General features: G+C 65.1%; 52 protein-coding genes and 2 tRNA genes (2 of these 54 only partly in view). 25 read left to right on the top strand and 29 right to left on the bottom strand.

The window, feature by feature from the left end; translation table 11 throughout:
• The 3 genes in view from HMPREF2581_RS05995 to HMPREF2581_RS05985 are tightly spaced (at most 50 nt apart) and all read right to left on the bottom strand, a layout consistent with a single transcriptional unit that may run on beyond the window.
• On the bottom strand, positions 1–185 hold the start of the coding sequence (locus tag HMPREF2581_RS05995) for a FecCD family ABC transporter permease (RefSeq protein ID WP_003121063.1). It extends 799 nt beyond the left edge of the window; only the first 185 of its 984 coding nucleotides appear in the window; the start codon lies at positions 183–185; its stop codon lies off the left edge, out of view.
• A gap of 50 nt (positions 186–235) precedes the next feature.
• Positions 236–1,129, bottom strand: a complete 894-nt coding sequence (locus HMPREF2581_RS05990) for a hemin ABC transporter substrate-binding protein (RefSeq protein WP_003141666.1) — start codon at positions 1,127–1,129, stop codon at positions 236–238.
• 9 nt (positions 1,130–1,138) lie between these two features.
• Positions 1,139–2,203: a hemin-degrading factor gene (locus tag HMPREF2581_RS05985; protein WP_004365355.1), complete on the bottom strand. Its 1,065-nt coding sequence runs from the start codon at positions 2,201–2,203 to the stop codon at positions 1,139–1,141.
• A gap of 179 nt (positions 2,204–2,382) precedes the next feature.
• On the opposite strand from HMPREF2581_RS05985, the gene phuR reads away from it, so the two are divergent.
• The 3 genes from phuR to HMPREF2581_RS05970 all read left to right on the top strand — a co-directional run bounded on the left by phuR (position 2,383) and on the right by HMPREF2581_RS05970 (position 5,720).
• Positions 2,383–4,677 carry a heme/hemoglobin uptake receptor PhuR gene (phuR, locus tag HMPREF2581_RS05980; protein ID WP_003095102.1) on the top strand — a complete coding sequence of 765 codons (2,295 nt, stop codon included), beginning with the start codon at positions 2,383–2,385 and terminating at the stop codon, positions 4,675–4,677.
• Positions 4,678–4,779: 102 nt separating this feature from the next.
• A complete protein-coding gene (locus HMPREF2581_RS05975; protein WP_003121065.1) occupies positions 4,780–5,127 on the top strand; it encodes a Rieske (2Fe-2S) protein in 348 nt (115 codons plus the stop codon).
• Between the two features lie 80 nt (positions 5,128–5,207).
• Positions 5,208–5,720 (top strand): DUF4136 domain-containing protein, encoded by a 513-nt coding sequence (locus HMPREF2581_RS05970; RefSeq protein WP_004365357.1) that lies wholly within the window; start codon positions 5,208–5,210, stop codon positions 5,718–5,720.
• A gap of 3 nt (positions 5,721–5,723) precedes the next feature.
• Here the strand turns inward: HMPREF2581_RS05970 and HMPREF2581_RS05965 are convergent, their stop codons facing one another.
• Positions 5,724–6,173 (bottom strand): DUF4345 family protein, encoded by a 450-nt coding sequence (locus HMPREF2581_RS05965; protein ID WP_004365359.1) that lies wholly within the window; start codon positions 6,171–6,173, stop codon positions 5,724–5,726.
• A gap of 249 nt (positions 6,174–6,422) precedes the next feature.
• On the opposite strand from HMPREF2581_RS05965, the gene HMPREF2581_RS05960 reads away from it, so the two are divergent.
• Positions 6,423–6,872 carry a DUF411 domain-containing protein gene (locus tag HMPREF2581_RS05960; protein ID WP_003095106.1) on the top strand — a complete coding sequence of 150 codons (450 nt, stop codon included), beginning with the start codon at positions 6,423–6,425 and terminating at the stop codon, positions 6,870–6,872.
• Positions 6,873–6,930: 58 nt separating this feature from the next.
• Here HMPREF2581_RS05960 and alaC read toward each other — a convergent pair whose 3' ends face one another.
• Entirely contained in the window at positions 6,931–8,166 is a 1,236-nt protein-coding gene (alaC, locus tag HMPREF2581_RS05955; protein WP_004365361.1) for an alanine transaminase, read from the bottom strand.
• Between the two features lie 169 nt (positions 8,167–8,335).
• On the opposite strand from alaC, the gene HMPREF2581_RS05950 reads away from it, so the two are divergent.
• Together HMPREF2581_RS05950 and HMPREF2581_RS05945 are read left to right on the top strand one after the other, a co-directional pair.
• Positions 8,336–9,190: a PhzF family phenazine biosynthesis protein gene (locus HMPREF2581_RS05950; RefSeq protein WP_004365363.1), complete on the top strand. Its 855-nt coding sequence runs from the start codon at positions 8,336–8,338 to the stop codon at positions 9,188–9,190.
• Between the two features lie 67 nt (positions 9,191–9,257).
• On the top strand, positions 9,258–10,151 hold the full coding sequence (locus HMPREF2581_RS05945) for a KPN_02809 family neutral zinc metallopeptidase (RefSeq protein WP_003095112.1): 894 nt from the start codon (positions 9,258–9,260) through the stop codon (positions 10,149–10,151).
• Between the two features lie 21 nt (positions 10,152–10,172).
• On the opposite strand, the gene HMPREF2581_RS05940 is transcribed toward HMPREF2581_RS05945, so the two are convergent.
• Positions 10,173–10,649 carry a SecDF P1 head subdomain-containing protein gene (locus HMPREF2581_RS05940; protein ID WP_003111176.1) on the bottom strand — a complete coding sequence of 159 codons (477 nt, stop codon included), beginning with the start codon at positions 10,647–10,649 and terminating at the stop codon, positions 10,173–10,175.
• Positions 10,650–11,062: 413 nt separating this feature from the next.
• On the opposite strand from HMPREF2581_RS05940, the gene HMPREF2581_RS05935 reads away from it, so the two are divergent.
• The gene (locus HMPREF2581_RS05935; protein ID WP_003095114.1) at positions 11,063–12,358 is read left to right on the top strand and encodes an NCS2 family permease; all 1,296 of its coding nucleotides are present in this window, start codon (positions 11,063–11,065) and stop codon (positions 12,356–12,358) included.
• A complete protein-coding gene (trmA, locus tag HMPREF2581_RS05930) occupies positions 12,355–13,446 on the top strand; it encodes a tRNA (uridine(54)-C5)-methyltransferase TrmA (RefSeq protein ID WP_004365367.1) in 1,092 nt (363 codons plus the stop codon). Before HMPREF2581_RS05935 ends, trmA begins: the two co-directional genes overlap by 4 nt.
• 33 nt (positions 13,447–13,479) lie before the next feature.
• On the opposite strand, the gene sfsA is transcribed toward trmA, so the two are convergent.
• The gene (gene sfsA / locus HMPREF2581_RS05925; RefSeq protein ID WP_004365369.1) at positions 13,480–14,187 is read right to left on the bottom strand and encodes a DNA/RNA nuclease SfsA; all 708 of its coding nucleotides are present in this window, start codon (positions 14,185–14,187) and stop codon (positions 13,480–13,482) included.
• Positions 14,187–15,359 (bottom strand): pyridoxal phosphate-dependent aminotransferase, encoded by a 1,173-nt coding sequence (locus tag HMPREF2581_RS05920; RefSeq protein WP_004365371.1) that lies wholly within the window; start codon positions 15,357–15,359, stop codon positions 14,187–14,189. The genes sfsA and HMPREF2581_RS05920 overlap by 1 nt, the downstream gene beginning before the upstream one ends.
• A 192-nt stretch (positions 15,360–15,551) precedes the next feature.
• Between HMPREF2581_RS05920 and dksA the strand changes: the two genes are divergently transcribed.
• From dksA to HMPREF2581_RS05840, 16 genes are all read left to right on the top strand, one after another.
• Complete coding sequence (gene dksA / locus HMPREF2581_RS05915; RefSeq protein WP_003095122.1) at positions 15,552–15,998, top strand: RNA polymerase-binding protein DksA; 447 nt, start codon at positions 15,552–15,554, stop codon at positions 15,996–15,998.
• Between the two features lie 67 nt (positions 15,999–16,065).
• Positions 16,066–16,947: a tRNA glutamyl-Q(34) synthetase GluQRS gene (gluQRS, locus tag HMPREF2581_RS05910; RefSeq protein ID WP_003146131.1), complete on the top strand. Its 882-nt coding sequence runs from the start codon at positions 16,066–16,068 to the stop codon at positions 16,945–16,947.
• A 69-nt stretch (positions 16,948–17,016) separates the two neighbouring features.
• A complete protein-coding gene (locus HMPREF2581_RS05905) occupies positions 17,017–17,193 on the top strand; it encodes a hypothetical protein (protein ID WP_003095129.1) in 177 nt (58 codons plus the stop codon).
• Positions 17,177–20,128 (top strand): two-component system sensor histidine kinase CbrA, encoded by a 2,952-nt coding sequence (gene cbrA / locus HMPREF2581_RS05900; protein ID WP_003095132.1) that lies wholly within the window; start codon positions 17,177–17,179, stop codon positions 20,126–20,128. Before HMPREF2581_RS05905 ends, cbrA begins: the two co-directional genes overlap by 17 nt.
• Positions 20,129–20,154: 26 nt before the next feature.
• On the top strand, positions 20,155–21,591 hold the full coding sequence (gene cbrB / locus HMPREF2581_RS05895; protein WP_003095138.1) for a two-component system response regulator CbrB: 1,437 nt from the start codon (positions 20,155–20,157) through the stop codon (positions 21,589–21,591).
• 899 nt (positions 21,592–22,490) lie between these two features.
• Positions 22,491–23,894: a polynucleotide adenylyltransferase PcnB gene (locus tag HMPREF2581_RS05890; RefSeq protein ID WP_003135224.1), complete on the top strand. Its 1,404-nt coding sequence runs from the start codon at positions 22,491–22,493 to the stop codon at positions 23,892–23,894.
• Positions 23,891–24,379, top strand: a complete 489-nt coding sequence (gene folK / locus HMPREF2581_RS05885) for a 2-amino-4-hydroxy-6-hydroxymethyldihydropteridine diphosphokinase (protein ID WP_003100189.1) — start codon at positions 23,891–23,893, stop codon at positions 24,377–24,379. The genes HMPREF2581_RS05890 and folK overlap by 4 nt, the downstream gene beginning before the upstream one ends.
• A gap of 249 nt (positions 24,380–24,628) precedes the next feature.
• Positions 24,629–25,429: a 3-methyl-2-oxobutanoate hydroxymethyltransferase gene (panB, locus tag HMPREF2581_RS05880; RefSeq protein WP_003095147.1), complete on the top strand. Its 801-nt coding sequence runs from the start codon at positions 24,629–24,631 to the stop codon at positions 25,427–25,429.
• The gene (gene panC, locus HMPREF2581_RS05875; RefSeq protein ID WP_003109313.1) at positions 25,426–26,277 is read left to right on the top strand and encodes a pantoate--beta-alanine ligase; all 852 of its coding nucleotides are present in this window, start codon (positions 25,426–25,428) and stop codon (positions 26,275–26,277) included. Before panB ends, panC begins: the two co-directional genes overlap by 4 nt.
• Before the next feature lie 93 nt (positions 26,278–26,370).
• Positions 26,371–26,751 (top strand): aspartate 1-decarboxylase, encoded by a 381-nt coding sequence (gene panD / locus HMPREF2581_RS05870; protein WP_003095150.1) that lies wholly within the window; start codon positions 26,371–26,373, stop codon positions 26,749–26,751.
• Positions 26,752–26,840: 89 nt separating this feature from the next.
• Complete coding sequence (gene pgi / locus HMPREF2581_RS05865; protein WP_003100194.1) at positions 26,841–28,505, top strand: glucose-6-phosphate isomerase; 1,665 nt, start codon at positions 26,841–26,843, stop codon at positions 28,503–28,505.
• A gap of 193 nt (positions 28,506–28,698) precedes the next feature.
• Positions 28,699–30,636, top strand: coding sequence for an acetate--CoA ligase (gene acs, locus HMPREF2581_RS05860; protein WP_003135230.1), 1,938 nt, complete (start codon positions 28,699–28,701; stop codon positions 30,634–30,636).
• Positions 30,637–30,732: 96 nt separating this feature from the next.
• Positions 30,733–31,614: an oxygenase MpaB family protein gene (locus tag HMPREF2581_RS05855; RefSeq protein ID WP_003109315.1), complete on the top strand. Its 882-nt coding sequence runs from the start codon at positions 30,733–30,735 to the stop codon at positions 31,612–31,614.
• Positions 31,615–31,738: 124 nt separating this feature from the next.
• A complete protein-coding gene (locus HMPREF2581_RS05850; RefSeq protein WP_004365379.1) occupies positions 31,739–35,005 on the top strand; it encodes a DUF748 domain-containing protein in 3,267 nt (1,088 codons plus the stop codon).
• 4 nt (positions 35,006–35,009) lie between these two features.
• The gene (locus HMPREF2581_RS05845; RefSeq protein WP_003100541.1) at positions 35,010–35,303 is read left to right on the top strand and encodes a DUF2845 domain-containing protein; all 294 of its coding nucleotides are present in this window, start codon (positions 35,010–35,012) and stop codon (positions 35,301–35,303) included.
• Positions 35,300–35,614, top strand: a complete 315-nt coding sequence (locus HMPREF2581_RS05840) for a DUF2845 domain-containing protein (protein ID WP_003095173.1) — start codon at positions 35,300–35,302, stop codon at positions 35,612–35,614. Before HMPREF2581_RS05845 ends, HMPREF2581_RS05840 begins: the two co-directional genes overlap by 4 nt.
• Before the next feature lie 59 nt (positions 35,615–35,673).
• On the opposite strand, the gene HMPREF2581_RS05835 is transcribed toward HMPREF2581_RS05840, so the two are convergent.
• From HMPREF2581_RS05835 to rlmE, 17 genes are all read right to left on the bottom strand, one after another.
• Positions 35,674–35,871 carry a CsbD family protein gene (locus HMPREF2581_RS05835; protein WP_003095174.1) on the bottom strand — a complete coding sequence of 66 codons (198 nt, stop codon included), beginning with the start codon at positions 35,869–35,871 and terminating at the stop codon, positions 35,674–35,676.
• A 49-nt stretch (positions 35,872–35,920) separates the two neighbouring features.
• The gene (locus HMPREF2581_RS05830) at positions 35,921–36,265 is read right to left on the bottom strand and encodes a BON domain-containing protein (protein ID WP_003095177.1); all 345 of its coding nucleotides are present in this window, start codon (positions 36,263–36,265) and stop codon (positions 35,921–35,923) included.
• A gap of 272 nt (positions 36,266–36,537) precedes the next feature.
• Positions 36,538–38,643 (bottom strand): polyribonucleotide nucleotidyltransferase, encoded by a 2,106-nt coding sequence (gene pnp, locus HMPREF2581_RS05825; RefSeq protein ID WP_003095181.1) that lies wholly within the window; start codon positions 38,641–38,643, stop codon positions 36,538–36,540.
• A gap of 173 nt (positions 38,644–38,816) precedes the next feature.
• Positions 38,817–39,086: a 30S ribosomal protein S15 gene (gene rpsO, locus HMPREF2581_RS05820; RefSeq protein WP_003095184.1), complete on the bottom strand. Its 270-nt coding sequence runs from the start codon at positions 39,084–39,086 to the stop codon at positions 38,817–38,819.
• Between the two features lie 95 nt (positions 39,087–39,181).
• Positions 39,182–40,096, bottom strand: a complete 915-nt coding sequence (gene truB / locus HMPREF2581_RS05815; RefSeq protein WP_003135237.1) for a tRNA pseudouridine(55) synthase TruB — start codon at positions 40,094–40,096, stop codon at positions 39,182–39,184.
• A 2-nt stretch (positions 40,097–40,098) separates the two neighbouring features.
• Positions 40,099–40,488: a 30S ribosome-binding factor RbfA gene (gene rbfA, locus HMPREF2581_RS05810; RefSeq protein ID WP_003095188.1), complete on the bottom strand. Its 390-nt coding sequence runs from the start codon at positions 40,486–40,488 to the stop codon at positions 40,099–40,101.
• A 102-nt stretch (positions 40,489–40,590) separates the two neighbouring features.
• Positions 40,591–43,113: a translation initiation factor IF-2 gene (gene infB / locus HMPREF2581_RS05805; RefSeq protein ID WP_003100517.1), complete on the bottom strand. Its 2,523-nt coding sequence runs from the start codon at positions 43,111–43,113 to the stop codon at positions 40,591–40,593.
• A gap of 27 nt (positions 43,114–43,140) precedes the next feature.
• Positions 43,141–44,622, bottom strand: a complete 1,482-nt coding sequence (gene nusA, locus HMPREF2581_RS05800; RefSeq protein WP_003095192.1) for a transcription termination factor NusA — start codon at positions 44,620–44,622, stop codon at positions 43,141–43,143.
• Between the two features lie 44 nt (positions 44,623–44,666).
• Positions 44,667–45,125, bottom strand: coding sequence for a ribosome maturation factor RimP (rimP, locus tag HMPREF2581_RS05795; RefSeq protein ID WP_003095193.1), 459 nt, complete (start codon positions 45,123–45,125; stop codon positions 44,667–44,669).
• A 126-nt stretch (positions 45,126–45,251) separates the two neighbouring features.
• Positions 45,252–45,328: transfer RNA gene (locus HMPREF2581_RS05790), tRNA-Met, on the bottom strand.
• Between the two features lie 90 nt (positions 45,329–45,418).
• Positions 45,419–45,504 (bottom strand) — tRNA-Leu (locus HMPREF2581_RS05785).
• Between the two features lie 13 nt (positions 45,505–45,517).
• On the bottom strand, positions 45,518–45,907 hold the full coding sequence (gene secG / locus HMPREF2581_RS05780) for a preprotein translocase subunit SecG (RefSeq protein ID WP_004365383.1): 390 nt from the start codon (positions 45,905–45,907) through the stop codon (positions 45,518–45,520).
• Between the two features lie 2 nt (positions 45,908–45,909).
• Positions 45,910–46,665 (bottom strand): triose-phosphate isomerase, encoded by a 756-nt coding sequence (gene tpiA, locus HMPREF2581_RS05775; protein WP_003100513.1) that lies wholly within the window; start codon positions 46,663–46,665, stop codon positions 45,910–45,912.
• 65 nt (positions 46,666–46,730) lie between these two features.
• On the bottom strand, positions 46,731–48,068 hold the full coding sequence (glmM, locus tag HMPREF2581_RS05770) for a phosphoglucosamine mutase (protein WP_003095196.1): 1,338 nt from the start codon (positions 48,066–48,068) through the stop codon (positions 46,731–46,733).
• Positions 48,069–48,084: 16 nt separating this feature from the next.
• Positions 48,085–48,936 carry a dihydropteroate synthase gene (gene folP / locus HMPREF2581_RS05765; protein WP_004365384.1) on the bottom strand — a complete coding sequence of 284 codons (852 nt, stop codon included), beginning with the start codon at positions 48,934–48,936 and terminating at the stop codon, positions 48,085–48,087.
• A 9-nt stretch (positions 48,937–48,945) separates the two neighbouring features.
• Complete coding sequence (gene ftsH, locus HMPREF2581_RS05760; RefSeq protein ID WP_003095200.1) at positions 48,946–50,865, bottom strand: ATP-dependent zinc metalloprotease FtsH; 1,920 nt, start codon at positions 50,863–50,865, stop codon at positions 48,946–48,948.
• Positions 50,866–51,063: 198 nt separating this feature from the next.
• A complete protein-coding gene (gene rlmE / locus HMPREF2581_RS05755) occupies positions 51,064–51,687 on the bottom strand; it encodes a 23S rRNA (uridine(2552)-2'-O)-methyltransferase RlmE (protein WP_003095202.1) in 624 nt (207 codons plus the stop codon).
• Between the two features lie 94 nt (positions 51,688–51,781).
• Here rlmE and yhbY point away from each other — a divergent pair, with 94 nt between their 5' ends.
• Complete coding sequence (yhbY, locus tag HMPREF2581_RS05750; RefSeq protein WP_003095204.1) at positions 51,782–52,096, top strand: ribosome assembly RNA-binding protein YhbY; 315 nt, start codon at positions 51,782–51,784, stop codon at positions 52,094–52,096.
• A 40-nt stretch (positions 52,097–52,136) separates the two neighbouring features.
• Here yhbY and HMPREF2581_RS05745 read toward each other — a convergent pair whose 3' ends face one another.
• The 4 genes in view from HMPREF2581_RS05745 to leuE are tightly spaced (at most 19 nt apart) and all read right to left on the bottom strand, a layout consistent with a single transcriptional unit that may run on beyond the window.
• Positions 52,137–52,544, bottom strand: a complete 408-nt coding sequence (locus HMPREF2581_RS05745; protein ID WP_003109321.1) for a DUF4149 domain-containing protein — start codon at positions 52,542–52,544, stop codon at positions 52,137–52,139.
• A gap of 10 nt (positions 52,545–52,554) precedes the next feature.
• Positions 52,555–53,031, bottom strand: a complete 477-nt coding sequence (greA, locus tag HMPREF2581_RS05740; protein ID WP_003095206.1) for a transcription elongation factor GreA — start codon at positions 53,029–53,031, stop codon at positions 52,555–52,557.
• The gene (carB, locus tag HMPREF2581_RS05735) at positions 53,028–56,249 is read right to left on the bottom strand and encodes a carbamoyl-phosphate synthase large subunit (RefSeq protein ID WP_003095207.1); all 3,222 of its coding nucleotides are present in this window, start codon (positions 56,247–56,249) and stop codon (positions 53,028–53,030) included. Before carB ends, greA begins: the two co-directional genes overlap by 4 nt.
• Before the next feature lie 19 nt (positions 56,250–56,268).
• Positions 56,269–56,484: the end of a leucine efflux protein LeuE gene (gene leuE / locus HMPREF2581_RS05730; RefSeq protein ID WP_003095208.1), read on the bottom strand. 435 nt of this gene lie beyond the right edge of the window; the window shows 216 of its 651 coding nt (coding positions 436–651); its start codon lies beyond the right edge, outside the window — the gene reads right to left on this strand; the stop codon is at positions 56,269–56,271.

Genomic DNA, 56,484 nt, shown 5'->3' with positions numbered 1-56,484 from the left:
AGCACCGCGCCCACGGCCAGGCCGAGCAGGGTCCGCGGCAGGCGGATCTGGCCGAGGATCATTTCCGCCTGGGCCAGGCCCGTTCCATCGAGCGGCAGCCCGGCCAGGCGCAGCGCGGCGCGCAGGGTATCGCCCAGCGGCAGGCTGACGGGACCGAGGGCGAGGGACAACCAGAGGACCAACACGAGCGAAATCCCCAGCGCACCGAACAGTGCGCGGGGACGAACAACCGATTTCAATGGGCGGCTTCCGTACTCAGCGGTTTCGCGGAAGGATAAAAGGCTGCGGAGAGAGCCGCCAGGCCATCCGGCAGGCGCGGACCGAGGCCGCCCACCAGGAGCGTCGGGTCCAGCACCAGCAGACGTCCGTCACGCGCCGCGCGGGTCGCGGCGAGGCCGGGGTTCTGCTTGAGCAGCGCGGCACGCGCCGCATCACCTTCGAGGCTGCGGTCGGCGATCACCACCGCGGCCGGATCGAGCGCGGCCAGGGCTTCCACCGAGATCGGCTTGTAACCCTCATGGGTAGCCAGGTTGCGTGCTCCGGCCCGGTTCAGGACCCAATCGCCGCCGGTATTGCGCCCGGCTACCAGCAACTGACCGCCGGCGTTGCCGATCACCAGCAGGACGCCCGGGGCCGGCTGGCTCTTCTGCGCGGCCGCGATCCAGTCCGCCTGGCGCCGCAGCCGCTGACGATAGTCAAGTTCGGCGGCCTCGGCGCGCTGGGGCACGCCGAGCCAGTCGCCGAGCTTCTTCAGGTTGCTTTCCAGTGCCTCCAGATCCGGCTTGGCGGAGAGGGTCTCGACCCGCACGCCGGCGCCTTCGAGCTGCTTGAGTACCGGCGGAGGCCCCATTTCCTCGGTGCCGATGAGGATATCCGGACGCAACGCCAGCACGCCCTCGGCAGCCAGTTGGCGCTGGTAGCCGACGCTCGGCAACTGTTTCAGCGCCTGCGGATGCTGGCTGGTGGTGTCCACCCCGACCAGCTTGCTCTCGCCGCCCAGCGCCACCACCCATTCGCTCAGCGAGCCGCCCGCGCTCACCCAGCGTTGCGGCAGCTCGGCGGCCTGGGCCATGCCGGTGCCGAGCAGGATGCCCAGCGCCAACCCGTTGAATAGTCGATCGATACGCATGATCTCTCCTCAGAGCGCCTTGACGGATTCGGCCAGTTCGCGCCAGTCGTCGCGCTCGGGCTCGCCGGGCTTGCGCGCGCCGAACAGTTGCACGATCAGTTCGCCGTCGGCGTCGAAGGCCTCCCAACTGGTTACGATGCCATCGGTGCTCGGCTTGCGCACCCGCCAAAGCTCGGCGATGCCGGTGGTCTTCAGGTGCAGGTTGAATTCCGGATCGAGCACGTTGAACCAGTCGTCCAGCCACTTCAGGTTGCACACAGACCCGGTATGGATCTGGATGCAGTGGGCGTTGCCGACGAACACCATGATCGGCAACCCGCTTTCGGCCGCCGCTTCGAAGAGTTTCGCCAGGTCGCCCTTGTCCAGGCGCTCGGCCCATTCGCCGCCAGCCAGGCGCAGCGCCTGGGTGCGCTGCGCGCCATGCTTCTTCAGCAGGGCGTGGAAATGATGGGTGTCCTTCAACGCGGCCCAGCCTTCGCGCAAGGCTACGGCATCGATCTGCGCATCGACGAGCGCAGCAGCCGGTGCGCGGGGTTCGCGCAGGGCCAGCACGGCATCCTGCTCGGCAGCCCGCAGGCGCTCGACCAGCGGTTCCCAGGCGCGGACGTCGCTGGCCTCGGTAAGGAACACCTTGTGCACCGCCACGCCCTGCTGGTCGAACACCTGGATGCTGCGCTGGGTACCCCGCGATGTCTCCTCGGCAATGGCGAAGACAGCGTTCCAACCCCCCAGAAACAGGCGCAGGTCGATATCCGGCGAGACCACCAGGCCCATCTGCCCATTGGCAGAGACCGTCACTTCGCGATACGGCCCCTTGCGTTCGTGGACGCAATGCTCGTTGCGGGTCAGCGCCATGATCGGCCCCAGTTCGCCGAGCGCCGGCAGCAAGGCGGCCCAGTCCGGCCGCAGGCGCACGGCATCGATGCCGACCCGGCTGGCGACCAGCTCGCCTTCGCTGACCTGCAACAGCGCAGCGGCGTCGCGCGCGCGTAGCTGCGGTCGCTCGGCGCGCAGGTCCTGCCAGGCGCGGTAAAGCTCGGCAGGGGAATGGGAAAGGCTGGGAGTGCTGCTCATCGACGGTTCCTCGGGCATATCCGGTTCGGTCGCGCTACGCGCAAAACAGGTGAACTTTGCCACAAAACGCATACCTGAATCCATTTGATAATTATTTGCATTAGCGTTTTTCTGGCAGTACCTTGTGCGCCCGACGTCCCCCTGGCTATTCGCCACCGGCCCGACCCAAGGAGTCCCACATGCCGCTCTCCCCGCCCTTCGCCCTGCGCCCCTGCCTGGCCCTGCTGTTGCTCAGCCCTTCCCTGGCTCTGGCGGGGAACGCCGTCCCGCTGACCCCGACCACCATCACCGCCACCCGTACCGAGCAGGCAGTGGATTCGGTGCCGAGCACCGTCAGCGTGCAGACCCGCGAACAACTGGACCGGCAGAACGTCAACAACATCAAGGAACTGGTGCGCTACGAACCGGGAGTCTCGGTCGGCGGCGCCGGCCAGCGTGCCGGGATCACCGGCTACAACATCCGCGGCATCGACGGGAACCGCATCCTTACGCAGATCGACGGGGTCGAACTGCCCAACGACTTCTTCAGCGGCCCCTACGCGCAGACCCACCGCAACTACGTCGATCCGGACATCGTAAAGCGCGTGGAAATCCTTCGCGGCCCGGCCTCGGCGCTGTACGGCAGCAACGCCATCGGCGGCGCGGTGAGCTACTTCACCCTCGACCCGTCGGACATCATCAAGGACGGCAAGGACGTCGGCGCCCGGCTGAAGGCCGGCTACGAGTCGGCCAGCCACTCCTGGCTGACCTCGGCCACCGTCGCCGGCCGCGCCGACGACTTCGACGGTCTGCTGCATTATGGCTACCGCCAGGGCCACGAGACCGAATCCAACGGCGGCCACGGCGGCACCGGGCTCTCGCGCAGCGAAGCCAACCCGGAAGACGCCGACAGCTACAGCCTGCTCGGCAAGCTGGGCTGGAACTACGCCGAGGGCAGCCGCTTCGGGCTGGTCTTCGAGAAGTACAAGAGCGACGTCGATACCGACCAGAAGAGCGCCTATGGCGGCCCGTACGACAAGGGCAAGCCGGCCATCCCGCCGAGCATGCTGCCGGGCGGCATGTACCAGTGGCGCAAGGGCAACGACACCCTGACTCGCGAGCGCTACGGCCTGGAGCACCATTTCCTGCTCGACAGCCCGGTCGCCGATCGCATCCAGTGGAGCCTGAACTACCAGTTGGCGAAGACCGACCAGGCGACCCGCGAGTTCTACTACCCGATCACCCGCAAGGTCCTGCGCACCCGCGACACTACCTACAAGGAACGCCTGTGGGTCTTCGACAGTCAGTTGGACAAGAGCTTCGCCATCGGCGAGACCGAGCACCTGCTGAGCTACGGGATCAATCTCAAGCACCAGAAGGTCACCGGCATGCGCAGCGGCACCGGCACCAACCTGGACACCGGCGCGGACAGCCCGCGCGATGCCCTGGAACGCAGCAGCGACTTTCCCGATCCGACGGTGAAGACCTACGCCCTGTTCGCCCAGGACAGCATCAGCTGGAACGACTGGACCTTCACTCCCGGCCTGCGTTACGACTACACGCGCATGGAGCCGCACATCACCGACGAGTTCCTGCGCACCATGAAGCAGAGCCAGAACACCGCGGTCGACGAGTCGGACAAGAAATGGCACCGGGTTTCGCCCAAGTTCGGCGTGACCTACGACTTCGCCCAGCACTACACCTGGTACGGCCAATACGCCCAGGGCTTCCGCACGCCCACCGCCAAGGCGCTGTACGGTCGATTCGAGAACCTGCAGGCGGGCTACCACATCGAGCCTAACCCCAACCTCAAGCCGGAAAAGAGCCAGAGCTTCGAGACCGGGCTGCGCGGCAAGTTCGACGAAGGCAGCTTCGGCGTGGCGGTGTTCTACAACAAATATCGCGACTTCATCGACGAAGACGCCCTGAATACCGATAGCACCGGCGGCAACGGCCAGACCTTCCAGTCCAACAACATCGAGCGTGCGGTGATCAAGGGCGTCGAACTCAAGGGCCGCCTGGAGCTGGGCGCCTTCGGCGCGCCGCAGGGACTCTACACCCAGGGCAGCGTGGCCTACGCCTACGGTCGCAACAAGGACAACGGCGAGCCGATCAACAGCGTCAACCCACTCACCGGAGTGTTCGGCCTGGGCTACGACGAAGCAGACGGCAACTACGGCGGGCTGCTCAGCTGGACCCTGGTCAAACGCAAGGACCGCGTCGACGACAGCACCTTCCACACCCCGGATGGCACCGCCAGCCAGTTCAAGACCCCGGGCTTCGGCGTCCTCGACCTCAGCGCCTACTACAGGCTGAGCAAGGACCTGACCCTCAACGCCGGTCTCTACAATCTGACCGACAAGAAATACTGGCTGTGGGATGACGTGCGCGGCTACGACAGCGTCGGCGAGGCTTCGGCGCTGGCCCCGGCCAACATCGACCGGCTGTCCCAGCCAGGCCGTAATTTCGCGGTCAACCTGGTCTGGGACATCTGACCCGTTACCCCTTCGCACACGGAAGTGCCCCCATACCCAGCGCCTGGCCATGCCGGGCGCTTTCCATGCCACAGGTGAAAGCCGTCCTCCGGATCAGGGATAATGATCCCGGCAAACGGAGCGCCCATGATCCACCTGTGTCCCTCTTCCCATCTCGCCGAAGGCAACAGCCGCGGCTTCCTCGTCGATGAGCGGCGGCTGTTCGCGGTGCGTCGCGACGGCCGCGCCTACATCTACCTGAACCGCTGCCCGCATCGCGGCATCCCGTTGGAGTGGCAGCCCGATGCCTTCCTCGACGACAGCGCCAGCCTGATCCGTTGCGCCAGCCACGGCGCGCTGTTCCTCATCGAGTCCGGCGAGTGCGTCGCCGGCCCCTGCGCTGGCGAGCGCTTGCGCGCCCTGCCCTGCCGGGAAGACGCCGAAGGCCTCTGGGTGGAGCTGGACGACTGACCCAACGGGGGATGGGCGGCAAGCCGCGAGGCAACGGCTAGGCTTGCGGCACAAAGATAAAAAAGAGGAAGGAACGCGCCATGCGCCGATTCAGCCTGCGCTTCGTCCTGCTGCTCCTGTTCGGCCTGCTGCTCTATGCCTGCCGCAATGAACCGGGCCCCGTACGGCTCGCCCCTGGCGTAACAGCGGCGGATTACAGGACTTTCTTCATCCAGGCGGTACGCGCCGAGGGGCACCGCATCGACTTCGAGGAGCGTTTCGATACGGCCGTGCGCCGCGCCCTGGAGGCCAAGGGCTATCGCTACCAGGTGGAACACGGCGACCTGCGGGTGATCTACGCCCTCGGCCTGCAACGCCAGCCGGGCCTGGAAATGCGACCGGTGATCACCCAGGATGGCGTCTTCACCCAGACCCAACTGACCGAAGACACCGAGGCCAGGCTGGCGCTGCGCATCCTTGACGAAAGCAACGGCAGGGTCCTTCTGGAAAGCGTGCTGAGCCGCCAACTGCACGATCCGGCGCTGACCCAGGAAGCGTTCGACCGCGGCATCGCGCAATTGCTGAAGGACTTCCCGAGTCGCAGTCAACCTTGAATGTCACAGGCCGTCGAAGTCGTCCTCGCGGCGCTCGGTGTTCTCGCCGGGCGTCGACAGCCGGGGCGGCCGCCGTTGCAGCCACCACAGGGCGGCGATCCCCAGGGCAGCCATTGCGCCGCGGAACAGCAGGCCGAACAGGTTGCCGTCGGCCTCCATCCCGCCCTCGATCCAGGCAATCAATAGCCGCGACAGAGTCAGGATCGATTGCAGCAGCACTACCAGGATCAACGCCGGCTGCACCAGCGAAGCCCGGCGCAGGGCGAACAGCAGGAACAACGCCAGGGCGAACTGATGGCCGCCATAGAACACCCGCGCATCGCTGACCGCCGAAGGCTCCATCAGCAGCATGCCACTGAGATTGGCCATCTCGTAGGGACGCACCCAGTACAGCACTCCCAGCGCGCCCCATACCAGCGCCTGAACCAGCAAAACCAAACGGGCGAAGAGCATCCCCTTTCTCCTCGGGCCTGTTGCCCCCAGCGGTCAGTTCGACACCGGCGGCGAACGCCCCGGCAACCCTAAGGACAGCAGACCCAAACCGCGCCGACGAGTTCGCTGCGACAATCCGTCCCTGCCCAACGGCAACCCGGCGCGGCGGGCAGCGCATCGCTTCGTCACAAGTGGATACAGCTCACCGGCTGGGTGGCGGCGGGTGCCAGCGGTATGCTCCCGGCATTCGCTCGCAGCAAGGAGAATCCCATGCGCCGCTTCGCTCCCCTGGCCGTCCTGGCCGCCACCCTGCTCCACGGTTCCCTGGTCCAGGCCGCCGAACCGCTGGCCATCGACGTCCACCGCGACGCCAACTGCGGCTGCTGCAAGGACTGGATCAAGCACCTCGAAGCCAACGGTTTCAAGGTCACCGACCATGTGGAAGCAGACATGAGCGCAGTCAAGAGCCGCCTCGGCGTGCCCTACAGCATGGGCTCCTGTCATACCGGAGTGATCGACGGCAAGTTCGTCGAAGGCCACGTTCCGGCAGCCGACATCCTCAAGCTGCGCGAACGCGCCGACCTGGTCGGCGCCGCCGTACCGGGCATGCCGGTCGGCTCGCCGGGCATGGAGATGGGCGACCGCCAGGACGCCTACCAGGTCGTCGGCCTGACCAGGAGCGGCCAGGCCTCGGTACTGGCGGAGTACCCGGGACGCTAACGAAAACGCCGTTTCCCCCAGGGGAAACGGCGTTTTTCCTTGTAGCAGGGCGTGAGGATCACTCCGCCAGGCTATCGACCTTCCTCTGCGGCGACAGCAGCCCGTCGGCGCGGAACATCGACTTGATCCCGCGCACCGCCTGGCGCAGGCGGTCGCGGTTCTCGATCAGGGCGAAACGCACATGATCGTCGCCGTAGTCGCCGAAGCCGATCCCCGGCGACACCGAGACCTTGGCGTCCTGCAACAGCTTCTTGGCGAACTCCAGCGAGCCCAGATGCGCGTAGGGCTCGGGGATCTTCGCCCAGACGTACATCGAGGCCTTCGGGTTCTCCACCATCCAGCCGGCCTCGCGCAGTCCCTTCACCAGGACGTCGCGGCGCTGCTGGTACTGCCGGGCGATATCGCGGACGCACTGCTGGTCGCCTTCCAGAGCGGCGATGGCCGCCACCTGCAGGGGCGTGAAGGTGCCGTAGTCGTGGTAGCTCTTGATCCGCGCCAGGGCCGAGACCAGCTCGGGATTGCCGACCATGAAGCCGATCCGCCAGCCGGCCATGTTGTAGCTCTTCGACAGGGTGAAGAACTCCACGGCGATATCCTTGGCGCCCGGTACCTGCATGATCGACGGCGCTTTCCAGCCGTCGTAGACGATGTCGGCATAGGCCAGGTCGTGCACGACCATCACGTCGTACTGCTTGGCCAGCGCCACCACGCGCTCGAAGAAGTCCAGCTCGACGCACTGCGCGGTAGGGTTGGAGGGGAAACCGAGAATCATCATGCGCGGCTTGGGAATCGATTCGCGGATCGCCCGTTCCAGCTCGTTGAAGAAATCGATGCCCGGCACCAGCGGCACCGAGCGCACCTGGGCGCCGGCGATCACCGCACCGTAGATGTGGATCGGATAGCTCGGGTTGGGCACGAGGATGGTGTCGCCATGGTCGAGGGTCGCCAGCATCAGGTGCGCGAGGCCTTCCTTGGAGCCGATGGTGACGATGGCTTCGCTTTCCGGGTCGATCTGCACGTCGTAGCGGTCGCGGTACCAGTGCGAGATGGCCCGGCGCAGGCGCGGGATGCCGCGCGAGGTGGAGTAGCCATGGGTGTCTTCGCGCTGGGCGACGGTGCAGAGCTTCTCGACGATATGCGGCGGGGTCGGCCCGTCGGGATTGCCCATGCTCAGGTCGATGATGTCCTCGCCACGGCGACGAGCGGCCATCTTCAGTTCGGCGGTGATATTGAAAACGTAGGGGGGAAGGCGGTCGATGCGCGCGAAACGGCGCGCAGGGCGTGATTCAGCCATGCTGTCCTCGGAGTAACGTAAGCGCCCGGAACCGTCCGAGCGACGCCGGCCGCTGCGGCGGCCTGGAAAGCACCAGCCAGGCGCTTTCTTGTCGGCGAACATAAAGGCCGATAGGCTGCTTGTCGAGTCCCCCCTCGCGTTTTTCATTCCATTTCACAGGAAAAGGCCCATGTCCCGACGCTACTGGCAACTCGATGTGTTCGCCGAGCGTCCGCTCACCGGCAACGGCCTGGCCGTATTCGACGACGCCAGCACCCTCGATGACGCCGCCATGCAGGCCTGGACCCGCGAACTGCGCCAGTTCGAATCGATCTTCCTGCTGCCGGGCGACGACCCACGGGCCTTCGGCGCACGGATCTTCACCCTGGAGGAAGAACTGCCGTTCGCCGGCCACCCGCTGCTCGGCGCCGCCGCCCTGCTCCATCACCTGCGCGGCGGCGACAACGAACAGCACTGGACGCTGCACCTGGCCAGCAAATCGGTGGCCCTGCGCAGCGTGCGGGCGGGCAGCGGTTTCTACGCCGAGATGGACCAGGGCCGCGCCGAATTCGGCGCCACCCCGGACGCCGGGACCTGCCGCTGGTTCGCCGAAGCCTTCTCGCTATCGGCCAACGACCTGTCCGGGCATCCACCGCGGGTGGTGAGCACCGGCCTGCCCTACCTGCTCCTGCCGGTAACCGCCGAGGCGCTGGGTCGAGCCCGTCAGGTCAACGATTTGCAAGAAGCCCTGGATAAACTCGGCGCGGCGTTTGTCTATCTGCTCGACGTCGACGGGCGCGAGGGCCGCACCTGGGACAGCCTGGGGCTGGTGGAAGACGTGGCTACCGGCAGCGCTGCCGGTCCGGTCGCCGCCTACCTGGTGGAATACGGGCTTGCCGCGCGCGGCGAACCCTTCGTCCTGCACCAGGGACGCTTCCTCGAGCGGCCGAGCCGGCTCGACGTCCAGGTCGCGACAGACGGTAGCGTCAGGGTCGGCGGCCACGTCCAACTGCTCGCCCGCGCCGAGCTGCTGACCTCGGCCTGACGGTCGGGGTGGCGCTGGCGGCGGACGACGACAACACTGAAGAAGCGAAACGTACAGGAGAACCGCCATGCTCTGGCGCAAAGGACGACGCAGTGACAACGTGATTGATGCCCGGGGCGAAGGAGGCGCAGGCGGCGGTGGCGGCATGCGCATCGGCGGCAAGGGCCTCAGCCTGGGTGGGGTGGCCATCGTGGTGGTGGTCGGCCTGCTGATGGGCCAGGACCCGATGCAGATCCTCGGGTCGCTGCTCGGCCAGATGGACAGCCCGGCGCCGGCCACCCAGCAGCAGGCCGGCGGTCGGGCCCCGGCGGCCAACGACGAGCAGAGCGAGTTCGTCCGCTCGATCCTCGGCGACACCGAGGACACCTGGGAACAGATCTTCGCCAGCGGCCAGGCACAATACCAACAGCCCAAGCTGGTGCTGTTCAGCAATGGGGTGAATTCCGCCTGCGGCTTCGCCTCGTCGGCCACCGGGCCGTTCTACTGTCCGGCCGACCGCCGGGTCTACCTCGACCTGGAGTTCTTCCGCGAGATGGAACAGCGCTTCTCCGCCGCCGGCGACTTCGCCCAGGCCTATGTGATCGCCCACGAGGTCGGCCACCACGTGCAGAACCTGATGGGCATCTCGGCCAAGATCAACGCAGCCCGCCAGCGCGGCGCGCGCATGGAGGGCGCCAACGGCCTGTCGGTACGCCAGGAACTGCAGGCGGACTGCTTCGCCGGGGTCTGGGCCAACCGTGCACAGCAGCGGCTGAACTGGCTGGAGCCGGGCGACATCGAGGAAGCCCTGAACGCCGCCAACGCCATCGGCGACGATCGCCTGCAACGCCAGGGCCGCGGCATGGTGGTGCCGGATTCCTTCACCCATGGCTCCTCGGCGCAACGCATGCGCTGGTTCAAGACCGGCTTCGAGAGCGGCTCGCCGGCCAGTTGCGATACCTTCAAGGCCCAGACGCTCTGAGCCTCGCCGCCAGCCGGGCGCTTAGCGCCCCGGCTGGCTTCCCAGCGCATTCAACTGATCGGCCAGTTCCCTGGCCTCGTAGGCCGAAGCCAACCCGTCGAGATAGACCTTGCCGTTGCGGATCGGCTCGCGCACCCGCGGCGCCAGGCGCAGGCGCCCGTCCACCAGTACCGCGAGAGTGCGCCCCCGGGCCTCGCCGGTCAGCGCGGCCAGGCGGCGGGCGGCCGGTTCGGTGAAGGTGACTTCGACGCCGGGTCGACCGTTCTGGTCGTACAGGACCTCGGCGCGGAGTACGTCAGCCTGGGTCAGGCTGGGCTTCAGCGCCACCAGCATGGCCTTGCCCTGCGGGTCGGCCAGGGTGCGGAACGCCGCGGAAGGCGTGCTGGCGGTGGCATAGACCCCGAAGCTGTGCTGCGGGATCGGCAGCGGATCGCTGGCGCAGGCGGCCAGCAGCAGCGCCAGGCCCAGCGGAAGGAGTGCGAGTTTCGAGCGTTTCATGATGAGGTACTGCAGAAAACCTGGGCGGAGCGTCCGTCCGGACGCCAACGCCTATGTTAACGCCGCCCGCGCCGGGCGGGCGAGCAGGGCCTTCCGCGAGGCGACGATCGACTAGACTGGCGGAAATTCACCCCTCTCCCGCGAACTGGTATGATGCGCGCCTTTTCGAGCCGTATGAACCCCACGCAGGCCGCCGCGAGGCCCCTGGCGTGCGTGGGTCGTTTCATGCGGCTCGCGCATTTTCGGGACTCAGCCGTCTGCCGGGATCGTTCGCGGTACCGCGCCGACGATACAGCGATGCAACGCCCGCCACGCGGAAATTCGGTTTTCCCTGGTCGGCGGCCGGCTCCGCGGCCGGCCACTTCTGCTGGCGCCATGGGGATCGTTGCAGAGCACATTCAGGGGAATCCAACATGCTGGAAAAGCTGTTTCAACTAAAGGCGCACAACACCACGGTGCGCACCGAGATCCTGGCGGGGATCACCACCTTCCTGACCATGGCCTACATCCTCTTCGTCAACCCGAGCATCCTCGGCGAGACCGGCATGGACAAGGGCGCGGTGTTCGTCGCCACCTGCCTGGCAGCGGCCATCGGCTCGACCATCATGGGCCTGATCGCCAACTACCCGATCGCCCTGGCCCCCGGCATGGGCCTCAACGCCTTCTTCACCTACACCGTGGTGCTGCACATGGGCCACAGCTGGCAGGTCGCGTTGGGCGCAGTGTTCATTTCCGCCACCATGTTCTTCCTGCTGTCGATCTTTCGCATCCGCGAATGGATCATCAACAGCATCCCCCTGCCGCTGCGCTCGGCGATCGCCGCCGGTATCGGCCTGTTCCTCGCACTGATCGCCCTGCAGAACGCGGGCATCGTGGTGGACAACCCGGCAACCCTGATCGGCATGGGCGACCTGACCAAGCCGGCACCGATCCTCGCCACCCTCGGCTTCATCCTGATCGTCGCCCTGGAGGCGCGTAGCGTCACCGGCGCGGTGCTGATCGGTATCCTGGTGGTCACCGCCATCGCCATCCTGCTCGGCGTAACCCAGTTCGGCGGCGTGGTCTCGATGCCGCCGTCGCTGGCGCCGACCTTCCTCCAACTGGACATCAAGGGCGCGCTGGACATCGGCCTGGTCAGCGTGATCTTCGCCTTCCTCTTCGTCGACCTGTTCGACAACTCCGGCACCCTGATCGGCGTCGCCAAGCGCGCCGGATTGATGGGCAAGGACGGCCACATGCCGAAGATGGGCCGCGCGCTGATCGCCGACAGTACCGCCGCCATGGGCGGCTCGCTGCTGGGCACCTCGACCACCACCAGCTACATCGAGTCCGCCGCGGGCGTCAGCGCCGGCGGCCGCACCGGCCTGACCGCCATCGTCGTCGCCATCCTGTTCCTCCTCGCGCTGTTCTTCGCCCCGCTGGCCGGCAGCGTACCGGCCTTCGCCACCGCCCCGGCGCTGCTCTTCGTCGCCGTACTGATGGCCTCGGGCCTGGCAGAGATCGACTGGGAAGACATCACCGTCGCCGCGCCGGTGGTCGTCACCGCGCTGGCCATGCCGTTCACCTACTCGATCGCCACCGGCATCGCCTTCGGCTTCATTTCCTGGACCGCGATCAAGGTGCTGTCCGGGCGCTGGCGCGAACTGAACCCGGCGCTGGTGATCCTCTCCGTCCTGTTCGTGATCAAGCTGGGCTTCTTCAACGCATGAGCCGTCCACAGTTCGACCCCAGCGCCTACGCCGCGCAACTGGAAGACAAGAAGTCCCGCCTCGCCGGATTGCTGGCCCCGTTCGCGGCACCCGCGCCGGAGATCTTCGAGTCGCCGCGCGAGCATTACCGGCTGCGCGCCGAATTCCGCTTGTGGCGGGAAACCGGCAACGAGAAGCGTCACTACGCGATGTTCGAGCAGGGCGACAAGCACACGCCGATCCTGATCGAGGATTTCCCCATCGCCAGCCGCCGCATCAACGAACTGATGCCGCGCCTGAAGGCGGCCTGGGCCGACCCGGCGCTGGGCTTCAAGCTGTTCCAGGTGGAGTTTCTCACCACCCTGGCCGGCGACGCGCTGATCACCCTCTGCTACCACCGGCCGATCGACGACGCCTGGCGACAGGCAGCGGAAAAGCTCGCGGCGGAACTGGGCGTGAACCTGGTCGGACGTTCGCGCGGCAAGCGTATCGTCGTCGGACGCGACTATGTGGAGGAGGAACTGTCGGTCGCCGGCCGGCGCTTCCGCTACCGCCAGCCCGAGGGGGCTTTCACCCAGCCCAACGGCGAGGTCAACCAGAAGATGCTCGGCTGGGCCTACGAGGCGCTCGGCCAGCGCGACGACGACCTGCTCGAACTGTACTGCGGCAACGGCAACTTCACCCTGCCCCTGGCCACCCGGGTACGCAAGGTGCTGGCCACCGAGATCAGCAAGTCCTCGGTCAATGCGGCGCTGGCCAACCTGGCCGACAACGCGGTGGACAACGTCAGCCTGGTGCGCCTGTCGGCCGAAGAGCTGACCCAGGCGCTGAACGAGGTTCGCCCGTTCCGCCGCCTGGCCGACATCGATCTGAAGAGCTACGCCTTCGGCAATGTCTTCGTCGATCCGCCACGAGCCGGCATGGATCCGGACACCTGCGAGCTGACCCGGCGCTTCGAGCGCATCCTGTACATTTCGTGCAACCCGGAAACCCTGGCGCAGAACATCGCCCAACTGCACGACACGCACCGGATCAGCCGCTGCGCGCTGTTCGACCAGTTCCCCTACACCCACCACATGGAAAGCGGCGTCCTGCTCGAACGCCGCTGAGCGAGTGGCCGCGCCCCACGGCGCGGCCATGCCTCAGAGTCGCACCGGGAGGCGCCGCGCCAGGTGCAATCCTTCCGTCGTCACCTCGGCGCCATAGGCCAGCACCTCGACGCCCGCTTGCGCCGCCTCGCGCAACGCCTTGCCATAGGCTGGATCGATCTCGTCGGCGGGGCGCACCGCCTCGGCCCCGGAAAGGTTCACGCAGTACAACTGCACCGCGCGGATCCCCTCCCGCGCCAGCGCCGCCAGTTCGCGCAGGTGCTTGGCGCCGCGCAGCGTCACCGCGTCGGGAAAGGCCGCCACGGCGGTTTCGTCGAAGCCCAGGGTGACGCTCTTCACCTCGATGAACAGTGCGCCCGTGGGGTATTCCAGGCGAAAGTCGGCGCGACTGTTCTCCACGCCGTAGGCCACTTCCCGGCGCAGAGCGGTGAAACCGGCAAGCTCCGCGATGTCCCCGGCCAGCAGCGCCTCCTCTACCAGGCGGTTGGCCCGCGCCGTGTTGACGCAGGCCAGGCGGCCCTGCGGAGTCTCGCTCAGCTCCCAGGTCCCCGGCAGCTTGCGCTTGGGGTCGTTGGAGCGGCTGAACCAGACCCGGCAACCTTCGCTCATGCAATTGAGCATCGAACCGGTATTCGGACAGTGGATGGTCAGGCGCTCGCCGCCGGCGCTCTCGATATCGGCGAGGAAACGCTTGTAGCGACGCAGCAGGCGGCCTTCTTCCAGTGGCTGCTCGAAACGCATCAGGGCCGCCAGTTCTTCAGGCCGCGGGCGATCCGCTCCACCGCTTCCTGCAGGCGCGACAGGTTCTGGGTATAGGCGAAACGCACGTGGTGGCCGGCCTGGTGGCGGCCGAAATCCAGCCCCGGGGTGAAGGCCACGTGCTCGGTCTCGATGAAGTGCTTGCAGAAGGCGTAGGCATCGCCGCCGAACGCACTGATATCGGCGTAGAGATAGAAGGCGCCTTCCGGCTCCACGGCGATTCCGAAACCCAGCTCGCGCAGGGCCGGCAGGAGGAAGTCGCGACGGCGGGCGAACTCTTCGCGACGCTCTTCGAGAATGGCGATGGTGGTCGGCTCGAAACAGGCCAGCGCGGCCTGCTGGGCCATGCTCGGCGCGCTGATGTAGAGGTTCTGCGCCAGCTTCTCCAGCTCAGGCACCGCCGCTGCCGGCGCCACCAGCCAGCCCAGGCGCCAGCCGGTCATGCCGAAATACTTGGAAAAACTATTCAGGACGAAAGCGTCGTCGTCGACTTCCAGCACCGAGGCGGCGTCCACGCCATAGGTCAGGCCGTGATAGATCTCGTCCACCACCAGGTGCCCGCCGCGGGCCTTCAAGGCGCCCGACAGGCCGGCCAGTTCGTCGCGATCGAGCAGGGTCCCGGTCGGATTCGCCGGCGTCGCCACCAGAGCGCCTACACTGTCTGAATCCCAGTGTCGCTCGATGAGATCCGGCGTCAGTTGGTAACGGCTGTCCGGCCCCACCGGCACCAGTTGCGCGGCGCCTTCCACCAGGCGCAGGAAATGCCTGTTGCACGGGTAGCCCGGGTCGGCGAGCAACCAGTGGCGGCCGGGGTCGACCAGCAAGCTGCTGGCCAGCAGCAGGGCGCCGGAGCCGCCCGGAGTGACCAGCACGCGCTGCGGGTCGAGGTCGACCCCGTAGCGTTCGCCGTAGAATTTCGCGATCGCCTCGCGCAGCGCCGGCAGGCCGCGGGCGGCGGTGTAGCGGGTATGCCCGGCGGCCAGGGCGGCGCGCCCGGCCTCGACGATCGGCTCGGCCGTGGTGAAGTCCGGCTCGCCGATCTCCAGGTGGATCACATCGTGGCCGGCGGCCTGCAACTCGTTGGCCCGCGCCAGCAGGGCCATAACATGGAAAGGCTCGATGGCCCGACTGCGCGCGCTATAGGAGGTAGCCATGGATATTCCGAACTTTGCGAGGAAAAACCGATTCTAACCAAGCCATTACGCGGGCGACACCAGCCTCGACAACCGGGAGTAGCGCCAAGGTTATCGTTCTGGTAAGTTCGCCCGCTTGCGACCGCGGGGCCGGAGAGCCGGCGAGGGAACCCTGCCGCGGACAGGATTAGCGAAAGTGAGAGGCGGCCATTCATGTCCACCAAAGCAAAACAACAGAGCAGCCAGCAGATGACCCGCGGCTTCGAACCCTATCAGGAAACCAAGGGCGAGGAGTACATGAGCGAGCGCATGCGCGCGCACTTCACCGCGATCCTGAACAAATGGAAACAGGAGCTGATGGAAGAGGTCGACCGTACCGTGCATCACATGCAGGACGAAGCGGCCAACTTCCCCGATCCGGCCGACCGCGCCAGCCAGGAAGAAGAATTCAGCCTGGAACTGCGCGCCCGCGACCGCGAGCGCAAGCTGATCAAGAAGATCGACGAGACCCTGCAACTGATCGAAGACGAAGAGTACGGCTGGTGCGACTCCTGCGGCGTCGAGATTGGCATCCGTCGCCTGGAGGCACGCCCCACCGCGACCCTCTGCATCGACTGCAAGACCCTCGCGGAAATCCGCGAGAAGCAACTCGGCTCCTGAGCCGGACCGACGGGGCGCCAAGGCGCCCCGTTTCGTTTCCGCCGTTCCCCGCCGCACCGCCCGCGCCATGACCTCTTCCTATGTAGGCCGCTTCGCCCCGACGCCCAGCGGCTACCTGCACTTCGGTTCCCTGGTGGCGGCCGTCGCCTCCTACCTGGACGCGCGTGCCGTCGGCGGCCGCTGGCTGGTGCGCATGGAAGACCTCGACCCGCCCCGCGAAGTCCCGGGCGCCCAGCAGGCGATCCTGGAAACCCTGGAGCGCTACGGCTTCGAATGGGACGGCGCGGTGGAGCGGCAGAGCGAACGCTTCCCGGCCTACGCCGCAGTGGTCGAGCAACTGCTGCGCAGCGGCCTGGCCTACGCCTGCACTTGCTCGCGCAAACAGCTTGAGGGATTCGCCGGGATCTACCCAGGCTTCTGCCGCGACGCCGGGCACGCCCGCGAGGACGCGGCGATCCGCCTGCGCGTGCCGGAGCTGGAATATCGCTTCGTCGACCGCGTGCAGGGCGAAGTCCGCCAGCATCTCGGCCGCGAGGTCGGCGATTTCGTCATCCAGCGCCGCGATGGCTTCTACGCCTACCAACTGGCGGTGGTGCTGGACGACGCCTGGCAGGGCATCACCGACATCGTCCGCGGCGCCGACCTGCTCGACTCGACCCCGCGCCAGCTTTACCTCCAGGAACTGCTGGGGTTGAGCCAGCCGCGCTACCTGCACGTGCCGCTGATCGTCCAGCCGGACGGGCACAAGCTCGGCAAGTCCTACCGCTCCCCGCCGCTGCCCGCCGAGCAGGCCGCCGCGCCGCTGACCCGCGCCCTGCGCGCGCTCGGCCAGCGGCCGCCGGCCGAACTGGCCCAGGCCAGCGCCAGCGAGGCGCTGGCCTGGGGCGTCGCGCACTGGGACGCCACGCGCATCCCGCGCTGCGCTACCCTTCCCGAGGAACGCCTGTAGCCCGCCCGGCGGCTTGCCGGCACCCACCCGCAGCCTGTAGCCTGCCGGCCCAAGCATGAGGGAAGCGGCATGTACATCTACCGACTGGTCCTGCTCCTGGTCGTGGGCATCTATCTCTTTTCCCCCGCCATCATGGACTGGTGGATCGACCCCAACGGCGCCTGGTACCGCCCGTACCTGCTGTGGCTGATCCTCATCGTGGTCACTTTCATCCTGCAGAGCCAGCGCGATGCTGACGAGCTTTAGCCTGACCCAGCTGATCCTGATCAGCGTCGCCTACCTCTCCACCCTCTTCGGCATCGCCTGGATCACCGAGCGCGGCTACGTGCCGCGCCGGCTGGTACGCCACCCGCTGGTCTACACCCTGTCGTTGGGCGTCTACGCCAGTGCCTGGGCGTTCTACGGCACGGTAGGCCTGGCCTACCAGTACGGCTACGGGTTCCTCGCCATCTACCTGGGGATTTCCGGGGCCTTCCTGCTCGCCCCGGTGCTGCTCTATCCGATCCTGCGGGTGACACGCGCCTACCAGCTGTCCTCGCTGGCCGACCTCTTCGCCTTCCGTTTCCGCAGTACCTGGGCCGGCGCCCTGACCACGCTGTTCATGCTGATCGGCGTGCTGCCGATGCTGGCCCTGCAGATCCAGGCGGTCACCGACTCGATCAGCATCCTCACCCGCGACCCGGCCCAGGAGCGGGTCGCGTTCGTCTTCTGCACCCTGATCACCCTGTTCGCGATCCTCTTCGGCGCTCGCCACATCGCCACCCGCGAACGCCACGAGGGACTGGTGTTCGCCATCGCCTTCGAGTCGCTGGTCAAGCTGGTGATGCTCGGCAGTATCGGCCTCTACGCCCTGTACGGCGTCTTCGGCGGGCCGGAAGGCCTGGAAGTCTGGCTGCTGCAGAACCAGACCGCGCTGACCACCCTGCACACGCCGCTGGCCGAGGGTCCATGGCGAACGCTGCTGCTGGTGTTCTTCGCCGCGGCCATCGTGATGCCGCACATGTTCCACATGATCTTCACCGAGAACCTCAACCCGCGCGCGCTGATTTCCGCCAGCTGGGGCCTGCCGCTGTTCCTGCTGCTGATGAGCCTTGCGGTACCGCCGATCCTCTGGGCCGGGCTGCGCCTCGGCGCCTCGACCACACCGGAGTACTACACCATCGGCCTCGGCCTGGCGGTGGACAGCCCGGCCCTGGCCCTGGCCGCCTTCATCGGCGGCATCTCCGCCGCCAGCGGGCTGACTATCGTGATGACCCTGGCGCTCTCGGGAATGGTCCTCAACCACCTGGTGCTGCCGCTCTACCAGCCGCCGGCGCAGGGCAACATCTACCGCTGGCTGAAATGGACCCGGCGCCTGCTGATCGTCGCCATCATCATGGCCAGCTACGCCTTCTACCTGCTGCTGGGCGCCGAACAGGACCTCTCCAACCTGGGCATAGTGTCCTTCGTCGCCACCCTGCAATTCCTTCCCGGCGCCCTCTCGGTGCTGTACTGGCCGACCGCCAACCGCCGCGGCTTCATCTCCGGGCTGATCGCCGGCATGCTGGTCTGGGCGATCACCATGCTGCTGCCCCTGATGGGGAACGTACAGGGCCTGTACCTGCCGCTGTTCGACGTGATCTACGTGCTGGACGACTCCAACTGGCACCTGGCGGCGCTGTCCTCGCTGGCGGCCAACGTGCTGGTATTCACCCTGGTCTCGCTGTTCACCGAGGCCAGCGACGAGGAAAAAGGCGCCGCCGAGGCCTGCGCGGTGGACAACGTACGCCGTCCGCAACGCCGCGAACTGTTCGCCGGCTCGCCGCAGGAGTTCGCCAGCCAGCTGGCCAAGCCGCTGGGCGCCAAGACCGCGCAGAAGGAGGTCGAGCAGGCCCTGCGCGATCTCCACCTGCCCTTCGACGAACGTCGCCCCTATGCCCTGCGTCGCTTGCGCGACCGTATCGAGGCGAACCTTTCCGGGCTGATGGGTCCCAGTGTCGCCCAGGACATCGTGGAGACCTTCCTTCCCTACAAGACCAGCGAAGAAAGCTATGTCACCGAGGACATCCACTTCATCGAGAGCCGCCTGGAGGACTATCACTCCCGGCTGACCGGCCTCGCCGCCGAACTCGACACCCTGCGCCGCTACCACCGGCAGACCCTGCAAGACCTGCCGATGGGCGTCTGCTCCCTGGCCAAGGACCAGGAAGTGCTGATGTGGAACCGCGCCATCGAGGAACTCACCGGGGTCGGCGCGCAGAAGGTCGTCGGTTCGCGCCTGTCGGCCTTGCCCGAACCCTGGAAGGGCCTGCTGGAACGTTTCATCGACGCCCCCGACGAGCACCTGCACAAGCAGCGCCTGGTCTACGACGGCCACACCCGCTGGCTGAACCTGCACAAGGCGGCCATCGAGGAACCCCTGGCGCCGGGTAACAGCGGCCTGGTGCTACTGGTGGAAGACCTCACCGAAACCCAACTGCTGGAAGACAAGCTGGTCCACTCCGAACGCCTGGCTTCCATCGGCCGCCTTGCCGCCGGGGTAGCCCACGAGATCGGCAATCCGATCACCGGCATCGCCTGCCTGGCGCAGAACCTGCGCGAGGAGCGCGAAGGCGACGGCGAGCTGACCGAGATTAGCGAGCAGATCCTCGACCAGACCAAGCGCGTATCGCGCATCGTCCAGTCGTTGATGAGCTTCGCCCACTCCGGTAGCCACCTGCAGGCCCTGGAACCGGTGTGCCTGAGCGAAGTCGCCCAGGAGGCCATCGGACTGCTGTCGCTGAACCGGCGTAGCGTCGAAGTAGAGTTCTTCAACCTCTGCGATCCGGCGCACTGGGTCGAGGGCGACTCGCAGCGCCTGGCCCAGGTGCTGATCAACCTGCTCTCCAATGCTCGCGACGCCAGCCCGCCGGGCGGCGCGATCCGGGTCCGCAGCGAAGCCTCGGAACATACCGTGGACCTGGTCGTCGAGGACGAGGGCAGCGGCATCCCGAAGGCGATCATGGACCAGTTGTTCGAACCGTTCTTCACCACCAAGGACCCCGGTAAGGGGACCGGGCTCGGCCTCGCACTGGTCTATTCGATCGTGGAAGAGCATTATGGACAGATAACCATCGAGAGCCCGACGGATCACCAGCGAGAAGGCGGCACCCGCTTCCGCGTGACCCTGCCGCGGCACCCTGGCCCGACGGCCGAGCTGTAGACGAGCACGTCGAGAGAGCTGAATACATGGCACATATTCTGATCGTCGAAGACGAAACCATTATCCGATCTGCATTGCGACGCCTGCTGGAGCGCAACCAGTACCAGGTCAGCGAAGCCGGCTCGGTGCAGGAAGCCCAGGAGCGCTACACCATCCCCTCCTTCGACATGGTGGTCAGCGACCTGCGCCTGCCGGGCGCCCCCGGCACCGAACTGATCAAGCTCGCCGAAGGCATTCCGGTGCTGATCATGACCAGCTACGCCAGCCTGCGTTCGGCGGTGGATTCGATGAAGATGGGCGCGGTGGACTACATCGCCAAGCCTTTCGACCACGACGAAATGCTCCAGGCCGTGGCGCGCATCCTCAAGGACCGCCAGGAGAACCGCAGCGCGGCCCCGGTCTCCGCCAACGGCGGCAAGGCCGGCGGCGAACGCGGCGCCAGCCCGGCGGCAGCCGACGGCGAGATAGGCATCATCGGCTCCTGTGCGCCGATGCAAGAGCTGTACAGCAAGATTCGCAAGGTCGCGCCGACCGACTCCACGGTACTGATCCAGGGCGAGTCCGGCACCGGCAAGGAACTGGTCGCCCGCGCCCTGCACAACCTGTCGAAGCGCGCCAAGGCGCCGCTGATCTCGGTGAACTGTGCGGCGATTCCGGAAACCCTGATCGAATCCGAGCTGTTCGGCCATGAAAAAGGCGCCTTCACCGGTGCCAGCGCCGGGCGCGCCGGGCTGGTCGAAGCAGCTGACGGCGGCACCCTGTTCCTCGACGAGATCGGCGAACTGCCGCTGGAGGCCCAGGCCCGCCTGCTGCGCGTATTGCAGGAAGGCGAGATCCGCCGGGTCGGCTCGGTGCAATCGCAGAAGGTCGACGTGCGCCTGATCGCCGCCACCCACCGCGACCTGAAGACCCTGGCCAAGACCGGGCAATTCCGCGAAGACCTCTATTACCGCCTGCATGTGATCTCGCTGAAGCTGCCCGCCCTGCGCGAGCGTGGCAACGACGTGATGGAGATCGCCCGCGCCTTTCTGGCTCGCCAGTGCACCCGGATGGGGCGCGCGCCGCTCAGCTTCGCCCACGACGCCGAACAGGCGATCCGCCATTACCCATGGCCGGGCAACGTGCGCGAGCTGGAAAACGCCATCGAGCGGGCGGTGATCCTCAGCGAGAGCCAGGAAATCCACGCCGACCTGCTGGGTATCGACATTGAGCTGGACGACCTCGAGGACGACTTCGCCGCCGACCTCGGCCTCGGCCCGGCGGGCGCCGCGGCCAGCAACCACGAGCCCACCGAGGACCTTTCGCTGGAAGACTACTTCCAGCACTTCGTCCTCGAGCACCAGGACCACATGACCGAGACCGAGCTGGCCCGCAAGCTGGGCATCAGCCGCAAATGCCTGTGGGAACGCCGCCAGCGCCTGGGCATTCCGCGACGCAAATCAGGGGCCTCGGCCGACTCGTAACACCCTGCAACCTGTTACCGCGGACGTACCGCGTAACAGAAACCGGGTTCATCGGTAACGGGAACCCGGTTTTTTTGTGCCCTCCGCCGACCCACCGAAAACCTCAACCCCTTGATTTTACTGGGTTTCGAAAAACTGGCACGGCATCTGCTTATGTATTGGCACAACAACAATAACAAGCAACGACGAAGACAATAAAAACAACACGTAACGACTCCAGCACAACAAAAACAAAATCGCGGAGGCGCAGCTAACTGATTCTTTTGGAGAGGAGTTGCTGTCGGGACCCGTCCCGCAGCCAGTCGGAAGAAGAATAAAACTGCCTCGAGGCAGCGCACAGACTGGTTGGATCGCTCGACGATCATGGCAGCATCAGCGACCAAAGCAATCCGTTTGCTATTGAACTCCCAGCCTGGGAGATATCCCTGAAGCGACTGGCTCAAGGGACGGGTCGACAAACAAAAACAACAAGCCCGAAATCATAATAAAAACAAAGCACGCACCTACTTGGGGGGGAGCTTCGGCTCCCCCAGTAGCTTCACCCCTCCCTCCGTTTTCCCCGTTTTTCCTTCGCCTTACACCATTTCCCCATCCAATGCTAGAATCCGCGCAGACTATGCGGCCATCCGCATGCCTTGCCAGATTCACCGCAGCCTTCCCGGCCCTCTCCCGCTTCGCGGGAACAGGATGTACGGCCCCTGTTCGTTTCTGTCAGGATGCATGGCGCAGTCGGTTCCGGCGCCCGGGACGCCCTGTGCGTCGCGGGGCCAAACATTCAACGGGTACAGAACACGCCTCGCCCGAGAGGTCCTGATAATGCCGCAGCATTACCCGACGTCCGTCCTGTTTGAGCAACGCAGGCGTGCAATCACCCACATCGTGCTCCCGATAACACATCCATGCTGAAAAAGCTGATCCAGACCATTCGTTCCCCCCTGCGCCGTCCGCGCGCCGTCCGTACAACCCCGGAAGTCATCGGTAACAACCAGCACTCCCTGCGCCGGGACCAGTTCAGCCGGAACGCCGTCAAGGTCGTCGAGATCCTCCAGCGGGCCGGCTACCAGGCCTACGTGGTCGGGGGCTGCGTACGCGACCAGATGCTCGGCATCGCTCCCAAGGACTTCGATGTCGCCACCAGCGCCACGCCGGAGCAGGTCCGCGCCGAATTCCGCAACGCGCGGATCATCGGCCGCCGCTTCAAACTGGTACACGTGCACTTCGGCCGCGAGATCATCGAGGTCGCCACCTTCCGCGCCCATCATCCGGAAGGCCAGGACGATGGCGATAGCCGCGCGTCCAGCAACGAAAGCGGCCGCATCCTGCGCGACAACGTCTATGGCAGCCTGGAAGACGACGCCCAGCGCCGCGACTTCACCATCAATGCCCTGTACTTCGACGTCACCAGCGAGCGGCTGCTGGACTACGCCAATGGCGTTCACGACATCCGCAATCGCCTGATCCGCCTGATCGGCGATCCGGAGCAGCGTTATCTGGAAGACCCGGTGCGGATGCTGCGGGCGGTACGTTTCGCCGCCAAGCTCGACTTCGAGATCGAAAAGCACAGCGCCACGCCGATTCGCCGGCTGGCCCCGCTGCTGCGGGAAATCCCTTCGGCGCGCCTGTTCGACGAGGTGCTCAAGCTGTTCCTCGCCGGCCGGGCCGAGCGCACTTTCGAACTGCTGGTCGAGTACGAACTGTTCGCGCCGCTGTTCCCGGCCAGCGCCAAGGCACTGCAGGCCAACCCCGACTACACCGGCAAGCTGATCCGCCAGGCCCTGGCCAATACCGATGCGCGAATTCGCCAGGGCAAGCCGGTAACCCCGGCCTTCCTCTTCGCCGCACTGCTCTGGCCGGCCCTGCCGGCACGCGTCGCGCAGTTGCAGGAGAAAGGCATGCCGGCCATCCCGGCGATGCAGGAAGCCGCCCACGAACTGATCAGCGAACAGTGCCAGCGGATCGCCATTCCCAAGCGTTTCACCCTGCCGATCCGCGAGATCTGGGATATGCAGGAACGTCTGCCGCGACGCCAGGGCAAGCGCGCCGACCTGCTCCTGGAAAACCCGCGCTTCCGCGCCGGCTACGACTTCCTCCTGCTGCGCGAAAGTGCCGGCGAGGAAACCGAAGGACTCGGCCAATGGTGGACCGATTACCAGGAAGTCAGCGACAGCGAGCGGCGCAACATGATCCGCGACCTGGTCAGCCAGGAAGACGGCAGCGCCCCGCGCAAGCGTCGCCGCGGCGGCAACAGCGGCCGTCGGCGCCGCGGGCCGCGCAAGGAAGGCAGCGGCGGAAGCGGCGAATGATCCAGCGCGTCTACGTGGCGCTGGGCAGCAACCTGGCCGAACCGCGCGAGCAGATCCAGGCTGCCCTCGATGCCTTCGAGCGGCTTCCCGAGACCCGCCTGGTCGCCGTCTCGCCGCTCTATGTCAGCGACCCGCTCGGCCCCGCCGACCAGCCGCGCTTCGTCAACGGCGTGGCGGCCCTCGACACCACCCTGGCGCCGCTCGACCTGCTCGACGCCCTGCAGGCCATCGAACTGGAACAGGGGCGCGTCCGCGACCTGCGCTGGGGTCCGCGCACGCTCGACCTGGACATCCTGCTGTTCGGCGAACAATTGCTCGACCTGCCGCGCCTGAAGGTGCCGCACTACCACATGCAGGCGCGCGCTTTCGTGCTCTATCCCCTCGCCGATCTCGCCCCCGACCTGCGCCTGCCCGATGGCCGCCACCTGCCGGAGCTGCTCGCGGCCTGTCCGTTCGAGGGCATCGAACGCCTTCCGGGCGCCTGACCCTGCCTGCCCGCCGCTGCGCGGATACCTCGCGGCGGGCTCTTCACACTGTTACCGAAAAGCTGACGAAGGACGCCGCGGATGGGCGTACACTGCGCGCGCAACCGCAGGCGGCGCGGCGTTCGGCAGTGGCAGTAACGCCGTAACAATGCGGTAACACCTGCAATTGACTTCGAGCCACCCCATCCGGACTATAAGTGGCCGTTTGCCCCGCGCCGGCTCATCACCGGCCCAACGAGGAGCCTTTCCATGCCTGATGTAACCCTGACCACCCTGCAAGGGTTGAAGCAGAGCGGCGAGAAGATCGCCATGCTGACCTGCTACGACGCCACCTTCGCCCACACCGCCAGCCAGGCCGGCGTGGACGTGCTTCTGGTCGGAGATTCGCTCGGAATGGTATTGCAGGGTCACGACAGCACCCTGCCGGTCAGCAACGAGGAAATGGCCTATCACACGGCCTGCGTGAAACGCGGTAACAAAGGTTCCCTGATCGTCACCGACCTGGCCTTCGAATCCAGCCATTCCGTGGCCCAGACCCTTGCCGACGCGGTCCGCCTGATGCAGGCCGGCGCACACATGGTCAAGCTGGAGGGTGGGGCCTGGCTGGCGGAGCCGATCGCCCGCCTGGCACAGATGGGCGTGCCGGTCTGCGCGCATCTCGGCCTGACCCCGCAGGCGGTCAACCTGTTCGGCGGCTTCAAGGTCCAGGGCCGCCAGGAAACCCAGGCGCGCCAGTTGCGCGCCGATGCCATCGCCCTGGAGCAGGCCGGCGCCGCCATGCTGCTGCTGGAGTGCGTGCCCAGCGTGCTGGCCGAAGAGATCACCCAGGCGGTGAAGATCCCGGTGATCGGGATTGGCGCCGGTGCGGCGACCGATGGCCAGGTGCTGGTCATGCACGACATGCTGGGTCTCTCGCTGACCGGCCGCTCGCCCAAGTTCGTCAAGGATTTCATGCAAGGCCAGGAGAGCATCCCAGCCGCCATCGCGGCCTACGTCCGCGCCGTCAAGGACGTGTCCTTCCCCGCCGCCGAACACGGATTCAACGCATGAACACCGTCAAGACCGTCCGTGAACTGCGCGCCGCGGTGGCGCGCGCCCGCAGCGAAGGCAAGCGCATCGGCTTCGTGCCGACCATGGGCAACCTCCACGCCGGCCATGCCGCGCTGGTAAAGAAAGCCGGCGAACGCGCCGACTTCGTGGTCGTCAGCATCTTCGTCAACCCGCTGCAATTCGGCCCCAGCGAAGACCTCGACACATACCCGCGAACCCTCGCAGCCGACCAGGAACGCCTGCTCGAAGCCGGCTGCCACCTGCTGTTCACCCCGACCGTCGAGGAAATGTACCCCGACGGCATGGACGGGCAGACCCGCATCCATGTTCCCGGCGTCTCCGAAGGCCTTTGCGGCGCCAGTCGTCCCGGCCATTTCGAAGGCGTGGCGACCGTGGTCAGCAAGCTGCTGAACATGGTCCAGCCGGACCTCGCGCTGTTCGGCGAAAAGGATTTCCAGCAGTTGGCGGTGATCCGCAAGCTGGTCCGCGACCTCAACCTGCCGGTGCAGATCTTCGGCGAGCCGACGGTGCGCGCCGCCGATGGCCTGGCGTTGTCCTCGCGCAACGGTTACCTCGACGAGCAGCAGCGCGCCGCCGCCCCGGCGATCTACCGCACCCTGCGGCAGCTCGGCGAACGCATCCGCGCCGGCGCCGAGGACTTCCCGGCATTGCTCGCCGACGCCCGCCAGGCCCTGGAACAGGCCGGGTTGCGCCCCGACTACCTGGAAATCCGCGAGCCGATCAGCCTGCGCCCCGGGGTACCCGGCGACCGCCAACTGGTGATCCTGGCCGCCGCCTACCTGGGCAGTACGCGGCTGATCGACAACCTCTCAGTCCACCTCGATTGACGCATGCCGAGCCCCCGGTTCCCGGGGGCTTGAGCGCTCACCACGGACTCGCCATACTCTGCCGCCCCCCGCGGACCCGATAGGAGTCGCCCCATGCACGCCATCATGCTCAAAGCCAAGTTGCATCGCGCCGAAGTCACCCATGCCGTCCTCGACTACGAAGGCTCCTGCGCCATCGACGGCGATTGGCTGGACCTCTCCGGAATCCGCGAGTACGAACAGATCCAGATCTACAACGTCGACAACGGCGAGCGCTTCACCACCTATGCGATCCGCGCCGAGAACGGCTCGAAGATGATCTCGGTGAACGGCGCCGCGGCACACAAGGCCAAGGTCGGCGACCGCGTGATCATCTGCGCCTACGCACACTACAGCGAAGCCGAACTGGCCAGCCACAAGCCGCGCATGCTGTACATGGCGCCGGGCAACCAGCTCAGCCATACCAGCGAGGCGATTCCGATACAGGTCGCCTGACCTCGCCCCCTCTGGATAAAGCCCGGTTTCATCCGGGCTTTTTCATGTTCAAATAAGTGCGCCATCGAATTCCAACCAGAAGGTCAGCCATGAAGCACCACCTCACTCCGCTGGATGCCACGCAACTCGACAGTTGGCGCGCCCTGGCCGCCCATCGCCAGGAACTGCAGGACTTCAGGATGCGCCAGGCGTTCATCGACGATCCGGAGCGCTTCAAGCGGTTTTCCTTCAGCGCCTGTGGGCTGTTCCTCGACTTCTCGAAGAACCTGATTCGCCAGGACACCATCGACCTGCTGGTGAAGCTGGCCGAGGAGGCACGGCTGAGCGACGCGATCAGGGCGATGTTCGACGGCGAGGCGATCAATGCCTCCGAACGCCGGCCGGTACTGCATACCGCGCTGCGTCGACCGATCGGCGACAAGGTGCTGGTCGATGGCGTCGACGTGATGCCGGAAGTCCACCGCGTCCTGCACCAGATGACCGAGCTGGTGGGCTACGTGCACAACGGCCTGTGGCGCGGCTATACCGAAAAGCCGATCACCGACGTGGTGAACATCGGCATCGGCGGCTCCTTCCTCGGCCCGCAACTGGTATCCGAAGCCTTGCTGCCGTTCGCCCAGAAAGGCGTGCGCTGCCACTACCTGGCGAACATCGACGGTAGCGAGTTCCATGAACTGGCCAGCCGCCTGAACGCCGAGACCACCCTGTTCATCGTTTCCTCCAAGTCCTTCGGGACCCTGGAAACCCTGAAGAACGCCCAGGCCGCACGCGCCTGGTACCTGGCCCAGGGCGGCACCGAGGAAGAGCTCTACCGCCATTTCATCGCCGTCTCCAGCAACAAGGAAGCCGCGATCGCCTTCGGCATCCGCGAGGAAAACATCTTCCCCATGTGGGACTGGGTCGGCGGCCGCTACTCGCTGTGGTCGGCCATCGGCCTGCCGATCGCCATGTCCATCGGCATCTCCAACTTCAAGGAACTGCTGTCCGGCGCCTACAACATGGACCAGCATTTCCAGACCGCGCCGTTCGAACGCAACATCCCGGTGCTGCTCGGCCTGCTCGGCGTCTGGTACGGCGACTTCTGGGGCGCGAACAGCCACGCGATCCTGCCCTACGACTACTATCTGCGGAATATCACCGACCACCTGCAACAACTGGACATGGAATCCAACGGCAAGAGCGTGCGCCAGGACGGCACGCCGGTCACCAGCGGCACCGGGCCGGTGATCTGGGGTGGTGTCGGCTGCAACGGCCAGCACGCCTACCATCAGTTGCTGCACCAGGGCACCCAGTTGATCCCGGCGGACTTCATCGTCCCGGTGAGCAGCTACAACCCGGTGGCCGACCATCACCAGTGGCTGTACGCCAACTGCCTGTCGCAGAGCCAGGCGCTGATGCTCGGCAAGAGCCGCGAGGAGGCCGAGGCCGAACTGCGCGCCAAGGGCCTGCCGGAAGCCGAAGTGCAGCGCCTGGCGCCGCACAAGGTGATCCCGGGCAACCGACCGAGCAACACCCTGGTGGTCGAGCGCATCAGCGCCCGCCGCCTCGGCGCGCTGATCGCCATGTACGAGCACAAGGTCTACGTACAGAGCATCCTCTGGGGCATCAACGCCTTCGACCAATGGGGCGTGGAGCTTGGCAAGGAACTCGGCAAGGGTGTCTATTCGCGCCTGGTCGGCAGCGAGGAAACCCCGGCCGAGGACGCCTCCACCCAAGGCCTGATCGACTTCTTCCGCGGCCGCCATCGCGGCTGATCCGCCCCTCCCCAAAGCCCGGCCCTAGGCCGGGCTTTTTCATTCCGCCCTGCGATTGACCCCGGCGCCTTCCCCGCTCGCGCCTTTGGCACTTGAACATGGCACTCGCCTGGCCCACCCTTGGTCGAACCTGAAGAGGGGCCGCGTGCGGTCTCTCGACACCTTGCGGAGCAGAAAAACAAAGGAAACCGCCATGTTCGAGATCAGCGTCCACCCGGTGCCGGACGCCGTCCGCCAGCGTGCCTACCTGAACGACGACGACTACCAGCGCCTGTACCGCCAATCCGTCGAGAACCCCGACGAGTTCTGGAGCGAGCAGGCCAAGGCCTTCCTCGATTGGTTCAAGCCCTGGCACAGCGTCCACCACGGCGACCTGAGGAAAGGCCAGGCCACCTGGTTCAAGGGCGGCCAGTTGAACGTCGCCTACAACTGCATCGACCGCCACCTGGAACGCCGCGGCGAACAGATCGCGATCGTCTGGGAAGGCGACAACCCCAGCGAATCCGCGCACATCACCTACCGCAAGCTGCACCACAACGTCTGCCGCCTGGCTAACGTGCTGAAGAGCCGCGGCGTGGAAAAGGGCGACCGGGTCTGCATCTACATGCCGATGATTCCCGAGGCCGCCTACGCCATGCTCGCCTGCGCCCGCATCGGGGCGGTGCACTCGGTGGTGTTCGGCGGCTTCTCGCCGGACTCGCTGCGCGACCGCATTCTCGATGCCGACTGCCGCACCGTGATCACCGCCGACGAGGGCGTGCGCGGCGGCAAGTACATCCCGCTGAAGCAGAATGTGGAAAAGGCGCTGAAGGACTGCCCGGACGTCTCCACCGTGGTGGTAGTCGAGCGCACCCAGGGCGACATACCCTGGGTCGAAGGCCGCGACATCTGGTACCACGAGGCGCTCCACGCGGCCTCAGCCGACTGCCCGGCGGAAGCGATGGACGCCGAGGACCCGCTGTTCATCCTCTATACCTCCGGCAGCACCGGCAAGCCGAAGGGCGTATTGCACACCACCGGGGGCTACCTGCTCGGCGCGGCGATGACCCACAAGTACGTGTTCGACTACCACGATGGCGACGTCTACTGGTGCACCGCCGACGTCGGCTGGGTCACCGGACACAGCTATATCGTCTACGGCCCGCTGGCCAACGGCGCCACCACCCTCATGTTCGAGGGCGTGCCCAACTACCCGGACGCCTCGCGCTTCTGGCAGGTGATCGACAAGCACCAGGTGAATATCTTCTACACCGCGCCGACCGCGATCCGCGCGCTGATGCGCGAAGGCGACGCCCCGGTCCGCCAGACCTCGCGCAGCAGCCTGCGCCTGCTCGGCTCGGTGGGCGAGCCGATCAACCCGGAGGCCTGGGAGTGGTACTACCAGGTGGTCGGCGAGAAGCGCTGCCCCATCGTCGATACCTGGTGGCAGACTGAGACCGGCAGCATCCTGATCACCCCGTTGCCCGGCGCCACTGCGCTAAAGCCAGGCTCGGCGACCCGCCCGTTCTTCGGCGTGCAACCCGTGCTGCTCGACGAGAAAGGCAAGGAAATCGACGGCGCGGGCAGCGGCGTACTGGCGATCAAGGCCAGTTGGCCGAGTCAGATCCGCAGCGTCTACGGCGACCACCAGCGGATGATCGACACCTACTTCAAGCCCTACCCCGGGTATTACTTCAGCGGCGACGGCGCGCGCCGCGACGAGGACGGCTACTACTGGATCACCGGCCGGGTCGACGACGTGATCAATGTCTCCGGACACCGGATCGGCACCGCCGAGGTCGAGAGCGCGCTGGTCCTGCACGATGCGGTGGCCGAGGCGGCAGTGGTCGGCTGCCCGCATGACGTGAAGGGCCAGGCCATCTACGCGTTCGTCACCCTGATGGCCGGCAGTCAGCCCAGCGAGGCGCTACAACAGGAATTGCTGGCCCTGGTCGGCAAGGAGATCGGCAGCTTCGCCAAGCCGGATCACCTGCAATGGGCGCCCAGCCTGCCGAAGACCCGCTCCGGCAAGATCATGCGGCGTATCCTGCGCAAGATCGCCTGCAACGAGCTGGACAGTCTCGGCGATACCTCGACCCTGGCCGATCCGGGAGTGGTGCAGGGGTTGATCGACAACCGCCTCAACCGCTGACCCGCGCAACCGTCCCGCGCCCTGCGGCGCGGGACGGTTCCAGTCGCTCCGGCGCCTGGGTTAAGCTCGTGCCTGCCCTGTCGTAGCGAGCCCTCCATGGAAAGCGTCCGTCGCCATATCGAAAGCCAGGTGCTGAGCCTTACCGGGCTCGCCGTCGGCGGTGTCGACTTCGAATCGCCGAAAGGCGATCCGGGCCTGTTCGGCCCCGATGCCGCCTGCTGGAAGGTCCACGGCGACTTCAGCAGCATGATGATCGGCGGCATCGGCGCGCTGCTTCTGCAGATGCTCCATCCGCTGGCCCTGGCGGGGGTGTGGGACCACTCCAATTTCCGCGACGACCTGCTCGGGCGCCTGCGTCGTACCGGCCAGTTCATCTCGGCCACCACCTACGGCCCGCTGGCCGATGCCGAGCGACTGATCGAGCGGGTCCGGCGCATCCACGAAAGCGTCATCGGCCAGTTGCCCGACGGCACGCCCTACTCCGCCAGCGACCCGGACCTGCTGACCTGGGTGCATGTCGCCGAGGTCAGCAGCTTTCTCAAGTCCTACCTGCGCTATCTCAATCCCGACCTGCCGGGCAGCGAGCAGGACCGTTACTACTCGGAAATCGCCCTGGTCGCCGAACGCCTCGGCGCCCGCGCGGTACCGCGCGACCGCGAGCAGATCGCCGCCTACCTGGAGGCGATGCGTCCGCGGCTGCGTTGCGACGAACGCACCCGTGAAGTGGTGCGGATTCTCTTCAACGCGCCGGCGCCCAGCACCCTGGCCAGGCCGTTCGGCGCGCTGATGCTGCGCGCAGGCGCCGAGCTGTTGCCGGAATGGGCCGGATCGATGCTCGACCTCCCGTTCAGTCCGCTGCAACGCCGCCTGATCCGCGGCAGCGTCAGGCGCAGCGTACCCTTGCTGCGCTGGGCGGTGCGCAACGCTTCGATGCATCGAGCCTGCCGGCGCATGGGGCTGCCGCCGGTGAGTCACTGAACTTTCGTGCCGTGACAGCAAGAATACCCGTCCAAAGGCTCTGAAACGGCGCGAATCACGGTCGGAACCTTGAGGCCGTGCCATACTCCAACGCACCGCTTAGAACGGAAAACGAAAGAGAGCCATGCCCAAAGGACTGAAACGCGCTGTCAGCGCCCTGCTGATCACCTTCCTCGTCTATTGCCTGCTGGGCTTCCTGCTCATACCCGGCATCGGGCTGCGCGTCGCCAACCAGCAACTGGCGCAATACGCCACCGTCCCCGCACGTCTCGAACGTATCGAATTCAACCCCTTCAGCCTGGAATTGACCCTCTGGGGTCTGCGCCTGGGCGACGAGAAGAACCCCCAGCTGGCCTTCCGCCGGCTGTACGCCAACCTGCAGCTGGACAGCCTGTGGAAACGCCAGCTGCACCTGGCCGACGTCGAGCTGGAAGGTCCGCATACCGAACTGCTGTTCGACGAGAAGGGCCAGCTCAACCTGGCCAGCCTGTTCAGGATCCCGCCGAGCGAATCGCCCGAGCCGGAACAGCCGAGCGACCCGTTCCCGCTGCGCATCGACCGCATCCAACTGGCCGAGGGCAGCCTGCACTTCCAGGACCTGCGACCGAGCGAGCCGGTGGACTTCAGCTTCGATCCGCTGGGTTTCGAGCTGCACAACCTCAGCACCCTGCCCGACGACGGCGCGAAGATGACCCTGGTCGCCACCGGCCCGAACGGCGGCCGCCTCGACTGGGAAGGCGACCTGACCCTGGTGCCGATCACGTCCAGGGGCCACCTGAGCGTCAAGGATATCCAGCTCAAGGCCTGGTGGCCCTATGTCCGCGACAATGCCCCGCTGGTGCTGGAGAACGGCGTGGTCAGCCTCTCCAGCGACTATCGCCTGGACCTGTCCAAGGACACCCAACTGCTGCTCGACAAAGCCGCGCTGAAACTCGCCGACTTCAGCATCAATTCGCCCCAGGGCAAGCCGCTGGCCAAGCTCGCCAGCCTCGACGTGGCCGCTACCACCCTGGACCTGGCCAAGCAGGAAGTGGTGCTCGGCGAAGTCCGCAGCCAGGGCCTGGAGGCCTGGGCCGCGCGCGAGAAGGACGGCCAGCTAGACTGGCAGAAACTGTTCGCCGACTTCACTCCGCCGCCACGCAAGGCGCCTGCGCCCAAGCCGGCGGAAAACACCGATCCCGCCGCTGCCCCGGCCGACGCGGCGCAGACCACCCGCGAACCGGCAACCGACGGTGCCGCCAAGGCAGCCGCGATAGCCTCGGGCGACGCGGGCAAGGACAGGCCTGCGGAGAAGGACGCCAGCGTCGCCGAGACGGAAAGGGCAACGGACGACAAAGAGTCCGCCAAGGTCGCGGAAGGCACTGCCGACAAGGTAGCCAAGCAAGAGACGAGCAAGGCTCCGAAGACCGGCAAGGCAACCGGGCAGGAAACGGCCAAGACTGCGGAAATCGACAAGGCGGCCAGCGACTCTCCGCAACAGCTCGCCGACACTGCAAAGACGCCTCCGCCGGAAAGTACGAAAGCCGCCGCGGAGACGCCCGCCAAGCCCTGGCACATCGTCCTGCGCGACGCCCAGCTGCGCGGCTACAAGGCGCACCTGGTGGATCGCCAGCCGGCCACCGAGGTCCCGCTGGAAGTCGGCCCGCTGGACCTCGACCTGCAGAACGTCGACAGCCTCGGCAAGACCCCCTTCGACCTCAAGCTCAAGACCGGCCTCGGCAACCGCGGCCAGGTCCAGGCCAGCGGCCAGGTGGTGCTCGACCCGGTCAGCGCCAGGCTCAAGGTCAGTACCCGCGACATCGACCTGCGCGTGGCCCAGGCCTACATCTCGCCGTTCATCCGCCTGGAACTGCGCAGCGGCTTCCTTGGCAGCGAGCTGGCGGTCGACCTGAAGAGCGTCGAGCCGCTGGCCTTCAGCGTCGACGGCAGCGCCGAAGTCAGCCAGTTGCATACCCTGGATACCATCAAGGACCGCGACTTCGTCAAATGGACCAAGCTGACCCTCAACGGCCTCGCCTATCGGCACGAGGACAGCCTGTCGATCCAGAGCGTGTCCTTCGAGGAGCCCTACGCCCGCTTCATCATCAACGAAGATCGCAGCACCAACGTCAGCGAGCTGATCATCCCGCAACCGGCTAGTTCGTCCGGCAAGGCCGCCGCCGAAAGCAAGAACGCGCCGGCGAGCAAGCCGCTGGGCATCCACATCGGCGGCGTACGGATCAACAACGGCTCGGCGAACTTCGCCGACCTGACCCTGATGCCGCCGTTCGGTACCGCCATCCAGCAGCTCAGCGGCGAAGTCGGCACCCTCGACACGCGCAACTCGCAGCCGGCCAAGGTGGACATCAAGGGCAAGGTCGACAAGTACGCACCGGTGACCATCGCCGGCGAACTGGACCCATTCGACCCGCTGAAGAAGCTCGACATCACCACCAGCTTCAAGCGCGTCGAGCTGACCACCCTGACGCCCTATTCCGGCAAGTTCGCCGGCTACCGCATCCGCAAGGGGCGACTCAACCTGGACCTGCACTACCAGATCGAACGCAGCCAACTGAAGGCGGAAAACAAGGTCCTGCTGGAAGGCCTGCAACTCGGCGAGAAGGTCGACAGCCCGGATGCCGTGGACCTGCCGGTGAAGCTGGCGGTAGCCCTGCTCAAGGACACCAAGGGCAACATCGATATCCAGTTGCCGGTGGCCGGCGACCTGAACAACCCGGAGTTCAGCGTCATGCCGATCGTCTGGCAGACCCTGCGCAACCTGGTCCTGCGCGCCGTGCAGGCGCCGTTCAAGTTCATCGCCGGCCTCGCCGCCGGCGGCAACGAGGATCTCGGCACGGTACCCTTCGCCGCGGGCAGCGACGAGCTGACGCCGGAAGCCCAGGCCAACCTCGACAAGCTCGCCGATGCGCTCAAGGAGCGGCCGGCGCTGCGCCTGGAAGTGGAAGGCGTGGCCTCCGCCGCGGCTGACGGTCCCTCGATCGGCGCCAAGCGTCTCGAACTGGAATACCAGAACACCTACTACCGCATGCTCCAGCGTCGCGGCGACAAGGTCCCGAGCGACGCCAAGCAACTCGAGGTACCGGAGAACATGCAGGCACCGCTGCTCGAAGGCATCTACCGGACCCGCCTGAAGCAGCAGCCACCGGCCGAGTGGAAAGAACTGGACAGCGACGAACGCACCGCGAAGATGCGCGAAGCGGTGATCGCTTCCTGGGCCAAGAGCCAAGTGCTGCTGCGCCAGATTGGCCAGGCCCGGGCCACCCGGATCAAGGATTATCTGGTGGAGAAAGGCCAGTTGCCGGACGATCGCATCTACTTGATCGACGTCAGTTTCGCCGAAGGCGAAGACAAGGGTAATGTCGACACCCAATTGCACCTGGATAGCGAGTGATACCTTGCACAAGCGATTCGCCGCCCTCGCGGCCCCCCTGCTCTACCTTGCCTGCGCGAGCGCGCAGGCCGACACCATGCGTTGCGGCAGTGCGCTGGTCAGCGTCGGCGACCGGGCCTTCGAAGTACAGCAAAAGTGCGGCGATCCGGATCACCGCGACGACGTCGGCTATACCCTGGGCAGCTACGATCGGCGGGAATTCAAGGTCGAGGAGTGGGTGTACGGCCCGCGCAACGGCGTGACCTACATCCTGACCTTCGAAGCCAACAAGCTGAAACGCATCGAGTTCAAGCGTTGAATCGCTCGCTTCCGCGTACCGGGCTGGTGGCGTTGCTGTCCCTGCTGCCATTGGCACATGCGCAGGCCGATTCGCTGCGTTGCGGCAGCCGCCTGGTCAGCACCGGCGACAGCAGCGCCGACGTTCTTGCGCGCTGCGGCGAGCCACGCAGCCGCGACAGCCTGGGTTATCGCGAGGTCGTCGGGGAATGGGGCAAGCGCTACGAGGTCGAGGTCCAGGAATGGATCTATGGCCCATGGAACGGCATGCTGTATTTCGTCCGTTTCGAGGGCAACCGCCTCAGCGCCATCCAGAGCCGGCGCGGCGACTGAATCCAGCGCCCATGAAAAAGCCCCGCCGGGCAATCCCGGCGGGGCTTCTTTCTACCTGTTCACAGGCGATCGCTGAAGTCGCGAACTTCCTGTTCAGCCCTTTCCTTGGACCAGCCATAGCGTTCCTGCAGCTTGCCGACCAGGTATTCGGCATGTCCGTCGGCAGCCTGGAGATCGTCGTCGGTCAGATCGCCCCAACGCTCCTTGATCTTGCCGGTGAGTTGCTTCCACTTACCTTTGATCACATCGGAATTCATCGGTCTTCCTCCTGGTGACGAGGGAAAAGGGGTCGTTCGGCCCGGGCGCTTACTCGACCGATTTCAGGCCATCGGCGGAAACGGCTTTCACGCCCTTGATGCCCTTGGCGGTCTCGATCGCCAGGTCACGCTCGGCATCGCTCTTCACGTTGCCGGAAAGGGAAACCACACCTTTGTTGGTCTCGACCTTGATATCGACGCCACTGACATTCTTGTTGGCGATCAGGCTGGATTTCACCTTGCTGGTGATCCAGGTATCGGAAACCGCTTCTTCGGTTTTCTGCATAGTGTCGTTGGCCGCCAGGCTGATGGGCTGGGCAGCGAACGCATTGGCCATCGAGAAGCTCAGAGCAGTGGCAGTAGCAGCGGCAATAGCGAGTTTGCTGAATTTCATTGCGGTTTCTCCTATGGATTTCGAAAAACTGCAGCCATTCCTGGCGTCAGTTGCATAGTAGATATCGCAAGCGCTGTGCCAGTTTTTCTCTAAAATAAAATCCTTTAAAAACAATAAGTTAAAAAATAGGCTGGAAGCGAGACGGTTGCAGAATGCCGAATTGGCGATGACAGGGCTTGCAAAATGCAAGGATTCGCCCCCTTCGCCGAGAAGCGTGTCGCGGAAACGAAAACAGGGCCCGAGGGCCCTGTTTTCATCGATCACGACTCGACTTACACGCCGGAAGCTTCGGCGGCAGCCACGTCCTTGATCGACAGCTTGATGCGGCCACGGTTGTCCACGTCGAGCACCAGGACCTTCACTTCCTGGCCTTCCTGCAGCACGTCGGTGACCTTGTCGATGCGCTTGTCGCTGATCTGCGAGATGTGCACCAGGCCGTCCTTGCCCGGCAGGATGTTGACGAAGGCCCCGAAGTCGACGATGCGCTCCACCTTGCCGACATAGATCTTGCCGATCTCGGCTTCCGCGGTGATCGCCAGGACGCGCAGCTTGGCGGCCTCGGCGGCTTCCTTGGTTTCGCCGTAGATCTTCACGCTGCCATCGTCCTCGATGTCGATCGAGGCTTTGGTCTCTTCGCAGATACCACGGATGGTCGCGCCGCCCTTGCCGATGACGTCGCGGATCTTGTCCGAGTCGATCTTCATCTGCAGCATGGTCGGGGCGTTCTCGGACAGCTCGGCGCGCGGCTTGGCGATGACCTGGTTCATCTGGCCGAGGATGTTCAGGCGAGCTTCCAGGGCCTGGCCCAGGGCGATCTCCATGATCTCTTCGGTGATACCGTTGATCTTGATGTCCATCTGCAGGGCGGTGACGCCCTTGTCGGTACCGGCAACCTTGAAGTCCATGTCGCCCAGGTGGTCTTCATCACCGAGGATGTCGGTCAGGACGGCGAACTTCTCGCCTTCCTTGACCAGGCCCATGGCGATACCGGCGACCGGCGCCTTGACCGGCACACCGGCATCCATCAGCGCCAGGGAGGCGCCGCACACGGAGGCCATCGAGCTGGAACCGTTGGACTCGGTGATCTCGGAAACCACGCGAATGGTGTAGGGGAACTCGTCCTGGGTCGGCAGCATGGCAGCGACGCCACGACGGGCCAGACGGCCATGGCCGATTTCACGACGACCCGGGCTGCCCATGCGGCCGCACTCGCCTACCGAGAAGGGCGGGAAGTTGTAGTGCAGCATGAAGGCGTCCTTGCGCTCGCCTTCCAGGGTATCCAGCAACTGGGCATCGCGCGCGGTGCCGAGGGTCGCGACGACCAGGGCCTGGGTTTCGCCACGGGTGAACAGCGCGGAACCGTGGGTCTTGCCGAGCACGCCGACTTCGATGCGCAGCGGACGCACGGTACGGGTGTCACGACCGTCGATACGCGGCTTGCCGTTGACGATGTTCTCGCGAACGGTGCGGTATTCCAGCAGGCCGAATACGTCCTTGACCTCGGAAGCCGGGAACTTGCCCTCTTCCTCGCCGGCGAACAGGGCCACGGCCTGGTCGCGCAGCTCGCCCAGACGGTTGTAGCGGTCCTGCTTGATGGTGATGGTATAGGCCTGGGAGATCGCTTCGCCCAGCTCTGCCTTGATGGCGTTGACCAGCACGGTGTTTTCCGCCGGGGCTTTCCAGTCCCAGGCCGGCTTGCCAGCTTCGGCGGCCAGCTCCTTGACGGCACGGATCACCGCCTGGAACTCGTCGTGGGCGAACAGCACGGCACCGAGCATCTGGTCTTCGGTCAGTTCGTCGGCCTCGGACTCCACCATCAGCACGGCGTCTTCGGTACCGGCCACGACCATGTCGAGGCTGGAACTCTGCAGTTGCTCGTAGGTGGGGTTGAGGATGTAGCCGATTTCCGGATGGAAACCGACGCGGGCGGCGCCGATCGGGCCGGCGAACGGAATGCCGGAGATCGCCAGGGCGGCGGAGGTACCGATCATCGCGGCGATGTCCGGATCGGACTTCTTGTTGGTGGAAACGACGGTGCAGACGACCTGCACTTCATTCATGAAACCTTCGGGGAACAGCGGACGGATCGGACGGTCGATCAGGCGCGAGGTCAGGGTTTCCTTCTCGGAAGGACGTCCTTCACGCTTGAAGAAACCGCCGGGGATACGGCCTGCGGCGTAGGTCTTTTCCTGGTAGTGCACGGACAGCGGGAAGAAGTCGCGGCCTTCGGCCGGCGACTTGGCGCCGACCACGGTGACCAGCACGCTGACGTCGTCCATGGTGACCAGTACGGCGCCGGTGGCCTGGCGAGCGATACGGCCGGTCTCGAGAGTGACGGTCGACTGACCGAACTGGAATTGCTTGGTTACCGGGTTCACGGTGTCTTTACCTTCTATGTTGCCTTGGGGGAAATCGGTGGAATGCCGGGAGTCGGACCCGAATCGATTCCTAGAAAGCGCGAAGCTGGAAGCCCGACGCCGATACCCGCCTCGTGTGCGGGTATCGACGCCAGACTTCCAGCTCCTTGCTTCAAGCTGCCGACCGGCGTCGCTTAGCGACGCAGACCCAGACGGCCGATCAGGGCAGTGTAGCGAGACACGTCTTTGCCCTTCAGGTAGTCCAGCAGCTTACGGCGCTGGTTAACCATACGGATCAGACCACGGCGGGAATGGTGATCCTTGCCGTTGGCCTTGAAGTGATCCTGCAGCTTGTTGATGTTGGCGGACAGCAGGGCTACCTGCACTTCCGGGGAACCGGTGTCGCCTTCAGCTTGCTTGTATTCGTTAACGATCTGCGCTTTTTCTTCAACGCTCAGTGCCATGATGGGCTTCCTCTGAGTGAACAGGCCGGGAATCGCTTCCCGTGTTTTAAAAGGAGGAATGACCGTGCCTGCTGACAGCCACCCTCGTATCGGTCTTATGACCGAATCAGTCGACGCGGGGCGATACGCCCGTCGTCGGTCACTTCACCGATACCGATGAAACGACCTGTCTGATCCTGCACCCGCAACCAGCCGAACTTCGGCGCTTCCGGGGCCCGCACCGGCTGCCCGTGCAGCCAGTAGTACGCACTGTGCTCGGACAACTGCAACACCGGCCAATGCAACAGGCCGCTGTCTTCCGGCATCAGGAATTGGTCCAGCGCTTCCGGACCACCTTCGGCATGCACGCGTTCGAGCGTCTCGAGGGTGATCGCCTGGGCCAGGGCGAACGGCCCGGCCTGGGTCCGCCGCAGTGCCGCGACGTGCGCGCCGCAGCCCAGGACCTGGCCAAGATCTTCCACCAGCGTACGCACGTAGGTGCCTTTGCTGCAGGAAACGGCCAGGGTCGCACAGGGCGGCTCGAAGGAGAGCAAATCCAGGCGCGTAATAGTAACAGAACGCGCCTCGCGCTCCACTACCTCTCCTGCACGGGCGAGCTTGTACAGCGGCTGTCCGTCTTTCTTCAGCGCCGAGTACATCGGCGGCACCTGCTCTATGTCGCCACGGAAGCGCGGCAGGGCCTGTTCGAGATCGTCCCGACCGACGGTCACGTCCCGCTCGGCGAGCAGTTCGCCCTCGGCGTCGCCGGTGGTGGTGGTGATGCCCATGCGCATCACCGTCTCGTAACCCTTGTCGGCATCGAGAAGATACTGGGAGAACTTGGTCGCCTCGCCGAAGCACAGCGGCAGCACCCCGGTGGCCAGCGGGTCGAGGCTGCCGGTGTGGCCGGCCTTCTCGGCATTGAGCAGCCAGCGGACTTTCTGCAGTGCCTGGTTGGAACTCATGCCGCGAGGCTTGTCGAGCACCAGGATGCCGCTGATGGAGCGGCGGATACGCTTCACCTGGGCCACGCTCAGTCCTCGGTCTCGTCGCCGTGGCGGCGGCCGTCTTCGGCCACCGCACGTTCGATCAGCGCGGACAGCTCGGCGCCGCGGCGGATGCTTTCGTCGTAGTGGAAATGCAGTTGCGGCACGCTGCGCAGCTTCATCGACTTGCCCAGCAACATGCGCAGGTAGCCGGCGGCGTCGTTGAGGATTTCCATGTTCAGGGCGATCTTGCCGGCATCGTCCTGGCCCATGACGGTGATGAACACCTTGGCGTGCGCCACGTCGCGGCTGACCTCGACACCGGTGATGGTGACCAGGCCCAGGCGCGGGTCCTTGATCTCGCGCTGGATCAGTTGAGCCAGTTCGCGTTGCATCTGATCGCCGATACGCTGGGTACGGCTGTAGTCTTTTGCCATTTTTCAACCTGCCTCCAGCGACACCCGGCCACTGGAAAAAAAAGCGACAAACGCCCGGGACAGCTGGAAGCCGGCCCGGGCGCTGTGGTTACGCACTCGCCATCAAAGGCTGCGTGCGACTTCGACCTTCTCGAACACTTCGATCTTGTCGCCGACCTTGACGTCGTTGTAGCTCTTCACGCCGATGCCGCACTCCATGCCGGCACGCACTTCGGCGACGTCGTCCTTGAAGCGACGGAGAGACTCCAGCTCGCCTTCGAAGATGACCACATCGTCCCGCAGCACGCGGATCGGACGGTTACGGTGCACCATGCCCTCGGTGACCATGCAGCCGGCGATCGCGCCGAACTTCGGCGAGCGGAACACGTCGCGCACCTCGGCGATGCCCAGGATGTTCTCCCGCAGATCGCTGCCGAGCATGCCGGTCAGGGCCTTCTTGACGTCCTCGATGATGTCGTAGATCACGTTGTAGTAACGCATATCCAGACCTTCGGCTTCGACGATCTTGCGCGCGCCGGCGTCGGCGCGCACGTTGAAGCCGAACAGCACCGCGTTGGAAGCCAGCGCCAGGTTGGCGTCGGACTCGGTGATGCCACCGACGCCGCCACCGACCACGCGGACCTGCACTTCGTCGTTGCCCAGGCCGCTGAGCGAGCCTTGCAGAGCCTCGAGCGAACCGCGCACATCGGCCTTGAGGACGATGTTCAGGGTCTTCTTCTCTTCCTGGCCCATGTTCTCGAAGATGTTTTCCAGCTTGCCGGCATGGGCACGCGCCAGTTTCACCTCACGGAACTTGCCTTGACGGAACAGGGCGACTTCGCGGGCCTTCTTCTCGTCGGCGACCACGGTCATCTCGTCACCGGCATCCGGCGTACCGTCCAGGCCGAGGATCTCGACCGGGATCGACGGGCCGGCTTCCTTGATCGGCTTGCCGTTCTCGTCGAGCATGGCGCGGACACGACCGTAGTTGATGCCGACCAGCACCATGTCGCCCTGGCGCAGGGTACCGTCCTGGACCAGCACGGTGGCCACCGGGCCGCGTCCCTTGTCCAGGCGCGACTCGACCACCACGCCACGGCCCGGGGCCGACGGAGTGGCTTTCAGTTCGAGCACTTCTGCCTGCAGCAGGACCGCTTCGAGCAGTTCATCGACGCCAGTACCGAGCTTCGCCGAAACCGGGACGAAGGGAGCGTCACCGCCCCACTCTTCCGGGATCACGTCGAGAGCGGCCAGGCCGTTCTTGATGTTGTCCGGGTTGGCCTCGGGCTTGTCGATCTTGTTCACCGCGACCACGATCGGCACGCCCGCCGCTTTCGCGTGCTGCACGGCTTCCTGGGTCTGCGGCATGACGCCGTCGTCGGCCGCGACCACCAGGATCACGATGTCGGTCGCCTGGGCGCCACGGGCACGCATCGCGGTGAACGCGGCGTGGCCGGGGGTATCCAGGAAGGTCACCATGCCACGCTCGGTTTCGACGTGGTAGGCACCGATATGCTGGGTGATGCCACCGGCCTCGCCCGCGGCGACCTTGGCGCGACGGATGTAGTCGAGCAGCGAGGTCTTGCCGTGGTCGACGTGGCCCATGACGGTGACGACCGGCGCGCGGGTGACCGCCTCGCCTTCGAACTTCAGGGACTCGGCCAGTTGTTCTTCCAGCGCGTTCTCGCTGACCAGCTTGACCTTGTGGCCCAGCTCTTCGGCGACCAGTTGGGCGGTCTCCTGGTCCAGGACCTGGTTGATGGTCACCGGGGAGCCCATCTTGAACATGAACTTGACGACTTCGGCACCCTTGACCGACATCTGGGCGGCCAACTCGGCTACGGTGATGGTCTCACCGATGTTCACTTCACGCACGATCGGTCCTGTCGGGTTCTGGAACCCGTGCTGGTTGCGCTTCTTCAGCTTCGACTTGCCACCACGACCGCCGCGACGGTAACCATCGCTTTCCTCGTCGGTGCTGCGTGGAGCCACGCGCGGAGCAGGAACCTTTTCCTTCTCCTTGACCGAGGGACGGTGCTGGGTGTGCTTGCGGTCGCGGCGGTCATCGTCCTCGTCACGCTTGGGCGCGCGGCGCGGCTCTTCCTTCTTGCGTTCTTCCACGGCGGCAGGCTTGGCCACCGGTTCGGCAGCCGCGACATCCGCCACCACGGCAGGCTCGGCACCGGCAGTAGCCGCTGCTTCCTGGGCAGCCTTGGCACGCGCAGCTTCCTCGGCCTTGCGCGCTTCCTCTTCGGCACGCTGGCGGGCAGCGGCCTCTTCGGCCTTCAGACGCTCCGCCTCTTCCGCCGCGCGCTGCTCCTCGAGTTCGCGCTGGCGCTCGGCCTCGATCTCGTCGGGGCTGCGCTTGACATAGGTTTTCTTCTTGCGAACTTCGACGCTCACCGTCTTGCTGCCACCCACTTTCAGCGTGGTAGTGGTCTTGCGTTGCAGGGTGATCTTGCGCGGCTCGCTGGCGCGATCGCCATGGCTGCCTTTCAGGTGGGTCAGCAGGGCTTGCTTCTCGCTATCCGTTACAACTTGTTCGGCACTGGTGTGCGGCAGACCTGCGTCACGCATCTGCAGCAGCAGGCGCTCCACCGGTGTGTCGACCACCTGGGCCAGTTCTTTCACCGTGACTTGCGTCATGCACTTCTCTCCTCAGGCCGCGACTGCTTACTCGAACCAATGGGCCCGGGCGGCCATGATCAACTTGCCGGCACGCTCTTCGTCCATGCCGTCGATGTCGAGCAGATCGTCGATCGATTGCTCGGCCAGATCTTCACGGGTGGTTACGCCACGCAGCGCCAGGTCCAGGGCCAGCTCCTTGCTCATGCCATCGAGGCTGAGCAGGTCTTCTGCCGGTTGTGCGTCGGCGAGCTTCTCTTCGGTCGCAATGGCCTTGGTCAGCAGGCGATCCTTGGCACGGGAGCGCAGCTCGTTGACGATGTCTTCGTCGAAGCCATCGATGCTGAGCATCTCTTCCATCGGTACGTAGGCGATTTCCTCAAGAGTCGTGAAGCCCTCTTCCACCAGTACCTGGGCCAGTTCCTCGTCGACATCCAGCTCGTCGACGAAGCGCTGCAGGATATCCCCGGTCTCGGCCTGTTGCTTGGCCTGGATATCCGCCTCGGTCATCACATTCAGGGTCCAGCCGGTCAACTGGCTGGCCAGACGGACGTTCTGGCCACTGCGGCCGATAGCCTGCGCCAGATTGTCCTCGGCGACGGCGATATCCATGGTATGGGTATCCTCGTCGACGATGATCGCCGCCACCTCGGCCGGAGCCATGGCGTTGATCACGAATTGCGCCGGGTTGTCGTCCCACAGGACGATGTCCACCCGCTCTCCACCGATCTCGCCGGATACCGCCTGGACGCGCGAACCGCGCATGCCGATGCAGGCGCCCTGCGGGTCGATGCGCTTGTCCTTGGAACGAACGGCGATCTTGGCGCGCGAGCCCGGGTCACGGGCGGCGGCCATCACGTCGATCAACTGCTCGGCGATTTCCGGTACTTCGATGCGGAACAGCTCGATCAGCATTTCCGGCGCGGTACGCGACAGGACCAGCTGAGGACCGCGGTTCTCGGTACGGATCTCCTTCAGCAGGGCACGCACGCGGGTGCCAACGCGGAAGGTCTCGCGCGGAATGATCTGGTCGCGGGCCAGCAGCGCCTCGGCGTTGTTGCCGAGATCGACGATGACGTTGTCGCGGGTGACCTTCTTCACGGTACCGGAAATGATCTCGCCGACCTTCTCGCGGTAGGCATCGACCACCTGGGCGCGCTCGGCCTCGCGGACCTTCTGCACGATGACCTGCTTGGCAGTCTGCGCAGCGATGCGGCCGAACTCGATGGATTCGATCTTTTCTTCGATGACCTCGCCGACCTTCGCGCCCGGCTTCTGCTCCTGGACGTCCTCGACGGTGATCTCGGTGGCGGGGTCCTGGTAGTCCTCGTCGGCGACGACGTGCCAACGACGGAAAGTCTCGTAGCTGCCGTTATGACGATTGATCTCGACGCGCAGGTCGACCTCGTCCTCGAAACGTTTCTTGGTGGCGGTCGCCAGAGCCAGCTCCAGCGCCTCGAAAATCACGCCGGCCGGTACGCCCTTTTCGTTGGATACCGACTCAACAACCAGCAGTACTTCTTTGCTCATTGTACGCCTCGCCTTTCAATCCATTGGATCCGCGGATTCGCGTCTCAATCAAAACGGGGAATGATGTTGGCCTTGTCGATCGAATCGATCGGCAGCAGGTACTCGTGATCGTCCACCAGGACCACCACATCCTGCTCCTCCACACCACGGAGAATGCCTTGGTAGTTACGCCGCCCCTCATAGGGCGAACGCAGCCTGATCTTCACTTGCTCGCCGGCATGCTTGGCGAACTGTTCGAGGGTGAACAGCGGCCGATCCATGCCCGGAGAGGACACCTCCAGGGTGTACTCGCCGCTGATCGGGTCTTCGACGTCGAGAATACCGCTGACCTGCCGACTGACGGCTTCACAGTCATCGATGAGGATGCCTTCGGGGCGGTCGATATAGACGCGCAACACCGAATGACGACCCTGGGAAATGAACTCGACGCCCCAGCACTCATAGCCGAGCGCCTCGACCACAGGGGCCAGCAAGGCCTGCAACTGTTCTAGCTTGCTCGACACCTGATCGCCTCGCGTATGTCGTAGAAACAAAAAATGGGCGAAACGCCCATCCCTAAATTGCCACTCGGAACCGTGGCATGGACTGTCCAGCTAACAAAAAGCCCCTAAAAAGGGGCCCTGAAAAACTGGTTGCGGGGGCTGGATTTGAACCAACGACCTTCGGGTTATGAGCCCGACGAGCTACCAGACTGCTCCACCCCGCGTCAAAGCTGGTGCAAGATTATACGACCGACACCCTGATGGGTCAACCGAACCTTGCGGAGACAAACCCCGCAGGACGGGGCTTGCTTATATGGTACCGAGGAGGGGACTCGAACCCCTACAGCCTATGGCCACTACCACCTCAAGGTAGCGTGTCTACCAATTCCACCACCTCGGCAGAAACCTTTCTCTTACTTCTGTTCAGGAGCCGCCGGTACATCGCCTGCACTTTCCGCAGGCCTGGACTGCTCCTGAAGAACCGGCACATCGTCAGCGGCCGGTGCTTTCTCTTGCTTCTGCTCCAGAACTGCCGGATCCGGCAGTCCGATGTGTTGCAGAGCATCAGACTTTTCTTTAGCGAAGTACGCTAAGCCAAGGCTGGTCAAGAAAAAAACCGCTGCCAGTATACCAGTAATCCGACTCAAAAAGGTAGCGGAACCTTGGCTTCCGAAAACAGTTGCCGAAGCACCTGCACCGAAAGAAGCCCCTGCATCCGCACCCTTGCCATGCTGAACGAGGATCAGGCCAACAAGACCCAATGCCATCAGCAGATGCACGACAATTACGACCTTTTCCAGCATCTTCAGCTTCCCGCGGCACGACAGATCGCGCCGAACTCATCCGCATTGAGGGAGGCTCCACCTACCAGCCCCCCATCGATATCCGGCATGCCGAACAACTCGGCTGCACTTGCCGCCTTTACACTGCCGCCGTAAAGGAGTCGCACACCTTTTGCGACCTCGGCATTTTCCGCTGCCAGTTGCGCGCGGATCGCCGCGTGCACTTCCTGGGCTTGCGCGGGGGACGCGGTCAACCCGGTCCCGATCGCCCAGACCGGCTCGTAAGCCACGACTGCGCGAGCAAAAGCTCCAACACCCAACTCGTCGATCACGCTTCCCAGCTGCCTTGCGACAACCTCCAGCGTCTTGCCCGCCTCGCGCTCCGCCCGGGTTTCCCCGACACACAGCACCGGCACCAGGCCGCACGACTGAGCCGCGGCAAACTTGCGACTCACAACCTCGTCACTCTCGCCGAGAATCAGGCGACGCTCCGAGTGGCCCACAAGGACCATGCTACAACCGACATCCGCCAACTGACTGGGAGCAGTCTCACCGGTCAGCGCGCCTTGCATCGGCTCGACGGCGCTGTTCTGCGCACCTACATCGATCGCCTTGCCGGCCAGGCCCTGGATGACCTGGCTGATGAACAAGCAAGGCGGCATCACAGCTACATCGACTCCGCTCGGCAACGCCAGCTGACGCAAGCCTTTGATCAACTCGGCCACACTGGAATGCGTACCGTGCATTTTCCAGTTACCGGCCACCAAGGGTCGACGCATGCTGTACCTCGCGGGGCAAAGTGGGCGCAGATGTTACTCAACAGTTTCCAGACTGGCAAGCAAAATCAAGCACATACCTCAGAAACAATTTTTGCCAGCTGTTCGGCGTGGGCACGAACGCTAGCTTCCTCGTCGCCCTCGACCATCACCCGGACCAACGGCTCCGTGCCGGATTTGCGCAGCAGGACACGACCGCGCCCGCCCATTTGCTCGGTGACGCGGACGCTGGCCTCCTTCACCGAGGGGTGCTCGAGCGGATCGTTTTCGCCCTTGAAGCGCACATTGATCAGCACCTGGGGGCACTTGCGAATCCCCTGGCGCGCCTCGGCCAGGGTCTGGCCGCGATGCTTGAGCGCCATCAGCACCTGTAGCGCCGCGATGATGGCATCGCCCGTCGTGGTGTTCTGGCAGCAGACGATATGCCCCGAATTCTCCCCTCCCAGCATCCAGTTCCGAGCCAGCAGTTCGGCCATCACATAGCGATCGCCGACCTTCGCCCGCACGAACGGGATATGCAGTTCCTGCAAAGCCAGCTCCAGGCCGAGGTTGCTCATCAGGGTGCCGACCACACCACCTTGCAGCCGCCCGCTTTCCTGCAGGTCGCGCGCGATGAGGAAAAGCAGTTCGTCGCCATCCACGACCGCACCGGTATGGTCGACCATCATCACCCGGTCGCCGTCGCCGTCGAAGGCGATGCCGAGGTCGGCATGGTGCTCGACCACCGCAGCCTGCAGGCCATCCAGGTGAGTGGAGCCGCACTTGTCGTTGATGTTCAGGCCATTCGGGCTGGCCGCCAGCACCGTCACTTCCGCGCCCAGTTCCCGGAAGACGCTGGGAGCGATCTTGTAGGTAGCGCCGTTGGCGCAGTCGAGCACGACCTTGAGACCGTTGAAGTCGGTGCTGGTCGGCACGCTGCTCTTGCAGAATTCGATGTAGCGCCCCGCCGCGTCATTGATCCGCGAAACCTTGCCGAGACGGGCGGACTCCACCACGGTCATCGGCGCATCGAGCAGTTCCTCGATCATCAGCTCGACGTCGTCCGGCAGCTTGGTCCCCTGCCCGGAGAAGAACTTGATGCCGTTGTCGTCGTGGGGATTGTGCGAAGCGCTGATCACCACCCCGGCCTCGGCGTGGAAAGTCCGCGTCAGGTAGGCGATGCCGGGGGTAGGCATCGGTCCCAGCAACAGGGTATCGGCGCCGGAAGCGGAGAGCCCGGCCTCGAAGGCCGACTCGAACATGTAACCCGAGCTGCGCGTGTCCTTGCCGATCAGGACCCGGCAGTTGCCCTGCCGGCGGAAGGCCATGCCCACCGCCCAGCCCAGCTTGAGAACGAAGTCCGGAGTAATCGGAAACTCGCCAACACGACCACGGATACCGTCAGTCCCGAAGTATTTTCTGCTCATCTTTTGTCTTCCGTGCTCAATCCGCCATTTCAACGGCGGAGATCATTCGCATCACGTCGACGGTCGCCGCCACGTCATGCACTCGAATTATCCGTGCGCCCTTGGCCAGCGCCAGGGCCGCCAGCGCGAGACTGCCGTAGAGGCGTTCGTCCACCTCCCGCCCCAGTACCTTGCCGATCATGCTCTTGCGCGAAACGCCGACCAACAACGGCAGGCCCAGGCCATGGAGCGCCTGCAGATGCCTGAACAGCACCAGGTTGTGCTCCAGTGTCTTGGCAAAACCGAAACCCGGATCCAGTAACAGCCGCTCGCGGTCGATTCCGGCCGCCACGCAGGCATCCACACGCTCCTGCAGGAACGCGCCGACTTCCGCCGCCACATCCTGGTAGGCAGGCGCATCCTGCATGGTCTGCGGTTCTCCGCGCATGTGCATGAGACAGACCGCCAGGCCGCTATCCACCGCAGCATCCAGCGCACCGTCGCGCTGCAGCGAACGGACGTCGTTGATCAGACCCGCTCCGAGACGCGCAGTTTCGCGCATGACCGCAGGCGTGGAGGTATCCACCGAAATCACGACGTCCAGTTCGCGGGCGATGCGTTCGACTACCGGAGCGACCCGCTCCAGCTCCTCCGTCGGAGAAACGCTGCGCGCACCGGGACGGGTCGACTCGCCGCCGACGTCGATGAGCGTTGCGCCTTCCAGCACCATGCGCTCGGCATGCCGCAGGGCATCGTCCAGCCGGTCGTAACGGCCGCCGTCGGAAAAGGAATCGGGGGTGACATTGAGGATGCCCATGACATGTGGGCGGGCCAAATCAAGAACCCGACTGCCGCAAGGCAGTCGGGTCGGGTATTGCGGATTGCTCATTCAGGGCTCTCAGTGCTCGCCGGCCGGCCCACCGATGGGAGGGGTGTTCTCGCGGCGGCCCGACTCTTCCAGGTTGGCCGGCGGGGTGCCGGTACCCGAACCACCCTGCCAGTCACGCGGCTCGCGCGGCACGCGACCGGCCATGATGTCGTCGATCTGGTCGGAGTCGATGGTCTCGTACTTCATCAGTGCGTCGGCCATCATCTCCAGCTTGTCGCGGTTCTCGTCGAGCAGTCGCTTGGCGGTACCGTAGCAGTCGTCGATGATGCGCCGGACTTCCTGGTCGATCATCTTGGCGGTCTCGCCCGACACATTGGCGTGCTGGCTGCCGGCGCTACGGCCGAGGAACACCTCGCCCTCCTCCTCCGCGTACATCAGCGGGCCGAGTTTCTCGGACAGACCCCACTTGGTCACCATGTTCCGCGCCAACTGGGTAGCACGCATGATGTCGTTGGAAGCGCCAGTGGTGACGCCTTCAAAGCCGAGGGTCATCTCTTCCGCGATACGGCCGCCGAACAGCGAGCAGATCTGGCTTTCCAGCGCGCGCTTGGACAGGCTGTAGCGATCTTCCTCGGGGAGGAACATGGTCACGCCCAGGGCACGTCCGCGCGGAATGATGGACACCTTGTAGACCGGGTCATGCTCCGGCACCAGGCGACCGACGATGGCGTGGCCGGCCTCGTGGTAGGCGGTGTTGCGCTTCTCCTTCTCGGACATGACCATGGTCTTGCGCTCGGCGCCCATCATGATCTTGTCCTTGGCCAGCTCGAACTCGCGCATGTCGACGATGCGCTTGTTGGAGCGCGCGGCGAATAGCGAGGCCTCGTTGACCAGGTTGGCCAGGTCGGCGCCGGAGAAACCGGGCGTACCGCGGGCGATGACGGCAGGATCGACATGGTCGCCCAGCGGCACCTTGCGCATGTGCACCTTGAGGATCTGTTCGCGCCCGCGGATATCCGGCAAGCCGACCACCACCTGGCGGTCGAAGCGGCCCGGACGCAGCAGCGCCGGGTCCAGAACGTCCGGACGGTTGGTGGCAGCGATGACGATGATGCCATCGTTCATCTCGAAGCCATCCATCTCCACCAGCAACTGGTTGAGGGTCTGCTCGCGCTCGTCGTGACCGCCGCCCAAGCCGGCGCCGCGATGGCGGCCGACGGCGTCGATCTCGTCGATGAAGATGATGCACGGCGCGTGCTTCTTGGCCTGGTCGAACATGTCGCGGACACGGGAGGCGCCCACGCCGACGAACATCTCGACGAAGTCGGAACCGGAAATGGTGAAGAACGGCACCTTGGCTTCGCCGGCGATGGCCTTGGCCAGCAGGGTCTTGCCGGTGCCGGGCGGGCCGACCATCAGCACGCCGCGCGGGATACGGCCGCCCAGGCGCTGGAACTTGCCCGGATCGCGAAGGAACTCGACCAGCTCGCTGACCTCCTCCTTGGCCTCGTCGCAGCCGGCGACGTCAGCGAAGGTGGTCTTGACCTGGTCCTCGGACAGCAGGCGCGCCTTGCTCTTGCCGAAGCTCATCGGGCCGCCGCGACCGCCGCCGCCGCCCTGCATCTGGCGCATGAAGAACATGAAGACGGCGATGATCACCAGGATCGGGAAGCTGGCGACCAGCAACTGGGTCCAGATGCTCTGCTGTTCGGGCTGCTTGCCCTCGACCACGACGTTGTTGTTGACCAGGTCGCCGATCAGGCCGTTGTCCTGGATCGCCGGGCGGATGGTCTTGAAGGTATCGCCGTCGCTACGCTTGCCGGTGATGACATAGCCATCCACGGTCACTCGCTCGACCTTGCCATCCTTGACCTGCTGGATGAAGTCCGAGTAGTTCAGCGTCTGTGGCTCGCTCGGGCTCGAGAAATTGTTCATCACGGTCACCAGTACCGCCGCGATGATCAGCCACAGAATCAGATTCTTTGCCATGTCGTTCAATTGACTACCCTCTGAAGCCGGCTCCGTCCTGGAAACCGCTTCACACGACGGCCAGACTCCTTCCGGCCAAAAGTACTACACAAGCGCCCGCGCACGCAGGCGTTGTCTGTAACCCTTTATGAACCCTCGCCCGTCCCGGCACAACAGGTCATCGACCAATAGACAGGCTATAGGGTCAATTATTCCAGTCTATTCCCCGCGAAAGCCGCGTGCGAGCAGATACTGTTCCCGCGAACGATCACGCGACGACAGGGGCTTGCGCATCTGTACCTTGTCGAACATTTCCCGGGCCTGCTTGTGGTACTGGTCGAAACCTTCGCCCTGGAAGATCTTGATCAGGAAATCGCCGCCCGGCCGCAGCACACGGCCGGCCAGGTCCAGCGCCAGTTCGCAGAGATACATGGCGCGCGGCTGGTCGGCGGCCCGCACTCCACTCATATTGGGGGCCATATCGGAAATCACAAGGTCTACCGGATGATCGCCGATCGCCTCGAGGATCCGCGCGAACACCGCGTCCTCGGTGAAGTCGCCCTGGATGAAGGTGACGTCGGGGATGCTGTCCATCTCGAGGATGTCCGAAGCGATCAGCCGACCACGGTCGCCGATCACCCGGCTGGTGACCTGCGACCACCCGCCCGGCGCGGCGCCCAGGTCGACCACGGTCATGCCCGGACGCAGGATGCGGTCCTTCTCCTGGATCTCCAGCAGCTTGTAGCTGGCGCGCGAGCGATAGCCATCGCGCTGGGCCATCTTCACGTAGGGATCGTCGAAATGTTCTTTCAGCCAACGCTGGCTGGTTTTGGAGCGGGCCACGGAATACCTCTTCGGGCACCCCCGGTCGGCGGGGGCAGCATCACTTGGACTAAAACTGGGGTAAAATAGACGACTTTTTCCCAGGGGTCTGATTATGGCGCTCACTCAAGAGCAGAAGAAACAGTTCAAATCTATCGGTCACCACCTGAAACCGGTATTGATCGTAGCCGAGAACGGCTTGACCGAAGGCGTTCTCGCCGAACTCGAGCGCGCACTCAACGATCACGAACTGATCAAGGTGAAACTGGCGCTGGCCGAGCGCGACGATCGCCGCGCCCTGCTCGACGAACTCTGCGCGCAGTCGCGCAGCGACCTGGTGCAAAGCATCGGCAAGATGGCGCTGGTCTATCGGAAGAACCCGAAGCCGAACAAGAATCTCTCGAACATCAGCCGTTTCGCCGGCATCTGATGCCCCATCCAACCAAGGTCGGGAAACTTCCCGACCTGGTTCAGACGCCTTCCTCGTCCCGCCCCGGTACCGGCTGCAACACCAGCAGCAGGCCACACATCGCCACCGCCAGGTAGTTGAACAGCAGCCAGCGCACCGCCTCGGGCGCCAGCCCACGCACCAGGAAATACACCAGGCAGAGCAGCGCGACGGCGAGCAACAACTGACCGCGAAGGTCTCGCCAGAGGCTCCTCGGCCCGTGGCTCGACACCAACACCAGCGCCTGCAGCACCGCACAGAATCCGGCGAAGCCGATCAGCAGCGGCGTCAACGCCGCGGCTACGGTTTCCACCAGTAACGGCGCCAGTCCGGTCTTGGCCAACGCAGGCAGGACCACGAACTGCAGCAACCAGAGGCCGCCGACCCAGAACGTCTGGGCCAGCAGCCAACTGATCGCGCCTGCGCGCAACGGGGCGCGCTTAGATATGGCGAACCTCGACGATCTCGTACTCGACGTCGCCGCCCGGGGTTCTCACCAGCACGGCATCGCCTTCGGTCTTGCCAATCAGCGCACGGGCGATCGGCGAATTCACCGAGATCTTGCCACCCTTGATATCCGCCTCGTCGTCGCCGACGATCTGGTAGGTCACGGTCTCGTCGGTCTCGACGTTGGCGATGTCGACGGTGGTGCCGAAGATCACCTTGCCGCTGTGCGGGATGGCGGTGACATCGATGACCTGGGCGTTGGACAGCTTGGCCTCGATGTCGCGGATACGCGCCTCGACCATGCCCTGCTGTTCGCGCGCCGCATGGTACTCGGCGTTTTCCTTGAGGTCGCCCAGTTCACGCGCTTCGGCGATGGCCTGGCTGATCTGCGGGCGCAGCACGCCCTTCAGGTGTTTCACTTCTTCTTCCAGGGCGCGGGCGCCCTGGACGGTCATGGGGAACTTGCTCATGCCTTGATTCCTGCGTGGAGATCCTGCAGACGCCGAACGGTCTTCTCGGGACCGAACTTGAGCGCCTCACAGATCGCCTGCCCACCCGCAATGGTGGTGGTGCAGCAGATCTTGTGCTGCAGGGCGTTTCGACGAATGGAGTAGGAGTCAGCGATGGACTGCCGGCCCTCGGTGGTGTTGATGATCAGGGTGACCTCGTCGTTCTTGATCATGTCCACCACGTGCGGGCGACCTTCGGTCACCTTGTTCACGCGACGCACCGGCAGGCCTGCGGCTTCGATGACACGCGCGGTACCGGCGGTGGCTACCACTTCGAAGCCCAGCGCGACCAGGTCGCCAGCCACCTGGGCGGCGAACGGCTTGTCGTCTTCGCGGACGCTGATGAAGGCGCAACCGGCGGTCGGGAGGATCTCGCTGGCCCCCAACTGAGCCTTGGCAAAGGCTTCGGCAAAGCTATCACCGACGCCCATCACTTCACCAGTGGACTTCATTTCCGGGCCGAGGATCGGATCGACGCCGGGGAACTTGGCGAACGGGAACACCGCTTCCTTGACGCTGAAGAACGGCGGGATGATTTCCTGGGTGAAGCCGACCTCGGCCAGGGTCTTGCCGGCCATGACGCGGGCGGCGACCTTGGCCAGCGACTCGCCGACGCACTTGGAGACGAACGGCACGGTACGCGAGGCGCGCGGATTGACCTCGATGACGAAGATATCCTCGCCCTGCACCGCCATCTGCACGTTCATCAGGCCGACCACGCCAAGCTCCAGGGCCATTTTCTTGACCTGCTCGCGGATCTCGTCCTGGATGTGCTGCGGCAGCGAGTACGGCGGCAGCGAACAGGCGGAGTCGCCGGAGTGAACGCCAGCCTGCTCGATATGCTGCATGATCGCGCCGATCACCACGATCTCGCCGTCGCATACCGCGTCGATGTCGACTTCGATGGCGCAGTTGAGGAAGTGGTCGAGCAGCACCGGGCTGTCGTTGGAAACCTGCACCGCCTCGCGCATGTAGCGCTTGAGTTCTTCTTCCTGGTAGACGATTTCCATCGCCCGCCCGCCCAGCACGTAGGACGGGCGTACCACCAGCGGATAACCGATGGCCTTGGACGCGGCCAGGGCCTCGTCTTCGCTGCGCGCGGTGGCGTTGGCCGGCTGGCGCAGGTTCAGGCGCTGGACCATCTGCTGGAAGCGCTCGCGGTCTTCGGCACGGTCGATGGCGTCCGGGCTGGTGCCGATGATCGGCACGCCGGCCTCTTCGAGGGCGCGGCAGAGCTTCAGCGGGGTCTGGCCGCCGTACTGGACGATCACGCCCTTGGGCTGCTCGACGCGGACGATCTCAAGGACGTCCTCGAGGGTCACCGGCTCGAAGTACAGGCGGTCGGAGGTGTCGTAGTCGGTGGAGACGGTTTCCGGGTTGCAGTTGACCATGATGGTCTCGTAGCCGTCTTCGCGCATCGCCAGCGCCGCGTGCACGCAGCAGTAGTCGAACTCGATGCCCTGGCCGATGCGGTTCGGACCGCCGCCGAGGATCATGATCTTCTCGCGGCTCGACGGGTTGGCCTCGCACTCTTCCTCGTAGGTCGAATACATGTAGGCGGTGTCGGTGGCGAACTCGGCGGCGCAGGTATCGACACGCTTGTAAACCGGCAGCACCTTCAGCTTGTGGCGATGGCTGCGCAGGTTCTTCTCGGTGACGCCTAGCAGCTTGGCCAGGCGCGCGTCGGAGAAGCCCTTGCGCTTGAGCTTGTACATCAGCTCGCGATCGATGGAGGACAGGCCGAGGGTCTTGACCTTCTCCTCGTCCTTGACCAGGTCCTCGATCTGCACCAGGAACCATTCGTCGATGCGGGTCAGCTCGAACACTTCCTCGACGCTCTTGCCGGCGCGGAAGGCGTCGGCGACGTACCAGACACGCTCGGCGCTGGGCACGGTCAGCTCGCGCTTGAGGATGCTGTCGGCCTCCGGGTCGTTCAGGTCGAGCTTCGGATCGAAGCCGGTGGCGCCGACTTCCAGGCCACGCAAGGCTTTCTGCACCGACTCCTGGAAGGTCCGGCCGATGGCCATGACTTCGCCGACCGACTTCATCTGGGTGGTCAGGCGGGCATCGGCTTTCGGGAACTTCTCGAAGGCGAAGCGCGGGATCTTGGTCACCACGTAGTCGATGGCCGGCTCGAACGACGCCGGGGTGCGACCGCCGGTGATGTCGTTCTGCAGTTCGTCGAGGGTGTAGCCGACCGCCAGCTTGGCGGCGATCTTGGCGATCGGGAAACCGGTGGCCTTGGAGGCCAGGGCCGAGGAGCGGGAAACCCGCGGGTTCATCTCGATCACCACCATGCGCCCGGTGTTCGGGCAGATGCCGAACTGCACGTTGGAACCGCCGGTTTCCACGCCGATCTCGCGCAATACCGCCAGCGAGGCGTTGCGCATGATCTGGTATTCCTTGTCGGTCAGGGTCTGCGCCGGCGCCACGGTGATCGAGTCACCGGTGTGCACGCCCATCGGGTCGAAGTTCTCGATGGAGCAGACGATGATGCAGTTGTCCTTCTTGTCGCGGACCACCTCCATCTCGTATTCCTTCCAGCCGATCAGCGACTCGTCGATCAGCAGCTCGTTGGTCGGCGACAGGTCGAGGCCACGGGCGCAGATCTCTTCGAACTCTTCACGGTTGTAGGCGATACCGCCGCCGGTGCCGCCCATGGTGAAGGACGGACGGATGATGCAGGGGAAGCCGACCTGCTCGAGCACGCCGTAGGCCTCCTCCATGCTGTGGGCGATGCCCGAGCGCGGACAGGCCAGCCCGATATCCTTCATCGCCTTGTCGAAGCGCGAGCGGTCCTCGGCCTTGTCGATGGTATCGGCATTGGCGCCGATCATCTCCACGCCGAACTTCTCCAGCACGCCGTGGCGCTCCAGGTCCAGGGCGCAGTTCAGCGCAGTCTGGCCGCCCATGGTCGGCAGCAGCGCGTCGGGGCGTTCCTTCTCGATGATCTTGGCCACGGTGGCCCACTTGATCGGCTCGATGTAGGTCGCGTCGGCCATCGCCGGGTCGGTCATGATGGTCGCGGGGTTGGAGTTCACCAGGATGACGCGGTAGCCCTCCTCGCGCAGGGCCTTGCAGGCCTGGGCGCCGGAGTAGTCGAATTCGCAGGCCTGGCCAATCACGATGGGGCCGGCACCGAGGATCAGGATGCTCTTTATGTCTGTACGTTTTGGCATGGGACTCTCGTTGCAATAATCAGGACAGGGTTGCGGTGGCCAGCTTCACACCAAAGCCGACGAACAGGGCGCCGACGCCCGAAGTGGCGCCGGCAGCCAACCGTTGCCGCCGGCGGAACCAGGCCGCCAGCCGCACACCGGTGAAAATCAGGAAGCTCAGGTAAAGGGCGCTGACCAGTTCCAGGATCACCGCCAGCACCAGGAACGACAGCCCCGGATAGGCATAGCCGGGATC

The sequence above is a fragment of the Pseudomonas sp. HMSC057H01 genome (genome assembly GCF_001836405.1).
In the GTDB taxonomy this organism is placed as follows: domain Bacteria; phylum Pseudomonadota; class Gammaproteobacteria; order Pseudomonadales; family Pseudomonadaceae; genus Pseudomonas; species Pseudomonas aeruginosa.
This window is presented reverse-complemented; position numbering and strand designations above follow the sequence as displayed.

Excerpts from the sequence above, each read along its gene's own strand:
- yhbY (WP_003095204.1), top strand. The coding sequence starts at position 51,782 with ATGGCGCTCACTCAAGAGCAGAAGAAACAGTTCAAATCTATCGGTCAC.
- panD (WP_003095150.1), top strand. The coding sequence starts at position 26,371 with ATGCACGCCATCATGCTCAAAGCCAAGTTGCATCGCGCCGAAGTCACC.
- cbrB (WP_003095138.1), top strand. The coding sequence starts at position 20,155 with ATGGCACATATTCTGATCGTCGAAGACGAAACCATTATCCGATCTGCA.
- folK (WP_003100189.1), top strand. The coding sequence starts at position 23,891 with ATGATCCAGCGCGTCTACGTGGCGCTGGGCAGCAACCTGGCCGAACCG.
- HMPREF2581_RS05965 (WP_004365359.1), bottom strand. The coding sequence starts at position 6,173 with ATGCTCTTCGCCCGTTTGGTTTTGCTGGTTCAGGCGCTGGTATGGGGC.
- panB (WP_003095147.1), top strand. The coding sequence starts at position 24,629 with ATGCCTGATGTAACCCTGACCACCCTGCAAGGGTTGAAGCAGAGCGGC.
- cbrA (WP_003095132.1), top strand. The coding sequence starts at position 17,177 with ATGCTGACGAGCTTTAGCCTGACCCAGCTGATCCTGATCAGCGTCGCC.
- gluQRS (WP_003146131.1), top strand. The coding sequence starts at position 16,066 with ATGACCTCTTCCTATGTAGGCCGCTTCGCCCCGACGCCCAGCGGCTAC.
- rpsO (WP_003095184.1), bottom strand. The coding sequence starts at position 39,086 with ATGGCACTGAGCGTTGAAGAAAAAGCGCAGATCGTTAACGAATACAAG.
- HMPREF2581_RS05935 (WP_003095114.1), top strand. The coding sequence starts at position 11,063 with ATGCTGGAAAAGCTGTTTCAACTAAAGGCGCACAACACCACGGTGCGC.
- infB (WP_003100517.1), bottom strand. The coding sequence starts at position 43,113 with ATGACGCAAGTCACGGTGAAAGAACTGGCCCAGGTGGTCGACACACCG.
- glmM (WP_003095196.1), bottom strand. The coding sequence starts at position 48,068 with ATGAGCAGAAAATACTTCGGGACTGACGGTATCCGTGGTCGTGTTGGC.
- HMPREF2581_RS05960 (WP_003095106.1), top strand. The coding sequence starts at position 6,423 with ATGCGCCGCTTCGCTCCCCTGGCCGTCCTGGCCGCCACCCTGCTCCAC.
- HMPREF2581_RS05985 (WP_004365355.1), bottom strand. The coding sequence starts at position 2,203 with ATGAGCAGCACTCCCAGCCTTTCCCATTCCCCTGCCGAGCTTTACCGC.
- carB (WP_003095207.1), bottom strand. The coding sequence starts at position 56,249 with ATGCCAAAACGTACAGACATAAAGAGCATCCTGATCCTCGGTGCCGGC.
- HMPREF2581_RS05975 (WP_003121065.1), top strand. The coding sequence starts at position 4,780 with ATGATCCCGGCAAACGGAGCGCCCATGATCCACCTGTGTCCCTCTTCC.
- pgi (WP_003100194.1), top strand. The coding sequence starts at position 26,841 with ATGAAGCACCACCTCACTCCGCTGGATGCCACGCAACTCGACAGTTGG.
- folP (WP_004365384.1), bottom strand. The coding sequence starts at position 48,936 with ATGAGCAATCCGCAATACCCGACCCGACTGCCTTGCGGCAGTCGGGTT.
- alaC (WP_004365361.1), bottom strand. The coding sequence starts at position 8,166 with ATGGCTGAATCACGCCCTGCGCGCCGTTTCGCGCGCATCGACCGCCTT.
- HMPREF2581_RS05850 (WP_004365379.1), top strand. The coding sequence starts at position 31,739 with ATGCCCAAAGGACTGAAACGCGCTGTCAGCGCCCTGCTGATCACCTTC.
- HMPREF2581_RS05945 (WP_003095112.1), top strand. The coding sequence starts at position 9,258 with ATGCTCTGGCGCAAAGGACGACGCAGTGACAACGTGATTGATGCCCGG.
- HMPREF2581_RS05920 (WP_004365371.1), bottom strand. The coding sequence starts at position 15,359 with ATGGCTACCTCCTATAGCGCGCGCAGTCGGGCCATCGAGCCTTTCCAT.
- HMPREF2581_RS05950 (WP_004365363.1), top strand. The coding sequence starts at position 8,336 with ATGTCCCGACGCTACTGGCAACTCGATGTGTTCGCCGAGCGTCCGCTC.
- HMPREF2581_RS05855 (WP_003109315.1), top strand. The coding sequence starts at position 30,733 with ATGGAAAGCGTCCGTCGCCATATCGAAAGCCAGGTGCTGAGCCTTACC.
- greA (WP_003095206.1), bottom strand. The coding sequence starts at position 53,031 with ATGAGCAAGTTCCCCATGACCGTCCAGGGCGCCCGCGCCCTGGAAGAA.
- HMPREF2581_RS05970 (WP_004365357.1), top strand. The coding sequence starts at position 5,208 with ATGCGCCGATTCAGCCTGCGCTTCGTCCTGCTGCTCCTGTTCGGCCTG.
- tpiA (WP_003100513.1), bottom strand. The coding sequence starts at position 46,665 with ATGCGTCGACCCTTGGTGGCCGGTAACTGGAAAATGCACGGTACGCAT.
- phuR (WP_003095102.1), top strand. The coding sequence starts at position 2,383 with ATGCCGCTCTCCCCGCCCTTCGCCCTGCGCCCCTGCCTGGCCCTGCTG.
- HMPREF2581_RS05835 (WP_003095174.1), bottom strand. The coding sequence starts at position 35,871 with ATGAATTCCGATGTGATCAAAGGTAAGTGGAAGCAACTCACCGGCAAG.
- ftsH (WP_003095200.1), bottom strand. The coding sequence starts at position 50,865 with ATGGCAAAGAATCTGATTCTGTGGCTGATCATCGCGGCGGTACTGGTG.
- secG (WP_004365383.1), bottom strand. The coding sequence starts at position 45,907 with ATGCTGGAAAAGGTCGTAATTGTCGTGCATCTGCTGATGGCATTGGGT.
- acs (WP_003135230.1), top strand. The coding sequence starts at position 28,699 with ATGTTCGAGATCAGCGTCCACCCGGTGCCGGACGCCGTCCGCCAGCGT.
- sfsA (WP_004365369.1), bottom strand. The coding sequence starts at position 14,187 with ATGCGTTTCGAGCAGCCACTGGAAGAAGGCCGCCTGCTGCGTCGCTAC.
- HMPREF2581_RS05990 (WP_003141666.1), bottom strand. The coding sequence starts at position 1,129 with ATGCGTATCGATCGACTATTCAACGGGTTGGCGCTGGGCATCCTGCTC.
- panC (WP_003109313.1), top strand. The coding sequence starts at position 25,426 with ATGAACACCGTCAAGACCGTCCGTGAACTGCGCGCCGCGGTGGCGCGC.
- HMPREF2581_RS05890 (WP_003135224.1), top strand. The coding sequence starts at position 22,491 with ATGCTGAAAAAGCTGATCCAGACCATTCGTTCCCCCCTGCGCCGTCCG.
- trmA (WP_004365367.1), top strand. The coding sequence starts at position 12,355 with ATGAGCCGTCCACAGTTCGACCCCAGCGCCTACGCCGCGCAACTGGAA.
- dksA (WP_003095122.1), top strand. The coding sequence starts at position 15,552 with ATGTCCACCAAAGCAAAACAACAGAGCAGCCAGCAGATGACCCGCGGC.
- HMPREF2581_RS05940 (WP_003111176.1), bottom strand. The coding sequence starts at position 10,649 with ATGAAACGCTCGAAACTCGCACTCCTTCCGCTGGGCCTGGCGCTGCTG.
- HMPREF2581_RS05830 (WP_003095177.1), bottom strand. The coding sequence starts at position 36,265 with ATGAAATTCAGCAAACTCGCTATTGCCGCTGCTACTGCCACTGCTCTG.
- HMPREF2581_RS05905 (WP_003095129.1), top strand. The coding sequence starts at position 17,017 with ATGTACATCTACCGACTGGTCCTGCTCCTGGTCGTGGGCATCTATCTC.
- nusA (WP_003095192.1), bottom strand. The coding sequence starts at position 44,622 with ATGAGCAAAGAAGTACTGCTGGTTGTTGAGTCGGTATCCAACGAAAAG.
- rbfA (WP_003095188.1), bottom strand. The coding sequence starts at position 40,488 with ATGGCAAAAGACTACAGCCGTACCCAGCGTATCGGCGATCAGATGCAA.